Raw genomic sequence first — 57,671 nt, 5'->3', positions numbered from 1 at the left:
CCAACTGGCCACGCGAGTGTTGCGAACAGTCGCCTCGGACCTTCTGTCGAAGTAGCCCAGCAGGTCCATTTCCTGGACGTTGTCGCGCTGACTCAGGGGCGCAATCCTGACCTTGCCATTGAGCTCGTCGGGGCGGATCCAGCCCAGTTCGCCGGGAATCCGATGGAAGTTGGCGTGACCTTCGCGCGGCAGGGCCGGGTCTTTTCTGAACGCTTCACTGCTCTGCTGATCGGAAATGCGGAAATAGGACAGGGGACGGGCAAGCATCGCCAGATTGCCCTGACGCAGCAGTTTGGCGTACATCGCCAGATCGCCCAGCCCCCAGATCAGCACCTGATTCAGGGACATGATGTCCTGGCCGAAGGCCAGCAGGTCTTCGCGGCGACACATCACGGCACTGGGTTCGCCGACGAAATTGACGGGGTACTGGGCCAGAAACGACACCAGTTCCGGACCGTTCAGAACCACGTTCTTGCCGAATGGGTAAGCGGTGTACAGATTGTCGGCCAGCAGGGTGCCGCTGGCGTCGATTCGCTTTCGTGTCGCTGACACGATCTTGATGTCAGGACTGTCGTACATGGCATCGAACATCAGCCGCACGCAATCGGTGAGCAGGATGTCGTCGTCATAGAGAAACTTGATGTAATCGCCGCGCGCCAGCGCCACACCGTTGGCGACGTTGTGGGGTTCGCCCAGCGGTGTTTCGTTTTTATGATAGTGAATGGGCCAGCGGCTACCCGGCCTGAGTTTTTCGACAATGTCCCTGATACCGTTGTCACGGCAGTCGTCAGTGACAACGATCTCGATGTCGTCATGATTCTGGCGCAGCGCACTGGCAAGTGCCGCTTCGAAAAAAGCCGGTTTATAAGCAGGGATGACAATACTGACCAGGCGTGAAGAACTCATCGCAATACCACATGTGAAGAAGTGTTGAGAGCCCACCGGACAAGCCGGTCGGCATTCATGATCGTCTGCTGTTGTCAGACCTTGCGGCCGACGTACAGAACCGACTGGTCGGTAATGCCATGCTGCCGGAATATGCCCTCGCCGAACGCGTTCGAATCCAGGGCATCAACCGTGAAGCCGGACGCCTCCAGACGAGACACGAAGTCATGCCTGGCATACATCCGCACGTGATCATCCTGACCGAAGCGCGCCCAGCGCTCATCGACGCTGGACTCGTCGGGGTCTTCTTCGGTGTCGCTTGCGGTCAGCAGAATCGGCACCATCAGGATCGCAGAGCCACCCCTGGCCAGAACCCGATGCAGCTCGGACATGGCCTTGCGGTCATCGGGCACATGCTCCAGCACATGCGAACAGACGATGAAGTCAAAGGACTCATCGGCGTACATGTGCATGTCCATGATGTCGACGACGTCATCAGCCAGCGGCGAAAACAGATCGGCGGAGCGGTAGCGGGCGTTGGGCAGGCTGCGCAGGAATTTCGACAGTACAACGGCTGGCGCGATATCGAGAATGCGCAGGGGTTGTCCCGGCGGATTGTTCAGCAGGTGCATGGCGAACAACGCATAAAGCCGGTCGCGGTCTGACGCGTGGCATTCGGGGCAACTGTATTGGCCGACGTTCAGGGTTTCGAAATCGTCCACGCTGTAGAACACGTTCAGGCGGTGAAAGATTTCCAGATGACCTCTGTCCATCGGGTAGAAATTCGGAAATCGGCAGGAGCAGACCGGACACGTACGCATTAGCGGTTCTCGTTACTGGCAGTGACAATGACATTGATGATGCTGTCGAAAGCCTCATCGGTCAGGCTGTCGTAGATAGGCAGGCACAGGATCTGATTCGACAGGCCAGTGGCAATCGGCAAGCGCTCCGGCTTGGCCGAATCCAGACCCCGGTACATGGGGAACGTCGAAATCAACGGATAGAAATAGCGGCGGGCCAGAATGTTCTGATCACGCATGCGTTGATAGAGCGCGTCTCGCGACACGGCGAACGTTTCGCGTATCAGTACCGGGAAATACGAGTAGTTATGTTTTTCGGCACTCTGCCAGACGATGTCGATACCGGGGATCGCCGCCAGCGCAGCACGATAAAGCTCGTCGATACGCTGACGCCTGATCAGTGCCTGATCGATGTGCTTGAGCTGAAGCAGGCCGAACGCTGCGTTGATCTCGCTCATCTTGCCGTTGATGCCTGGCGCGACCACGGTGACTTCGTCGGCAAAACCGAAGTTTTTCAGGTAGTCGATACGTTGTTTGGTCTTCAGATCCGGGCTGACGATGGCGCCGCCTTCGAAGGTGTTGAAGACCTTGGTAGCGTGGAAGCTCAGGATCGAGAGATCGCCGTGCCTGAGCAGGCTTTCGCCACGGTGCTGCACGCCGAAGGCATGGGCGGCATCGTAGATGACTTTCAGGCCATAGCGGTCGGCAATCTGCTGGATGCGGTCGACGTCACACGGAATGCCATAGCAATGCACCGGCATGATGGCGGTGGTTGCCGGGGTGATGGCTTCTTCGATGCGGTCCGGGTCCAGATTGTAGGTGCCGGGCTGGATATCGACGAACACCGGCGTCAGGCTGTTCCACAGCAACGAGTGCGCGGTTGCGACGAATGAGTAGGGCGTGGTGATGACTTCGCCCTTGATCCGCAGCGCCTGGATTGCGGTCATCAAGGCCAGGGTGCCGTTGGAAAACAGCGACAGGTGCTGAACGCCCAGATAGCTTGCCAGCTCTTTCTCGAGCTGCTGGTGAAACGGGCCGCCGTTGGTGAGCTGGTGGCTGTCCCAGATCTGCTCGAGGTAGGGAATGAATTCCTCAAGGGGCGGAAGCAGGGGGCGTGTGACGGGAATCGGTGCGCTCATGGAAAGCTCTCAACACGTGTCGCAGAAGATTGCCGTTCGACAGTTCATTTTTATGGCGCATCGTGCAGCACGCACAGGTGATCGACATAAAAATGGCAGCCAAACTGTTTTGTCTTGGTCAAAAGCAAAAAACCAGCCAAGAGTGCGGTTTGTACTGTTTGAAGGTGTGCGGCTTGTGAGCGGTTTGGCGATATGTTTCAGCCCTTGATATCCCGAACGCCCGTTGCGTATTTTGTAAGCACTGCCGCAGGACGGCCTCGACATTCACAAGGATTGAGCAATGAACCGCAATGACGGCCGTTCGGTTGCACCGCAACTGACGGGCATTGATGAAGTGGAATGTGTGACGCCGGATCTCAATGGCGTGCCGCGTGGCAAGGTCATGACCGCCGAAGGGTTTAGTGAAGGGCGGCGGTTGCAGATGGCGCGGGGTGTGCTGTTGCAATGCATCATGGGCGGTTACCCGCCGGCGCGTTTCTATGGCGGTGATGACGGTGACCTGGCGCTGGTCCCCGACCCTGCGCAATTGCACCGTGTGCCGTGGAGCGATCAACCGCGTGCGCTGGCCATTTGCGACGCCGATGAATTGACCGGGGCCAGTTGCACGCTTTCGACTCGTGGGCAGCTCAAGTCGGTACTCACCCGCTACGCCGAATACGGCCTGACTCCGGTGGTGGCCACTGAACTGGAGTTCTTTGTGTTTGCCCCCAACCCGGATCCGCTTCAGGCGTTCGTGCCGCCTGTAGGACTGGACGGTCGACGCGAGCTGGGGCACTCGGCGTTCAGCATCAGTTCAAACAACGGGCTGCGGCCATTCTTCACAGAGGTGTACGCCTGCATGGCGGCGCTGGGTCTGCCACGCGATACGTTCATGCACGAGATGGGCGTCAGTCAGTTCGAAATCAACCTGCTGCACGGCGATCCCTTGCTGCTGGCCGACCAGACTTTTCTGTTCAAACACCTGCTCAAGGAGGTAGCGCTCAAACATGGCGTGATTGTGGTCTGCATGGCCAAACCGTTGGCGAACACGCCCGGCAGTTCGATGCACCTGCATCAGAGCGTGGTGGATGCGGTGTCCGGCCGCAATGTATTCAGCGCCGAGGACGGGCAGTCGACGCCTACGTTCCGGCATTTCATCGGTGGACTGCAAGCCTGCATGGCAGACTTCACGGCCTTGTTCGCGCCGAACGTGAACTCCTATCAGCGCCTGTTCCATCCGTTCGCGTCGCCCAACAACGCCTGCTGGTCCTACGACAACCGCGCCGCCGGTCTGCGAATTCCCGCCAGTGCACCGTCGGCCAGGCGCGTCGAGAATCGTCTGCCGGGTGCCGATGCCAATCCTTATCTGGTGATCGCTGCCAGCCTTGCGGCGGGGCTGTACGGGATCGAACGGGGCATCGAGCCGACCGCTGCCGTGCAGGGCGAGATTCAGGTGCCGGAAGAATTGACGTTGCCGTGTACCTTGCAGGCCGCTCTTGAGCGTCTGAAATGCAGTCATCTGGCCAAGGAACTGTTTGGTCATGAATTCATCGAAGGCTACATTGCGTCGAAGACCATGGAGCTGACCAGCTTTCTCGATGAAATTACCCCCTGGGAACGGCGCGTACTGGCTGCCCAGATTTAAAGAACGTTGTTTCGGATTCGCCTGTTAAGGCGACTCCGTATTTTGGAATGTCGATGCGCCAAATCTGGAAGTCCTTTCGAGCGCTGTATTTTGCCTCGTTGATGATGTTGATCGGCTCGGGTCTGCTGAGCACCTATCTGGCCCTGCGCCTGGCTGCCGATCAGGTGGACAGCCTGTGGGTGGGCGCCTTGATGGCGGCAAACTATTTCGGTCTGGTGCTGGGCGGCAAGATCGGTCACCGGCTGATTGGCCGGGTCGGGCATATTCGTGCCTACGCGACGTGTGCCGGGATCGTCGGTGCGGCAGTGCTGGGGCATGGCCTGATCACCTGGCTGCCTGCCTGGCTGATTCTACGGGTCATCGTCGGCCTCGGGATGATGTGTCAATACATGGTCATCGAAAGCTGGCTGAACGAGCAGGCGGCCGCCAAACAGCGGGGCATGGTATTCAGCGGTTACATGATCGCGTCCTATCTGGGGTTGGTGCTGGGGCAACTGGTGCTGGTGGTTCATCCGCAGCTTGGCCCTGAACTGCTGATGCTGGTGGCCCTGTGTTTTGCATTGTGTCTGGTACCGGTCGCCATGACCCGCGCCATTCACCCGGCGCCATTGCACCCTGCGCCGCTCGAGCCGCTGTTCTTCATGAAGCGGGTGCCCCAGTCGCTGACAGCGGTGCTGGGCGCAGGCCTGATCATCGGCTCCTTCTACGGCCTCGCGCCGGTCTATGCAGCTGAGCAGGGACTGACGACCGAGCAGGTGGGGCTGTTCATGGGCTGCTGCATTCTGGCGGGGTTTCTGGTGCAGTGGCCGCTGGGTCTGCTGTCCGACCGTTATGATCGTTCGGTACTGATGCGGGTCTTTGCGGCAGCGCTGTTCGTCGCGTCACTGCCACTTGCCGTCTTTCCCAGCGTGCCCGTGGAAGTGCTGTTCGGCGTGGGTTTTCTGGCCTCGCTGATGCAGTTCTGTCTGTACCCGCTGGCCGTAGCGTTCGCCAACGACCATGTGGAGGCCGAGCGGCGCGTCTCGCTGACCGCCATGCTGCTGATGACCTACGGTATCGGTGCAAGCATCGGCCCGCTGGCGGCCGGCGTGATTATGAAAATGTTCGGTGGGCACATGCTGTATGTGTTCGTCTGCGCCGCTGGCGCCATACTGATGCTGTTGATTCGTCCCAAGGCCGTTACGCACCTGCACCAGGTCGAAAATGCGCCGCTGCACCACGTGGCAATGCCGGACAGCATGTCCAGTTCGCCGCTCGTTGTGGCACTTGACCCACGTGTGGACGAACAGGTCGTGCAGGAACAGATGCAAACCACTGTCGAGCCTGAACCTGAGCCTGAATCGGAGCCTGCTCACGAAGATACGCCAGCGTCAGAAGGGCAGGTTGCCGAGACCGTGCAGGCCGATGGCGAGCGGGAGCGCGAAGAGGAAACCTGGAAGGCTTGATCGGTGGTCGTTGAGACTGGAGAAGGTTTACAAGCGGAATCGAGAAAAGGGTGTTGCATGATTGCGGTAACGGTTACCGCAATCACCTCAGGCGACGTCTGTCAGAAGTCGTCGTCCTTGTCGAAGCGCCGGGCCTCACGTTGCAGCTGGTACACGAAACGTTCGACCTGGCGTTGTACCAGCCCGCTCATGTTATGGAAGCGCACGCCGGCAAAGGTGGTGTGGACCCTTTCTTCGAAATGCAGGTAACGCAGCTCTACAGGGGCGGTCATTGCACCGAAGGGCAGTCTGGCGACGAATTGCTCGTACACCTGGCCCAGTTGCATGCGCTCGGACACGTCGCCTTCGAAACGCAGCTTGCAGCCGGTCGCCGAAATATCCAGCAGCTTGCCCTTGAGTGGCGATTTGAGTTTGTCGCCGCCGATTTCGATGTCCACCAGTTGCGCGAGCTTGAGCGCGGCTCGGAAAGCGTTGCGACGCTGGTGGTAGATGACTTCCTCTGGCAGCGGTCCGCGGTACAGGCGCTGGCCGTCATGGTCCACGATGTCCATCTGTTCCGAGCTTTCCCAGGCGATACGTACGCCATCGTGAAAGCCTTCTACCCGGAAGGACTCGCCATTGGTAAGGAATCGTTCGCCATCGCGGGGGATCATTTCGTCGAGCGCCAGGACGTTGGTCTCTCGGTCGACTTCGATAACGTAGCTCTGAAAGCGCTGGGCGCGCTCGTGGAAAGTAATGATCAGCGGATCATGACTTTCAAGGAGTAGCCGCAGGTTAGCGGCGATTTCCAAAGGTGTATTCAAAACCTTCGGGGGCTGCGGAGCATCATCCGCGCTTGAGCCATTCACGTTCTTACATCTCCAGGCAAAATACTACGGCAACGCAACATCGGGCATTCTGCCACTACGCACGAAACCTTTATACAGGAAGTTACGCCTGACTGAGCGGGCGTGGTCTTGCTCTTCCAGCAGTCGAACCGCGACTGTCATACAGGGTCGGCGTGTCGCCTCCATTCAAAATGCGAAGCTGGTGGGCCGTGCTCACCTGTTGCAATTGAATAAGGCTGCCATTTCGCTCGTTGAGCGTCTGGCATTCAGCGATCAGCGCGTTCAGCTCGTCCGCGGCTGCAAGCAATTGCTCGCCGATGTCCGAATGGCTGGCCAGTTGCTCAAGCCCCTGCCTGTTAGAGGGTAGCCCGAGTCCTGTCAGCACCTGACTGCGACGGCGGCCATGCTGTTCGAGCAGAATGACCAGCGCCTGTTTCTGCGCCAGTACATGTTCCATCTCGCCCATGTCGCGGCCCTGAAGGATCAGTGACTCCGCCTGCAGCAACTCATGCAGCTGCCTTGTCGGAACCATGTCGTCGGTGATCATCTGAAGCAAAGTAGTGTCTTGCATCGCATGCTCTGGTTTTTAAGCGTCCAGAATATCCAGCGCGAGCCTGGGGCTAGCGTTGGGTTTCGAAATTGAGCAGCTTGCTGGCAACGCGGTTGCTGTCCACTGTGTAAGTACCGTCAGCGATGGCCTGCTTGAGTTCGGCAACGCGTGCGCTGTTGACGGTCGGCAGATCGGCAAGCTTGTCAGTGATTTTCTGCAACTGTTGAGCCTCACTGCTCAGTGAAACGGTTTCCCCGGTACTTTTAACGCCTGCAGTACTGCTGGCAGATGTTGCCGCCTCGGTCTTGATTTCCTTGGCGGGGCTGGTGCGGGTGGCTGGCTGCGCACCGTTGATACGGTTATTAAAATCTATGACCATGATAAAAAACCTCTGGGTGTTTGGACGCTTGCCTTGTTTTCGGCCATCCCCGATAAAACTTTAGGCTCGTCGTGATAAAGCTTCTCAATAGAAGCTTTCACCGTCGGAAAGTTACCGCAGTCTAGAAAAAACGCGTCCTCTATACCAGCGTCAATATGCTCACATGGCCACTTCCACCTGCCCGGGACCGGTCACATTCGCCTTGATGACCCGGCTTGAGTTGAGATTCTTCACCCGTATCTGTTCGTTGAAACTGCCGTCGGACATCGCCTCGCCCGGCATGCGGACCGCCAGCGAGCCGCTGCGAGCGATGATCACCACCTGATCGCCCTTGTGAATCATGCGTGGCTGCTCCAGTGCCACGGGTGTTACCACCTGATCGATGACCATTGGTCGGACAACTTTCTGGCCTACTGCCTGATCCAGCGAAGACAGGAAACCCAGCCCCACACTGCTGACATCGCGCTCGCGCATCGCCACATCATCTTCAGTGACGATGGCGTCCCGTTTGAGCGGTCGCATCACGGTCACAACGTTGCGAAACAGCTGCACCTGGGCAGGCACGAACACCGTCCAGGGCGATGATCCTTCACAGCGAACCCGCACGGTGACCCGGCCGACAGGGCGAGGACTTTCCAGTGCGGCTGTCAAATCCTTGTCGCAAGCATTCATGCGCATACGCGGGTCGAGCTGCTTGACCTGGATGTCATGACGACCCTCAATCTGGTTGGTTGCCAAATAGTCTTCTACTGTGAACTCAAGAAACCCTTGGGTAACGCCGATAAGCTGTTCAGGCAGTGTGAAATTCTCTGCGCGACAGAGGTTTGTCACGCTGAAAAGGCACAGCATGCCGATTGCGCACAGAAGCCTGCGGGTTTCTAATGCCAGGTGTCGAGAAATTGTCGTCTTTGGGTTCATGACGTATAAAAAGCAAAGCCCGTGCCGCTTACCAGTCTGGTGTGTGGATAACGGTTGCTTTGGTAAGAGGGGGTCGGCATGGCAGGTGTAATGGATTCGGTAAACCAGCGCACGCAGCTGGTGGGTCAGAATCGCCTGGAGTTGCTCTTGTTCCGTCTCGACGGCAAGCAGCTCTATGGCATCAACGTGTTCAAGGTTAAAGAAGTACTGCAATGCCCGAAACTTACCATCATGCCCAAATCGAGTCCGATCGTTCGGGGCGTGGCGAACATTCGCGGCGGCACCATTCCGATCATGGACCTGGCGATGGCAACCGGTTCGGCAGGCATGATCTCGCTGGTCAATTCCTTCGTGATCATCACGGAGTACAACACCAAGGTTCAGGGTTTTCTGGTGCACTCGGTCGAGCGCATCGTCAACATGAACTGGGAAGAGATTCATCCGCCACCCAAGGGCACCGGCCGCGACCATTACCTGACTGCGGTCACGCGGGTCGATAATCAGCTGGTCGAAATTATCGACGTCGAGAAGATTCTCGCCGAGGTTGCGCCGATCTCCGAAGAGGTGTCGGTAGGCGTCATCAATGAAGAGGTCCATCACAAAGCCATCTCGATGCGAGTGCTGACCGTCGACGACTCGTCGGTGGCGCGCAAGCAGGTCAGCCGTTGTCTGGAAACGGTCGGCGTGGAAGTGGTTGCGCTGAACGACGGTCGTCAGGCGCTGGACTACCTGCGCAAGATGGTCGAAGAAGGCAAGAAGCCTCACGAAGAGTTCCTGATGATGATCTCCGACATTGAAATGCCGGAGATGGACGGCTATACCCTAACCGCGGCGATCCGCAACGACCCGCGCATGCAGAAAATGCACATCACCCTGCATACTTCGCTTTCCGGGGTATTCAACCAGGCGATGGTCAAGAAAGTCGGTGCCGACGATTTCCTCGCGAAATTCCGGCCGGATGATCTGGCAGCCAGGGTTGTCGCGCGCATCAACGCAGCAGAATAAGTAACGGAATAATAGTCGGGGGCGTCGCCCCCGGTGATTCACCTGATTTGAGAGGCTGCACCTTGTCTACGGGTAATTTGGATTTTGATCAGTTCCGGGTATTTCTGGAAAAAGCCTGTGGCATCCTGCTTGGGGAAAACAAGCAGTACCTGGTGTCCAGCCGTCTCAACAAACTGATGGAACAGCAAAGCATCAAATCGCTTGGCGAACTGGTCCAGCGCATTCAGACCCAGCCGCGCAGTGGTTTGCGCGAGCAGGTGGTCGATGCGATGACGACCAACGAAACCCTGTGGTTTCGCGATACCTACCCCTTCGAAGTCTTGAAAAACAAGGTGCTTCCCGAGCAGATCAAGGCCAGTCCCGGGCAGCGACTGCGCATCTGGTCGGCGGCCTGCTCGTCGGGGCAGGAACCGTATTCGTTGTCGATGTCCATCGATGAGTTCGAGCGCGCCAACCCTGGCCAGCTCAAGTCTGGCGCGCAGATCGTCGCCACCGACCTGTCGGGTGCGATGCTCAACAACTGCAAGACCGGCGAATACGACAGTCTGGCCATCGGCCGCGGCTTGTCGCCGGATCGTCTGCAGCGCTTTTTCGACGTCAAGAGTCCGGGTCGCTGGGTCGTCAAGACGCCGATCAAGAGTCGCGTGGAGTTCCGCTCCTTCAACCTGCTCGACAGCTACGCCGCGCTGGGCAAGTTCGACATCGTGTTCTGCCGCAACGTACTGATCTACTTCTCTGCTGAAGTGAAGAAAGACATCCTGCTGCGCATCCACGGCACGCTCAAGCCCGGTGGCTACCTGTTTCTGGGTGCGTCCGAAGCGCTCAACGGCCTGCCGGACCACTACCAGATGGTTCAGTGCAGTCCCGGGATCATTTACAAGGCCAAGTGATTGGCGGTGTCTGTGCTCAATAGAAAGAGACCTGCGGGTCTCTTTTTTTGTTGTGCCACACAAGCCCTTGCTGACTAGAGTTCTCTCGGATTTGCGTATGAGCAGTCCGCAAATACACGTACGGGAGCTGTTTCAGCCCGGCCAAGCCGCTTTTCGGGCGCAGGCCGATGACGTCGTACCCCTGTTGCCACGTTAGCGTCGACCAGGGACCGACTCAGGTGCAGCCTCGGTCGCCCCTCCATACTGGCAAAAAAACGGCACCCACCTTGCCGCTTTACCTCTTTACAGCGGAAATGCCTTGCCGCTTTTCTGGCATTGCCGCTTTGCCACCGTCTGCAAGCCCCGTAATCATTGCGTTTTGAGAAGTGGCACGCCGATTGCTTTGTCAGTGACAACAGAATCAGGTCAACCGGCAAAGGTTTCCCGACATGAGCATCAGTTTCGATAAAGCGCTAGGCATTCACGAAAAGGCCCTCAACTTCCGGGCTCAGCGTGCAGAGGTGTTGGCCAACAACATTTCCAACGCTGATACCCCGAACTTCAAGGCTCGCGATCTCGACTTTTCGTCGGTGCTGGCTGCCGAGAACGACAAGGTCCAGAACGGCCATTTCGTGCTGAACAAGACCAACAGTCGCCACATCGAAGCCGAAGGTATGGGCAATCAGGATGGCACGCTGATGTACCGCACGCCGTCGCAGCCATCGCTTGACCAGAACACCGTCGATTCCCAGGTCGAGCAGGCCAGCTACACCGAGAACGCCATGGGCTTTCAGGCCAGCTTCACCTTGCTCAACAGCAAATTCAAAGGGCTGGTTGCAGCCCTTCGCGGAGAGTAATTCATGTCACTAGCCAATGTGTTCAACATTGCCGGTAGCGCCATGAGTGCCCAGACCACGCGTCTGAACACCACGGCCAGTAACATCGCCAACGCCGAGACCGTGTCCTCGAGTGCCGACGCCACTTACCGCGCCCGTCATCCGGTGTTCGCCACCGTGATGCAGGGTCAGCAGTCCACTGGTGGTTCGCTGTTCCAGGATCAGGGCGAAGCCGGGCAGGGTGTTCAGGTCAACGGCATCATCGAAGACAGTTCCAACCTCGAAGCGCGCTACGAGCCCAATCATCCTTCGGCCGACAAGAACGGGTATGTCTATTACCCCAACGTCAATGTCGTGGAAGAAATGGCCGACATGATTTCCGCCAGTCGTTCGTTCCAGACCAACGCTGAAATCATGAACACCGCAAAATCCATGATGCAGAAGGTTCTGACCCTCGGTCAGTGATAGAAGGCGAAAGATATGGCCGTTGAAAATAATGTATCGACGAGTTTTGTAAACTCGCTCCAGAACCCGACGCCGACGAAGACTGATTCGACGGGCACGCTGGGCAAGGATTCTTTCCTGCAGCTGCTGGTCACGCAGATGAAGAACCAGAACCCTCTGGATCCTCAGGACAACACAGAGTTCGTGGCTCAGCTGGCTCAGTTCAGCAGCGTGGAAAGCCTCCAGAACCTGACCACCACCGTTGACTCGATTGCCGGCAGCTACCAGTCGTCTCAGGCGCTCCAGGCTTCGTCGTTGGTGGGTCGCTCCGTGATCATCAACGCCGGTTCCACAGCGGTTGACACCACCAAGGGCATGGTCGGCTCCATCGCCGTGCCAGCCACCAGTTCCGTGACGAGCGTCAAGATTTACGACGCCCAGTCGAACCTGGTCAATACCGTTGATCTCGGCACGCTGCCGGCCGGTTCGACCAGCTTTGCCTGGGACGGAAAGGCCAGCGATGGCACCGTCGCGCCTGCTGGCACTTACAGCTTTACCGCTGCAGGTTCGGTTGATGGCAAGAACACCCAGTTCACGACTTACCTGCCTGCGATCGTCAACAGCGTCACGCTGGGCGTCAATGGTGCTGAAACAAAGCTCAACCTGGCCAGCGGCAGTGTTGCCTTGTCCAAAGTTCAAACGATCGGAATATAGAGCCGACTAGACGGCGCAGGAGTGAAATATGTCTTTCAATATCGGTCTTAGTGGGCTCTATGCTGCAAACAAGAGTCTCGACGTTACCGGCAACAACATTGCCAACGTAGCGACCACAGGCTTCAAGGCGTCCCGTGCGGAGTTCGCTGACCAGTACGCGCAATCGATTCGCGGTACGTCCGGCCAGACCAACGTGGGCAGCGGTGTTTCCACCGCCGCGGTTTCCCAGCAGTTCTCTCAGGGCAACCTGACCACGGGCACCGCCAACAGCCTTGACCTTGCCATCAACGGCAACGGCTTCTTCCAGCTCAGCAATAACGGCGAGAAGCTGTATACCCGTGCCGGTGCATTCCACACTGACAAGGAAGGTTTTGTCGTCAACAGCGCTGGCATGAAGCTGCAGGGCTACAACGTCGATGCCAATGGCAGTGTCGTGACCGGTGCGTTGAGCGATCTGCGCGTTGATTCGTCGAACCTGGAGCCCAAGCCTACCAGTTCGATCACCAACGTCGCCAACCTGAACTCGGTGACACCATTGCCGAGTCTGTCGACCTTCGATGCCACAGATACCAAAAGCTACAACATGAAGTACAGCACGCCGACTTACGACTCTCAGGGTAATGCACACACCCTGGACCAGTACTTCGTCAAGACCGGCACTAACACCTGGTCCATGTACTCGCTGATGGATGGCCGCAGCATCGCCAACCCGGCCACCACCACTGCCGACAAGAACGACCTGACCTTCAACTCGGCTGGCAATCTGGTCGTGACCGCGCCTGGCGCAGTGCCTACCAACAGCGCGAACATCACGTTCAACACTGACGGCACCTTCAACGTCAACAACTGGGTGCCAGGCGTGCAGACCGGTTCAGGCACCACCACGACCTGGGCTGCCAACGGTGCCGCAGGTGCGGCCACGATCAAGCTGAACATGTCCGGCATCACCCAGACGGCTTCGGTGTCGGGTCTGCTCACTCAGGATCAGGATGGTTACGCGACCGGTCAGTTGAGCGCGATGAGCGTGGATGCAACCGGCAATCTGTTCGCCACCTACACCAACGGCAAGTCGCAAGTGATCGGTCAGACCTCGCTGACCAACTTCGCCAACGTACAGGGTCTGGCGCAGGCGGGCGGCACCAACTGGCGTGAAACCTTCGCGTCGGGCGTTCCGGTCAGCGGTACTCCGCAGTCGGGCACTCTGGGCTACATCACCGGTCAGGCGCTGGAAGAGTCCAACGTTGACCTGACCATGGAGTTGGTCAACCTGATCAAGGCGCAGAGCAACTATCAGGCGAACGCGAAGACCATCTCGACGCAAAGCACCATCATGCAGACCACCATTCAGATGACGTGATAAGTCGGTACTGCAATGAACGAAAAGCCCCTTGAAAGGGGCTTTTTGTTTTTCCGGTGTCCCGTCCTGAAACGGTCTGTCAGGCGGTTGCTCAGATCGAACAATCGGATCTGACGAAGTGACCTTTCAGTCGTGTCCAGCCCGGCCCCGGACTGGTCTGGGCACAGACGATACGGCTGTCGCCCTGCCATTTGTAATAGTGGGCGGGCGCGGCCTGGGCGAGCAGGGCGAGGGTCGTCAGGCTGGCGGTGACGATGCCGGTAATCCAGGTGCGAGCAGGCATGTCGATTCCCGAGCTGCAGGGTGGTGAGCGCAAGATTATCACTGCCTGTCTACTGCGACATGGGGTCAGTGAAGTTTTTTTGGCGGTGAGTTGCCCATGCTGGCAGGCAGGCGGCAGTCCGCCGCCGCTATCGGATAGCCGTTTGCCAGATGTCATCTGAAGTACGCCCGTTTTTGCTGGTAAATCAAGCATTTGTGTTGCGCGTGCAGAGTTGGTTCGAAAATTGCTTTCTCCCTGTCAGAACAGCTACAGGCGGCAAGCGTCTGTCGGAGGAGGAAGACTGTGGACAAGTTGCTTTACGTCGCAATGAGCGGTGCATCTGAAAACGCGATCGCGCAGAAGGCCCATGCCAACAACCTGGCAAACGTGTCGACCAACGGCTTCATGCGCGACCTGGAACAGGCCCGCTCAATGCCCGTGTATGGCGAGGTCATGCCTTCGCGCGCCTATGCCATGAGCGAGCGTCCAGGCACCGACTTTTCCGGCGGCGCGATGGTCGAGACCGGTCGTGAGCTGGACATCGCCATCAAGGGCAACGGCTGGATCGCGGTGCAGACACCCGATGGCGGCGAAGCCTATACCCGCAGTTCCGGCATGAACATCGATGCGCTGGGCGTGTTGCGCGACGGCAGCGGTTTGCCGGTAATGGGCAACGGCGGTCCGATTGCCGTGCCGCCCCAACAGCAGATCGAAATCGGTGCCGACGGCACTATCAGTATTCGTTCGCTCGGTGAGAGTCCTCAGGTGATGGCGCAGGTTGACCGGATCAAACTGGTCAATCCTGATCTGAACACGATGGAGAAGGGGCCCGATGGCCTGATCCATACCAAGAGCGGCCGGCCTGCCGATGTGGATGCCAACGTTCAGGTCGAGTCCGGTTTCCTGCAGGCGAGCAACGTGAACGCCGTCGAGGAGATGACCTCGGTCCTGGCCCTGGCTCGTCAGTTCGAGCTGCACGTCAAGATGATGAAGACCGCCGAAGAAGACGACCAGTCGATGGCTCGCGTCTTGCAACTTGGCTAACTATTGACAGCTTGCGCCGACAAACCGGCGCTCGAGGAGAACCCACATGCTACCTGCACTATATGTCGCCAAAACCGGCCTTGCCGCTCAGGACACCAACCTGACCACGATCTCCAACAACCTGGCGAACGTGTCGACCACAGGTTTCAAGAGCGATCGTGCCGAGTTTCAGGACCTGCTCTATCAGATCAAACGTCAGCCAGGCGCACAGTCCACTCAGGACAGCGAACTGCCTTCCGGCCTGCAGCTGGGTACCGGTGTACGCATCGTCGGCACGCAGAAGAACTTCACTGCCGGCAGCCTGCAGACCACCAATAACCCGCTGGACCTGGCCGTCAACGGCCGTGGTTTCTTTCAGGTGACTCAGCCGGACGGCACCGTGGCCTACAGCCGCGACGGTACCTTCCACCTGGACGCCAACGGCCAGATCGTGACCGCCAACGGTTATGCCCTCGAGCCTGCAATTGTGGTTCCGCAGAATGCCCAGACCTTCACGGTCGGTCAGGACGGTACTGTTTCGGTGACCCTGGCAGGCGCAACCGCGACGCCGCAGATCATCGGCAACATCCAGACCGCCGACTTCATCAACCCGGCCGGCCTGCAGGCCATCGGTGGCAACCTGTATCTGGAAACCGGTTCCAGCGGCGCGCCGCAGATCGGCACGCCCGGTTTGAACGGCCTGGGTCCGACCCTGCAGAACACCCTGGAAAACTCCAACGTGAGCACCGTTGAGGAACTGGTCAACATGATCACGACCCAGCGCGCCTACGAGATGAACTCCAAAGTGATCTCGACCGCCGACCAGATGCTGCAGAACCTGACTCAGAACCTGTAACACCCTGATGTACCTGTTGCTCAAGCTCAATCCGATGCGGCGCCTGATAAGCGTCTGTTACACCGCGAGGTTTCAAGTGTCATGAAGCACCTAAGTGTTGTTCCGCGTTTTTCAGTGTTGATCGCTTCATTGTGCGGGATCGCTTTGCTGTCGGGCTGCGTGGCGCCGTCCGCCAAGCCCAATGACCCTTATTACGCGCCGGTGTTGCCGCGCACACCGATGTCGGCCGCGGCCAACAACGGTGCGATCTATCAGGCAGGCTTCGAGCAGAACCTTTACGGCGACCGTAAGGCGTTCCGTGTGGGCGACATCATCACCATCACGCTCTCGGAGCGTATGGCGGCGAGCAAGGCGGCCAGTTCGGCATTGAAAAAAGACAGCACCAACAGCATCGGATTGACCTCGTTGTTCGGCTCGGGCCTGACCACCAACAACCCCATTGGCGGCAATGATCTGAGCCTGAGCGCCGGTTACAACGGATCGCGTGCCACTGACGGCAGCGGTCAGGCTGCCCAGAGCAACAGCCTCACCGGTTCCGTGACCGTGACCGTGGCCGACGTGCTGCCCAACGGTATTCTGGCGGTACGTGGCGAGAAGTGGATGACGCTCAACACCGGTGACGAGCTGGTGCGCATTGCCGGTCTGGTTCGCGCCGATGACATCGCGACCGATAACACGGTTTCGTCCACACGCATTGCCGATGCACGCATCACCTATTCGGGGACAGGCGCCTTCGCCGATTCCAGCCAGCCAGGCTGGTTCGACCGGTTCTTCCTCAGCCCGTTGTTCCCTTTCTGATAGCGGGATAGACATGATCAAGCTCAAGCAACTCATAGCCGCGACCCTGTTGTTGACCACAGCGTTCGGTGCGCACGCCGAACGTCTGAAAGACATCGCGAGCATCTCCGGCGTGCGTGCCAACCAGTTGATCGGTTACGGTCTGGTGGTGGGCCTCAACGGTACGGGCGACCAGACCACTCAGACCCCGTTCACGCTGCAGACCTTCAACAATATGCTGTCGCAGTTCGGCATCAAGGTGCCGGCCGGTTCCGGTACGGTGCAGCTGAAAAACGTTGCGGCGGTGGCGGTCTATGCCGACCTGCCGGCGTTCGCCAAGCCGGGCCAGACAGTCGACATTACCGTTTCCTCGATCGGTAACTCCAAGAGCCTGCGTGGTGGTGCCTTGTTGATGACGCCGATGAAAGGTGTCGACGGCAATGTGTACGCCATCGCTCAGGGCAACCTGGTGGTGGGTGGTTTCGACGCGGAAGGCCGTGACGGTTCCAAGATTACTGTGAACGTTCCGTCGTCGGGTCGTATCCCTGGCGGTGCGTCGGTCGAGCGTTCGGTGCCGAGCGGCTTCAATCAGGGCAACACGCTGACCCTGAACCTCAACCGTTCCGACTTCACCACCGCCAAGCGCATCGTCGACAAGATCAACGACCTGCTCGGCCCGGGCGTTGCCCAGGCGCTGGATGGCGGCTCGGTTCGCGTGACCGCACCTCTGGATCCGGGCCAGCGCGTCGACTATCTGTCGATTCTGGAAAACCTCGAAGTCGATCCGGGCCAGACTGCGGCCAAGGTCATCATCAATTCGCGGACCGGTACCATCGTGATCGGTCAGAACGTGAAGGTATCGCCAGCCGCCGTGACTCACGGCAGCCTGACCGTGACCATCACTGAAGACCCTATTGTCAGTCAGCCGGGCGCGTTGTCCGGTGGCCAGACGGCTGTAGTCCCTCGCTCGCGGGTCAATGCCCAGCAGGAACTGCACCCGATGTTCAAGTTCGGTCCGGGCACCACGCTTGACGAAATCGTCCGTGCGGTCAATCAGGTGGGCGCTGCGCCCGGTGACCTGATGGCCATCCTCGAAGCCTTGAAGCAGGCCGGCGCGTTGCAAGCCGACCTGATCGTGATCTGAGGACGCGTACATGGACATCAAGGGTGGGATTTCCACGCCGGTCGACTCGGGTGCCTATACCGACGTCAATCGTCTGGCAGCGCTGAAGCATGGCGACAAGGACAGTGTGGCGAACCAGAAAAAAGTCGCCCAGGAGTTCGAGTCGCTGTTCGTCAGCCAGATGCTCAAGGCCATGCGTTCGGCCAACGAAGTGCTGGCCAAGGACAACCCGATGAACACCGCGGCGACGCGGCAGTATCAGGACATGTATGACCAGCAGTTGGCCGTGACGCTGTCCACCCGTGGTAACGGCATTGGCCTGCAGGACGTGCTGATGCGTCAGTTGTCGAAAGACAAAGGCATTCAACACGCAGCGCCGACTGACCAGGCGGCGACAGCTGCTGACCCGGCAGCGCCTGCCAAGACCGAACTGGCGACCAGCGTCTATCAGCGTCCGCTGTGGGCCACGCGTTCGGTGGCTGCCGATCAGGCGGCTGCGGCCGCTTCGGCGTCCGGTGAAGGTCGTAATGACATGGCGCTGCTCAACGCACGTCGTCTGTCGCTGCCGACCAAACTGACTGACAGATTGCTGGCGGGCATCGTGCCGTCGGCCACCGCCGCAACCAACGTTGCCAACAGCCCGATGCCTTCACGCGCCGTGGCCAATGCCAGCGGCAAGAACGGCGACTGGACTCTGGACCCCAATCTGGCACCGGCGCCGGAGTACGTGCGCACCATGGCCCAGCCACCTTTGGCCCCGGCCAAACGTGCGTTCAGCAATGCTGACCAGTTCGTGGAAACCATGTTGCCGCTCGCCAAGGAAGCCGCTGCGCGCATTGGCGTCGACCCAGTCATGTTGGTGGCGCAGGCTGCACTGGAAACCGGCTGGGGCAAATCCATCATGCGTCAGCAGGACGGCAGCAGCAGTCACAACCTGTTTGGCATCAAGGCGGCCGGCAGCTGGAAAGGGCCGGAAGCGCGTGCGATCACCAGCGAGTTCCGCGACGGCAAGATGGTCAAGGAGACGGCAGATTTCCGTTCCTATACCTCGTACGCCGACAGCTTCCACGACCTGGTCAGTCTGCTGCAGAACAACAATCGATATAAAGAAGTGGTCAATTCGGCCGATAAGCCGGAACAGTTTGTAAAAGAATTGCAGAAGGCCGGTTACGCAACAGATCCGGACTATGCCAGCAAGATTTCGCAGATTGCGAAGCAGATGAAGAGTTACCAGACGTACGCCGCTGCAACGGGCTCTTCCACGACTTTATAAGGTTTTAATCATGTCGCTGATTTCAATTGGGCTCTCAGGTATCAATGCCAGCAGTGCCGCGATCAACACCATCGGTAACAACACGGCCAACGTGGATACCGCCGGTTACTCGCGTCAGCAGGTGATGACCACGGCGTCGGCACAGGTCAACATTGGTCTGGGGGTCGGCTACATCGGCACCGGCACCACGCTGTCCGACGTGCGTCGCATCTACAACAGCTACCTCGACAGCCAATTGCAATCCAGTACAGCGCTCAAGGCCGATGCCACGGCTTACTCCGGGCAGGCGACCAAGACCGATCAGTTGCTGTCCGACAGCACGACCGGCGTGGCTGCGCAACTGACAGATTTCTTCACCAAGTTGCAGAGCGTCGCCAGCAGCGCCACGCAGGCGTCAAGCCGTTCGGCGTTTCTGACCCAGGCGGCTTCGGTCAGCGGGCGTTTCAACTCGGTGGCTGCACAGCTGACGTCGCAGAACGACAACGTCAACGCACAGCTCAATACCTTCACGCTTCAGGCCAACGAGCTGACCAAGCAGATCGCTGGTCTGAACAAGCAGATTACCCAGGCCTCGGCGGGCAATACCACGCCCAACTCGCTGCTGGATTCGCGCAACGAAGCCGTTCGCAAGCTCAACGAGCTGGTCGGCGTCAAAGTGGTCGAAAACAACGGCAACTACGATGTCTACACTGGTACGGGACAGTCGCTGGTCAGTGGTGCGAACGCCTACACCATGAGTGCGACGCCAAGCGCCGCCGATCCGTTGCAGTACAGCCTGCAGATCACTTACGGTCAGACCAAGACAGACATTACCTCGGTCGTGAGCGGTGGTTCGATTGGCGGTCTTCTGCGTTATCGCGCCGACATACTGGTCCCGGCTGCCAATGAGCTGGGGCGTGTGGCCATGGTGCTGGCCGATCAGATGAACAGCCAGATGAGCCAGGGCATCGACAGCAAGGGCAACTTCGGTTCAGGTCTGTACACCAGCATCAACAGCGCTGATGCCATCCTTCAGCGCAGCACCGGCAACGTCAATAACAGCACAGGCTCCGGCAATCTGGGCGTCACCATCAAAGACACCAGCAAGCTGACCGCCGATGATTACGAAGTCACGTTCAGCGACACCAACAACTACACGATACGTCGCCTGCCCAACGGCGAAAGCGTGGGTACAGGTGCGCTGAGCGACAATCCGCCCAAGCAGTTCGATGGCTTCAGCATGAGCCTGAGTGGCAATGCGGTGGCTGCTGGTGACATCTTCAAAGTGACGCCGACCCGCAACGGTGCCTCGGGTATCGCTGTGGCGTTGACCGATCCCAAGGACATTGCGGCAGCAGCACCCCTGACCGCAGCGGCGGGTACCAGCAACTCGGGTACCGGTGGCTTTACCCAACCGGTCGTTGCAACCAAGTCCGATATCTACGACACCGCGCAAACCGCCGATCTGCGCAACGCGCTGAAAACCACCACGCCCATGAAGCTGGTGATGGGGGCTGCCAGCACCACAGGCGTTCAGAGCTATTCGCTGGTGGATGCAACCGGTGCTGCAGTGCTCGACCAGAATGGCAACGCCGTCAGCGGCTCGATCATTCAGGGCCAGAACAACCAGCTCAAGCTCAGCATCGGTTATACCAATACGACCACGACGCCCAATACCCGGACGGCGTTCGAGGTCGAGATGACCCTTTCCGGCTCGCCGATTGTCAATGACACGTTCAGCATCTCCCTTACGGGTGCAGGCTCTTCCGACAACCGTAACGCGCTGGCGATGATCGACCTGCAGACCTCCAAGTCGGTGGGTGTCACGGGTGGCAGTGTCGGCACCAGTCTTTCCGGTGCCTACGCTGACATCGTGTCGGTGGTCGGCACGCGGACCGCGCAGGCCAAGAGTGATGTGACGGCCAACGAGTCGGTCCTGGCAACGGCCAAGGCCGCACGGGACTCGGTGTCCGGCGTATCGCTGGACGAGGAAGCGGCCAACCTGATCAAGTATCAGCAGTACTACACCGCCTCCTCGCAAATCATCAAGGCGGCCCAAACCATTTTCAGCACGCTGATCAACAGTCTTTAAGGAATCGTGAGCCATGCGTATTTCAACCACCCAGATCTACGAATCCACGACCGCGAACTATCAGCGTAACTACTCGAACGTCATCAAGACGGGCGAAGAAGTCTCCAGCGGTATCAAGCTCAATACGGCGAGCGATGATCCGGTAGGGGCTGCGCGTGTTCTGCAGCTCACTCAGCAGAATGCGATGCTGACCCAGTACGAATCGAACATTGCCACGATCAGCACCAACGTGGACAACTCCGAAACGGCGATGAGCAACATCACCGACACCATGCAGGCAGCCCGGGAGGCGATTGTAAGGGCAGGCAACGGTACGTACACCGATGCGAGCCGTATCGCCATCGCCAATGAACTGAAGCAGTATCAAAGCCAGCTGCTGGGCCTGATGAACAGCCAGGACAGCAACGGCCAGTACATTTTCTCCGGTTCCAAGTCGTCGACGCCGGCCTATACCGAGTCTGCCGACGGCACTTACGTGTACAACGGTGACCAGACCAGCATTAACCTCTCCGTGGGTGATGGCCTGGTATTGGCCAGCAATACCACCGGCTATGAGGCGTTCGAGCAGGCGATCAACTCGACGCGCACGTCCGCCACGCGGCTGTCTCCGGCAACGGAAGATGGCAAGGTCGTGCTGTCCGGCGGTCCGGTCACATCCACCAGCGTCTACAACTCTGCCTATCAGGGTGGCGAGCCTTACACGCTGACGTTCTCCAGCAGTACGCAATTCAGGATTACCGACGGCACCGGCAAGGACGTCACCACAGACGCCTCTTCAGCCGGTAACTACACCAGCGGCGGCATTGGTGCTCAGACCTTCACGTTCCGTGGCGTGGAAATGAACCTGAACGTCAACCTGTCTGCTGCGGAAAAGGCGACAACGGCCACCGCCGACGCCGCCATGACCAATCGAAGCTACAGCCTTGCGTCGACGCCGGACAACGTCAATGCAACCCGCAGCCCTGGCAACACGTCCAGCGCGACTGTGAGCAGTTCGGCTGTGGGCACAAGCGCTGCCGACCTGACGGCTTACAACAATACCTTTCCTACCGGCGGCGCCATTCTCAGGTTCACCAGCGCCACCGCGTACGAACTGTATGCATCGCCCATTACCGCCGACAGCACGCCGGTTTCTTCGGGGACGATGGCAGGGGGCAACGCCAAGGCTTCGGGAGTCAATTTCGCGATCAACGGCACCCCGGCCGCAGGTGACCAGTTCGTCGTTCAGTCCGGCACTCGTCAGACTGAAAACGTGCTGAACACGTTGACGGCCGCCATCAAGGCATTGAGTACCCCGGCTGATGGCGATCTGGTTGCAACCCAGAAGCTCAATGCATCGATGACGTCGGCGCTGGGTAACCTGAGCAGCAGCATCGAGCAGGTCTCCACCGCGAAGGCGGCGGGCGGTGCGCGTCAGCTTGCTGCGATGGCGCAAGGTACGACGAACGATTTGCTCAAGGGCAACAATACGGTCGAGCAGGGCACTTATGTCAACGCTGACATTATTGAAGCCACAACCCGGCTGACGCTGCAGAAGACTATGCTGGATGCCTCTCAGCAGGTGTTTGTCCAGTTGTCCAAGTTGAACCTGTTCAGCCAGCTGTAATCCTGGGGTTGAGCATCCGCCGTCTTTATTTCAGCGGTGAGGGGAGCTGCCTGACCAGTCGCTTCCCGCCGTTCGCGAGTCTGCAATAGTGAATCCAGTTCCCCTCGTCAGCGTCGTCATTCCCGCCTTCAATCCACGCTTCTTTCGCCAGGCGCTGCAAAGTGCGCTGGATCAGGTCTACGACAATCTGGAAATCATCGTCTGCGACGACTGTCGGACCGACGAAATCAAAGCCATTTTCGACGAGTTGGCGTCTGCGCCCGACAGCCGGGCGCGCTACGTGCGCAACGATCAGCGCCTTGGCTTTCAGCGCAACATGCTTCGCTGCCTGGAAGAAGCCAGCGGCGAATACATCAAGTTTCTGTGTGACGACGACAGGCTCTATGCCTACTGCGTGCTGAATCAGGCTCGGGTGCTCGAGGCGCATGCCGACGTACGACTGGTGGTCGGCAGGCGTCATCTGGTGGACGCCGATAATTACGTGTTGCCGGCACGAATGGAAAACGTCGGGCTCGTGCCTTACGACGCCTTGTACAAAGGCGCTGATATGCTGGCCATCTTCGAGCGCACACCGCGCAATTATCTGGGAGGGTTCAGCGGTGCATTGATGCGCAGGGCCGATGTTCTGGAGTTGCTGCCATCGATTGCGCAGCCCGGCGAGGGTTTTATCGCAACGCTGGATTTCACGCTGTTCATCTGCCTGTTGCGCCGCGGCAATCTTGTCACGCTGCACAGCATCGAAAATATAGAGCGTCTGCATCCGGGGCGTTTGAGTCGTCAGCCTGAAATGAATCAGTTGGCAGTGACTGAATGGGGCTGGATTTCCGAAATGCTCAAGGCCCGCAGTGGCGAGCAGGCACCAGCCCAGGGGTGGGTAAGGTTTCTGCCGCTGCGCAAGGCTTCGCAGGAGCCACGCGAAGAGTGGGACGAGGTTGGTATTTACGGCATCATGGCCAATCGGCAGGGCGTCATGCGAAGCCGGGTGGGCGCTGAAAGTCAGAGTTATGCCGAGCTTTACGAGGATTGGCTATCCTGCCGTCAGTTCAGCAAACCGCAGAAAAAGCTTCTTGAACAGCGCATTGCGAGCTGGCCGTGGCTGCCGCGTATCGTTCCAGTGATCATTGATGACGAGGGCAGTGCCGAGCACCTGGACACTACGCTGCGCAGCATTGCCGAACAGGACTACGCGGCTGAAGCCGTTGTGGTGCTGACCACGGCAACGAGCATCAACGATCCGCAAGTGCTGCGCTTTGCCTTGCACCCTGATCAGGCGCAGCAGTTGAACGACGTGCTGCCGTTGCTGGAGCAGGCCGACTGGGTGTACCTGCTGCGTGCCGGTGACAGGCTGACATCCACTTCGCTGTTGGTGCTGGCCGAACGCATTGCGCACATCCCCGGCATGCTGTGCGCCTACAGTGACGAAGGTGCGATCATCGAGGACGAATCCGGCGAGCCTATTTTCAAGCCCGGATTCAACCTGGACCTGATGCGCGCCTATCCGTATGTCGGGCGCGCGCTCGCCTTCGAGCGACGCAACCTGCTGGCAATGGGCGGATTCGACTCTGCGCACGCAGAGCTGGCACCCCACGACGTGATCTGGCGTCTGGTGGAAGGCCCGGGGTTGCAGACCATCGAGCACATCGCGGAAGTTCAGGTCGAATCAGTGCTTGCGTTCGCTGACTGGCTGTCGCTGCCTGAAGTGATCATGAAGAGTGAGCCGCTGGTGTCGGCTCACCTGACACGCATTGGCCGAGAGCATCTGATCCATCATGACCAGTCGTCGCTGATCAATCGCATCGAATACCTGCACCCGGAGCGGCCGCTGGTATCGATCATTATCACGACGCACGACCAATTGGCGGCGCTGGAGCGTTGTGTCGACAGCCTGCTGAGCAACACGTCCTACCTGAATTACGAAGTGTTGATCGTTGATAAGGCCAGTGAAACCCCTGAAGCGCAAGCCTGGTTTGCCGCGATGGGGCAACTGGGTACCGAGAAGCTGCGGATTTTCACATTGCCTGAAACCTGCAGTGAGGCCACCGCACAGAACATTGCGGCGCGAGAGGCGCGTGGCGACTATCTGGTCATGCTCAGCCCTCACTCGATCATCCATCAGGCCGACTGGCTGGAAACCCTGCTCAATCATGCTCAGCGTCCCGAGGTTGGTATCGTCGGCCCTCGAATCATCAACCCGCAAGGCAATGTGCTGTACGCAGGGATGGTGCTGGGGATGGAAGGCGTGGCTGGCAGACCATTCTTCAATTTCCACGCGGGCTCGAACAGCTATATGCAGCGGCTGCAAGTGACGCAGAACTGGAGTGCAGTCAGCGGTAATTGCCTGATGGTGCGCAAGGACGTATTCCAGAGCCTTGATGGGTTGGAGGCGCCAACCTTCACCCAAGGCTTGCACGATCTTGACCTATGCATGCGCGTCGGACGCAGCGGCTACCTGATAGTCGGCACCCCCGATTCGACGGTCGTATTGGCCGAACCTGCTGCCGCTGTGCGTTCCGATGCGTCGAAAAAAGCGCTTGAAGACGAGCAGAACGCTTTCTACCAGAAGTGGCTGCCGGCGATCGCCCGTGACCCGGCCTACAACCCCAATCTGAGTCTCCATGAAGCGCTATCCTTCGATCTGGAACCTGGTCTGCTGGATGGCTGGAACCCGTTCTGCGCTCGGCATCTGCCGACCATTCTGGGCATGATCGTCAATTCGTCAGCAGTGGGGCACTACCGGGTCAGCCAGCCTCTGATCGAATTGAAGGCCGCTGGACGCGTGCTGGGCAGTCTGGCGTACCACTCGCCGTCGATTGTCGAGGTCGAGCGCATATCCCCGGATGTGGTGATCCTTCAAGGGCGTTACAGCGAGGCCAAGATTCCCGACATCGTTCAGGTGAAGAGTTTCTCGAATGCAATGCGCATTTTCGAGCTGGATGACTACATCGCCGACGTTCCGCTGCTCAATGAGCATCGGCGCAACATGCCTGACAACATAGGCCAGATGCTGCGCAAGGGCATTGGGCTGTGTGATCGCGTGGTGGTGTCGACTCATCCGCTGGCTCAGGCGCTGTCCAGCATGCACAGCGATATTCGCGTGGTGCCAAACATGCTGGCACCGCATCTGTGGAACGGGCTGAAAAGCAAGCGTCGCACGTCCGGCAAACCTCGTATCGGCTGGGGCGGCGGAACCAGTCACCGCGGTGATCTGGAGCTGATTGTCGATGTGGTGCGTGAATTGGCCGATGAAGTCGAATGGGTGCTCTTCGGCATGTGCCCCGACTTGCTCAGGCCCTATATCCATGAGTATCACCCAGGCGTCAGTCTGAGTACGTACCCGGCCAAGCTGGCCAGTCTTAATCTGGACCTGGCCCTGGCTCCGCTGGAATTTCACATCTTCAATGACTGCAAGAGCAATCTGCGGCTGTTGGAGTATGGTGCGTGCGGCTATCCGGTGATCTGCTCGGACACCGAAGCCTACCGGGGACATTTACCCGCCACCCGCGTGCTCACCAACCGTCCCGAGGAATGGTTGCAGGCGATTCGCATGCACCTGTCCGACCCCAATGCCAGTTACCGTATGGGGGATGAGTTGCGTGAAACTGTGTTGCGTGACTTCATGTTGCGCGGGGACAACCTGCAATACTGGGCCAACGGCTGGCTGCCGGACTGACGTTGTACCTGTTGAGCTTGCGCGTGGCTTTTTGGCCATAAACCGGGCCTGAGTCGGTCCGGGACGCTGAAGCTGTTATGTTCTGTTCTTGCTTCAATGCCGGCTCGGACCGGGTTGAGGGTGTTATCGGTTCGCTATAGGAAAGAGTATGCAAAGCCACTTCGGGAATGAAGCCACACCCTTGAATCAGCGTCTGACCCTGCTGTTGCTGAATCAGGATCAGCCGGATTTCCTGCGTCGAGCATTGAAGTACTACAGCAATTTTCCATGCAGTATTGTCCTTGTGGATACCTCGTCGGAACCGGCTGCCGGTATCGCCGCGATTCCCGGCCTGTACTACGTGCACGCTGCAACGCTTGCCGAAAAAGGCTTGAGCGTCTTACTGGCTGAAGGCCTTCGACACGTGACCACGCCGTTCGTGGCGTACGCCAGTGTCGACAGTTTTCTGTTGCCCGACGCTTTGACCGAAGCGCTGAGCTTTCTGGAAGACAACGACTCGTACGGGGCCTGCCAGGGCTACAGCCTGAGCTATCAGGCACTGGTCGGTCAGGTGGACTACATGCGCCGGGATCGCCGGATCGCTGAGGATTATGCCAGCGAATCATCCGCAGACCGGTTGCTGAGCTTCCTGGGGCAGGGCATCTCGCTGCTCAACGCCGTGACACGTACCGAACTGGCTCGTCGCTGGTTTTCCACGGTGAAAGAGCAGACCGAGTTGCACTGGCAGGAACTCGGCTACATGACTTATTTGGCGGCCGCCGCAAAACTGCGCATATTGCCGATCCCCTATGCGCTGCATCATGCGTTGGACAAGGACGCGCAGACACGTCTGGGCGGGGCCGTCTCTGGCGCGGTCAAGCATATCGACCCCAAGGCCCGCGCCGCGCGTGAAGCATTCGCCCACACCCTGATATCGGCAATGGACGAGGCGTCCGGTCTTGTAGGGGAGCCAGGCGTTCAAACCGTTCTCGAGGGGCTTCAAGCCGCAGCGGACGGTCTTGAAACCCAGCCGTGGCAAGCGGATGAGAAACTGTTCAGCGCGCTATGGAACGTCGGTCTTGCGTGCTCAGAAGCGCACTTCGAGCCTCGGCAGTTTGTCGATCTGCCGTTCTATAACCAGCCATTCTTTGACGAGTTGGCTCGAATCGAGTTTCTGATTCACGTCTTCCCGGCAGGTCGCCTGCAAATGGAAGGACTTGAAGCTGCGCTGCTCAAACAATTCGAGCTGTTGCGCCCGCAGAGCAACCCCGATACGGAGACGCGGATCAGTCGGTTGTGGCAGGCCTATGCCACGTACGCGTTCAGCATTGATGTCGTTCAGGCATTGGCGAAAGAACTTGCCGGCTCTGCAGACGATGAAGGGGAAGCCGAGGACATCTCTGCCTGGGCGCAGCGTCTGCTCGCAGTTTCCAGTCACAGTAACAGCCGGCTGCTCGACCGCATGGAATCGGGGCGCCTGCTGAGCTGGCTGGACTCGCGCGATCCGAAGCCTGCGCAATTGAAAACGCTTACGGCCCGCCTGTCGAAACAGCCTGCCGGATCGCAGATCGGCATCCTGTTGCTGGATCTGGAGGCTGACGTCTTCAAGTTGCAGGCGACATTCGACAGCCTGATGAACGGCCATTACCGGTCGTTCAAGGTGATTGTGTTCACCACCGGCGAGCTGCCTGCAGCGACGACGCTGCAAAACACCCTGCATTTTGTGAAAGTCACCGAGAGCAACTACGTTGACAGAATCAATCAGGTCATCAAGCAGTCGCCCAGTGACTGGTTGATGCTGGCGCAGGCCGGTGACGAGTTCACCCGCAGCGGTCTGTTGCTGGCCAGCGCCCAATTGCTCGATGCATCGCACTGTCGGGCTGTTGCCGTGGACGAGATTCAACGTCAGCCCAATGGCACGCTGGCGCCGCTGTTTCGTCCAGGCTTCAATCTTGATTTGCTGCAAAGTGTGCCAGCCCTCATGGCGCGTCACTGGCTGATTCGGCGCGACCTGCTGGTCGAGGTGGGCGGTTATGCCCGGGAGTTTCCGAAAGCGCTGGAATTCGACCTGCTGCTGCGTCTGATCGAGCAGGGCGGCATGAGCGGTCTGGCTCATCTCAGCGAGCCGCTGTTGATCTGCGAGGCGCCGGAGCTTGAAGACAACCCGGATGAGCAGAAGGCCTTGACTCGTCATCTGAGCCATCGCGGTTATCAGGCCGAAGTCGGTTCAGCGCTGCCTGGCACCTACAAGATCGACTATCGCCACAGTCACCGACCAATGGTCTCGATCCTGTTGCACAGTCAGGACAATCTGCCCGAGCTGCAGCAATGCCTGCAAAGCATTCTGCAGCGCACCCGCTATCAGCGTTATGAAGTCCTGATCGCCGATAACCAGAGTACGGCACCGGAGCTGACCGCCTGGCTTGATCAGCAGGAGAAGCTCTCCAGCCGTGTCCGCGTATTCAAGGCCGAACAGCGCATGAGTGTCTCGGCACTGCGTAATCTCGTCAGCCAGGAAGCCAAGGGCGAATACCTGATTCTGCTGGATGCCGAGAGTCAGATCGTCAATGTTGGCTGGATTGAATCACTGCTCAACCAGGCTCAGCGCCCGGAGGTCGGTATTGTCGGTGTCCGGCTTATTGAAAAGGACGGCACCATCACGCAGGCTGGCCTGGTTCTGGGTCTCAATGGTGTCGTGGGATCAGGCTTTGTGGGTGAGTCGAAAAAATCCCGAGGCTACATGCAGCGTCTGGTCGTCGAACAGAACTACTCGGCGGTTTCGTCGGCCTGCCTGATGATTGGCAAGGCGCTGTTCGATGACGTCGGCGGTCTGGACGAAGGGCCGTTCGCCGAAGCGCTGGGTGACGTCGACCTGTGTCTGAAAGCAGGCCAGGCGGCGTATCTGACGGTCTGGACACCGCATGTTCAGGTTATCCATTCCGGAAGGATCGATGCCCCTGAGTCTGCGAGCGATGCGCTGATCGGCAAATGGTCGGCGCAGTTCTCGCAGGATGAAGCCTACAACGCCAATCTGTCCTTGAAGGGCACGGCGTTTACCCTCGCTTCTCTCTAATCCCGTCTGTTTTTGAGGAAAATCCGGCTGCCAGTCAGCCGGATCACTCCTTACACCAAATCGCAAGGGCCTCCCGGCCCTGTTTTTTCCTCACCCAGAATCGCAAAGCAGTCACATTCAAGTGACCTGTGGGTCATAAAGTGCATCTCCACTGTAATGTTTTACAGCGAGTGACAAGCGTCTGACTTGCCTTAATGTGTCATGCGCCCTGAAAATGTCCGCAATTCGCCTCTATTCGGTAGCGCCCTGATTTCTTTGGGACGAACATTTACCTGTTTACTAATCGGGAAGCCATGATGATTGGCATAAAAAGCATAGCGAGTTACGTGCCCGCTGAAGGCGTCGATAACTACGCTCAAGGTGCCAGCTTCGGCAAGGATGAAGACTTCATCCTCGGGAAGATTGGCTCCACGTTCCTGCCGCGCAAGGCAGACGGTCAGGAAACCTCGGATCTGTGTGTCGAAGCGGCCAACAAGCTGTTTGCCAGCAATCCTCAGCTCAAGCGCGAAGAAGTCGATGTACTGATCGTCGTCACCCAGAACGGTGATGAAGAAGGGCTGCCGCACACTGCTGCCATCGTGCAGGACAAGCTGGGGCTTTCGACCAACGTCGCTGCGTTCGATATTTCGCTGGGCTGCTCCGGCTATGTCTACGGTATCTACGCGATCAAGGGCTTCATGGAAGCAGCCGGCCTGAAAAACGGTCTGCTGATCACGGCCGACCCTTACTCGAAGATTGTCGACCCTGAAGACCGCAACACCACCATGCTGTTCGGTGACGCGGCCACCGCCACCTGGATGAGCGAGGGCGCTGCATGGCAATTGGGCAAGGCGAAGTTCGGTACGGACGGCTCCGGTGCGCCGCACCTGAAGGTGAGTAACGGCGTGTTCTTCATGAACGGTCGTCAGGTGTTCAACTTTGCATTGCTCAAAGTGCCTGCTCACCTGCATGAGCTGCTGGGCGAGTCCGGTCTGCAGCCTGATGACATCGATGCCTTCTGTATTCATCAGGGCAGCGCTGCCATCGTGGACGCCGTGGCGCGTCGTTTCGAAGACAAGCCCGAGAAGTTTCTCAAGGACATGGTCGAGACCGGCAATACCGTGTCGTCCAGTATTCCTCTGCTTATAGAAAAGCACGTGCTCGATTCTTCCTGGAGCCGTGTTGCGTTGAGTGGCTTTGGTGTGGGTTTGTCCTGGGGCTCGGCCATTATTTACAGGGCGTGATCGCCTGCGGTCTGAACCAAAACGCCTGCGACCTTAGTTGCGGGCGTTTTAGTCTGGATAAATCGCTTGCAAAAACCTGCTGTCACTGATTTTGGTCAATCCAACAGCGCTGTTCCGGCCTGTTGAAGATCCTCTTTTCTGTGTTGCGCGCGCTTCAAGCCCTTGTTTTATAAGGGGTGGCAGACTGCTAGCAAAATTTTTGAAAAAAACACTCAAGCAACCTGCCATCGCGACGATAACTATTACGAAGGTTCTCTAGGCATACCCGGCGCTTGCAGGGGCCGGAAGCCACGTAGTACACAACCCACGAGGAATTCATCATGTCTTTAACAGTAAATACTAACGTTACATCGTTGGCCGTTCAAAAGAACCTGAACCGTGCCTCTGACGCACTGTCCACTTCCATGTCCCGCCTGTCGTCCGGTCTGAAAGTGACCAACGCCCGTGACAACGTCGGTGTTCTGAGCACTATCGCTTCGATCAACTCGCAGGTTCGTGGTCAGACTGTAGCGATCCAGAACGCCAACGACGGTATGTCCCTGGCTCAGACCGCTGAAGGCGCTCTGCAAGAATCCGTATCGATCCTGCAGCGTATGCGTGAACTGGCAGTTCAGTCGCGTAACGACAGTAACAGCGCAGTCGACCGTACTGCCTTGAACAAAGAATTCACCGCGATGAGCGCTGAATTGACTCGTATCTCGGCCAGTACCAACCTGAACGGCAAGAACCTGCTTGATGGTTCTGCCAGCACCATGACTTTCCAGGTCGGCGCGAACACCGGTACCTCCAACCAGATCACTCTGACCCTGAGCGCAAGCTTTGACGCAGAAACCCTGGGCGTTGGTTCGGCCATCAGCATCGTCGGTTCGGACAGTGCTGCTTCAGAAGCCGCCTTCTCTGCTGCAATCACTGCAATCGACTCCGCTCTGCAGACCATCTCGTCTAGCCGTGCTGATCTCGGTGCTGCACAAAACCGTCTGACCACCACCATCTCCAACCTGCAGAACATCAACGAAAACGCCAGTGCTGCACTGGGTCGTCTGCAAGACACCGACTTCGCTGCTGAAACTGCACAGCTGACCAAGCAGCAGACTCTGCAACAGGCTTCGACTTCGATCCTGTCTCAGGCCAACCAGCTGCCATCCGCTGTACTGAAACTGCTTCAGTAATATCGGCATGAGTTTTGGCGGGGGAGTGCGTAATCGTGCTCTCTCGCTTTTTTGCTTTCGGAGGTGATGGTCATGGAGATGAGTGTAAAGCTGAACGTGTCCTATCCGGCCGCTCAACCGACGAGTCCGGCTCCGGCCACGGACAAGTCTGTTGATAAGCCTGCCGACGTCAAGTCGGTGGAGCGGGTTGCCGCTTCGGATGAAAGCAAAGGCCTGGATCTCAAGAAGGATGATGCTCAGGAACAGACTAAAGTCAAAGCCGCGGCGGAAGACATCCAGAAATTTTTTCATTCGGTCAAACGCAATCTTGAGTTTTCGATCGATGAAGGTTCTGGCAAAGTCATCGTCAAAGTCATTGCAAGTGACTCTGGTGAAGTGATCCGGCAGATTCCGAGTGCAGAATTCCTGAAACTGGCCGATAGCCTGAGTGATGCGAACAGTTTGTTGTTCCGCGCCAAGGCCTGACCGCCGGTAAGGTCCTTGTTGCAGGGTTTGGAGGAGCAATTGCCTCGAAGCCCGGTGGCACACTAGAAGGAGAAGCGAAATGGCAAGTCCAGTTACGTCGACAGTAGGCCTGGGTTCGGGTCTTAATATCGGTGATATCGTCAAGGGGCTGGCGGCTGCCGAGAAGGCGCCCAAGCAGACCCAGATAGACAAGCAGACTTCCGCTACCTCGGCCTCGCTGTCGGGTGTCGGTCAGTTGTCGTCCGCGCTGGCTGCGTTCCAGAAAACCATGGACACGCTCAACAGCACCACAACGCTTGCGTTCAATGGCTTCGCGGCGACCTCGGCCGATGAAAAGGTCGTGAAGGCAACGGCGGGCAACAACGCAGTCAACGGCTCTTACGCTATCGGTGTCACCAAGCTGGCGACTCCTTCCAAGGTCGCGACTGCAGCATTGACGGCTGCCCAGACCAGTGCCATTCCGAGTGGTACCCTGAAAATCACTCAGAATGGCGTTGCTCAGGAGGTCTCGATCGACCAGGGCTCGACGCTGGAGCAGGCACGCGACAAGATCAACTCCACGCTTCAAGGCAAGGGCATTACCGCGAACATCATCAACGACACCAGCGGTGCACGTCTGGTGTTCAGTTCGACCACAACCGGTAAAGACAGTGACATTTCGGTAGCGGGCAGTTCCGGTCTGGAAATGTTCAATATCGATGGCACAAAGAAAATGTCGGAGACCGCTACCACCGATGCCAACGGCAAAGTGATCGGAGGCGCGGGCGCGATTTCCGAACTGGCGGGAGACGCAGAGTTCACCGTTGACGGTCTCAGTCTGACCAGTAAGACGAACAAGGTAAGTGGCGCGATTTCCGGCATCACCTTTGACCTGGTTGCGCCGAGTGCGCCAGGCGCCACCACCACCGTCACCGTGGCAACCAACACGGATGGTCTGAAGGCTTCTCTGCAGAGCTTCGTCGATTCCTACAACACGTTGGTCAAGCTTGTCGCGACGCTTACCAAGGGTTCGACGGGCAAGGATGCTGACGGCAAGGATGTGTTCGTACCTGCTCCGCTGACCGGCGACGCGACGCCTCGCTCGCTGCTGGCAGTAATCCGTACCCAGATCGCCACCTCGACCTCTACTTCAGGCCTTGGCTCTCTCGCTCAGTTGGGTATCCAGACGCAGCAGACCGACGGCACATTGTCTCTGGACTCGGCCAAGTTCACGGCGGCGTTGAGTGACAAGAAGATGGGTAGCCAGATCCAGGCGCTATTCACCGGTGAAGGTGGTCTGCTGAGTCGTCTGGGCAAAGCGGTCCTCCCCTACAATGAACCTGGCAAGGGGATTCTGCCGAGCAAAACGACCAGCCTGACGGCGATGCAGAAGCAACTGACCAAAGACCAGGCTGACCTGGACCGTCGTATCGACACCCTCACCGCGAGCCTGACCAAGAAGTACAACGCGATGGACCTGGTGGTAGGGCAGCTCAAGGCAACAGCGAGCAGCATCACGTCGATATTCGCCGCCATGAATGCACAAAAGAACAATTCGTAGTTCCATTTGCCGATTATTGCGCTTGCCAACAACCCGACCCTGTGTCGGGTTGTTGTTTTTGGGCTAAAGTTTTTTCGCGCTGCGTCGATAGCTTGAATATGAGTAATCTGGATTTATCACGAGGCCCCCTATGAATCCGATGTTAGCGTTGCGGCAGTATCAGAAGATTGGTTCCCAGGCACAGACCTCGGAAGCCAGCCCACACCGTCTGGTTCAGATGTTGATGGAGGGCGGTCTGGATCGCATTGCCCAGGCCAAGGGCGCGATGTCACGCAAGGAAATCGCTAACAAGGGCATCTTCATCAGCAAGGCCATCGGTATTGTAGGCGGCCTGCGTGATGGTCTGGATCTGGAAAAAGAGCCGACAGAGGCGCTGATCAGGCAGGACAAGCTGTATCACTACATGATGACGCGTCTCGCTGAAGCCAATGCACGCAACGACCAGAAAATGCTTGATGAAGTGGCGGGTCTGTTGATCACGGTCAAGGAAGGCTGGGACGCAATCGGCGCTACGCAATCGCAATAAGGCTCGCTGCCTTCAGGAGACAGAAATCATGAGCGTTGCACTCAAGCGAATCGAAGAGACCCGTGAGGCTTTGGTCGGGGCACTGGCTGAGCGCGATTGGGAGGCTATCGGCAAGCTTGATTTGGCGTGCCGTGAATGTGTCGATGAGGTGGTCAGCCATTCGCCTGATGACGATCCTGCCCTGCGCAGCAATCTGGAAGAGCTTTTAGGGGTCTATCGGCAGTTGATTGACATTGCAACCGACGAGCGTCAAGCAATCGTCGATGAAATGACAAAAATGCAGAATGCCAAAAACGCAACGAAGGTCTATCATCTCTTCGGCTAGCTTTTATTTGTCGGTTTAATTATCCGACAGGAAGTTCGCCATAAATTTGACTGTTTACGTTTTTTTGACTTAACTAGTGATGTTTACTATTTTCTGGCGTCTCATCGTTTATATCGGCTGAGCGGCCAAGCTGCCCCCAATCATGGGCATTGAGTTGACTAGGGAAGTTGCTATTGCATGTGGCGTGAAATCAAGATTCTGCTAATCGATGACGATAGCCAGCGCCGCCGGGATCTGGCGGTTATCCTGAACTTCCTTGGCGAAGAAAATCTTTCCTGTTCCAGTCAAGACTGGCAACAGGTCGTAGGCGCTCTCGGGTCTACGCGGGAAGTGCTTTGCGTGCTGATCGGCAACGTAAACGCCCCGGGCAGCCTTCAAGGACTGCTTAAGACCATCGCTGCATGGGATGAGTTCCTTCCTGTTTTGCTTTTGGGCGAAAGTTCTTCCGTCGAGCTTCCGGAAGACATGCGCAGGCGCGTGCTGTCTGCGCTGGAAATGCCGCCCAGCTACAGCAAATTGCTGGATTCCCTGCACCGTGCCCAGGTCTATCGTGAAATGTACGATCAGGCCCGTGAGCGTGGTCGTCATCGCGAACCTAACCTGTTCCGCAGCCTCGTCGGTACCAGTCGTGCAATCCAGCACGTGCGGCAGATGATGCAGCAGGTGGCCGATACCGACGCCAGTGTTCTGATCCTGGGCGAGTCCGGCACCGGCAAGGAAGTTGTTGCCCGTAACCTGCATTACCACTCCAAACGCCGCGACGCGCCGTTCGTGCCCGTCAACTGCGGCGCGATTCCGGCTGAGCTGCTGGAAAGCGAATTGTTCGGTCACGAGAAGGGCGCTTTTACCGGGGCGATCACCAGTCGTGCCGGACGCTTTGAACTGGCCAATGGCGGCACACTGTTTCTTGATGAGATAGGCGACATGCCATTGCCGATGCAGGTCAAGTTGCTGCGCGTGTTGCAGGAACGCACCTTCGAGCGCGTTGGCAGTAACAAGACCCAGAGCATTGATGTGCGCATCATTGCCGCTACGCACAAGAATCTCGAAAACATGATCGAGATCGGCAGCTTCCGTGAAGACCTTTACTACCGTCTGAATGTATTCCCGATCGAGATGGCACCGCTGCGTGAGCGCGTTGAAGACATTCCGCTGCTGATGAATGAACTGATCTCGCGCATGGAGCATGAAAAGCGCGGCTCGATCCGGTTCAACTCGGCGGCCATCATGTCGCTCTGCCGTCACGCCTGGCCGGGCAACGTTCGCGAGCTGGCCAATCTGGTGGAACGCATGGCGATCATGCATCCCTACGGCGTGATCGGTGTGGCCGAGTTGCCGAAGAAGTTTCGCTATGTCGACGATGAAGACGAGCAAATGGTCGACAGCCTGCGCAGCGAGATCGAAGAGCGTGTCGCTATCAACGGCCACACGCCGAACTTTGCCTCCGGCGCACTGTTGCCGCCTGAAGGACTGGATCTGAAAGACTACCTGGGCGGTCTCGAGCAGGGGTTGATTCAGCAGGCGCTGGATGATGCCAACGGCATTGTTGCCCGTGCCGCCGAACGTCTGCGCATCCGTCGCACGACGCTGGTCGAGAAGATGCGCAAGTACGGCATGAGCCGTCGAGAAGGAGACGAACAGGCGGAGGATTGACGCCTGCTCAAACGACCAAAAATCAAACCTCTGAATTTTCAGGGGTTTTTTTTCGGCACGAGGATTGCTAAGTCTCTATCAACACACCGTTTACTGACGGTCCGCCACGCGAGAGATGATTTATGTCCAACGCCGCCCACATGACTTCCGAACTGTCTGTTCAGCCATTTCCCGCTCTTGAGCTGGAAAGTCGCCATGGCCTGGAACAGGCGTTTTCGCTGTTCAATCAGATGTCGGCGCAATTGACCGACTCCTACGGACTTTTGGAAGCGCGTGTGACCGAACTCAAGGGTGAGCTGGCGCAAGCAGGTGTTCAGCGTCTTCAGGAACTGGCGGAAAAGGAACGCCTGGCCAACCGCCTGCAGAACCTGCTCGATCTGTTGCCGGGCGGCGTGATTGTCATTGATGGCATGGGTGTGGTCCGCGAAGCCAACCCTGCTGCCATCGATCTGTTGGGTCAGCCATTGCTGGGCATGCTGTGGCGGCATGTGATCAGTCGTTGCTTCGCACCACGCGTCGACGATGGGCATGAGATATCGCTGAAGGACGGCCGTCGCCTGTCCATTTCCACCCGCTCTCTGGATGCCGAGCCCGGCCAGTTGGTGCTGCTCAACGACCTGACTGAAACCCGTCGCCTGCAGGAACAGCTGGCTCGACACGAGCGCTTGTCTTCCCTGGGGCGAATGGTTGCCTCGCTGGCGCATCAGATTCGCACACCGCTGTCTGCAGCGATGATCTATGCCAGCCACCTGACCGAGCAGGAACTGCCGGTGGAAACCCAGCAGCGTTTTGCCGGCCGACTCAAGGAGCGTTTGCACGAACTCGAGCATCAGGTGCGTGACATGCTGGTGTTTGCCCGCGGTGAGCTGCCACTGACCGATCGCGTCGCGCCGGGCGCGCTGTTTCAGGCATTGCAGAACGCAGCCGCGACCCACCTGCAGGGCGTGGCGGTTCGCTGGCAGTGCGACAGCGTCGACGGCGAGCTGCTGTGTAACCGCGACACGCTGGTCGGTGCGCTGCTCAATCTGGTTGAAAACGCCGTGCAGGCCAGTGCAGGCCGCACACGCCTCAAAGTACACGTCTACAGTCGCGGTAATACGCTGCGGCTGTGTTTCAGTGACAACGGCAGCGGCATGGATCAGGCGGCGCTGGCCCGTATCGGTGAGCCGTTCTTCACCACCAAGACCACCGGCACCGGCCTTGGCCTTGCGGTGGTCACGGCAGTGACTCGCGCGCATCAGGGTGGCGTGCAATATCGCTCCCGTGTCGGGCGTGGTACTTGCGCCATCGTCAGCCTGCCGTTGATTCCTGCAGCCAGTTCAGTGAGTGCAAGCTGATGTCGATCAAGGTGTTGCTGGTCGAAGATGACCGTTCATTGCGCGAGGCGCTGGGGGAAACCCTGGAGCTGGCCGGATACGGGTACCGTGCAGTCGGTTCGGCGGAAGAAGCGCTGCTCGCGGTTGAGTCCGAGCCATTCAGTCTGGTGATCAGTGACGTGAACATGCCGGGCATGGATGGTCATCAGTTGCTGGCCTTGCTGCGCAACCGTCATCCGCAATTGCCCGTGCTGCTGATGACGGCGCACGGCGCTGTCGAGCGTGCTGTCGATGCCATGCGCCAGGGCGCTGCGGATTATCTGGTCAAGCCTTTCGAGCCCAAGGCATTGCTGGCGCTGGTCGCGCGCCATGCACTGGGGCGTCTCGGTCCGGCCGAAGGCGAGGGCCCGATTGCCGTGGAGCCTGCAAGTATTCAATTGCTCAATCTGGCCAGCCGAGTGGCGAAAAGCGACTCCACCGTGCTCATTTCCGGCGAGTCCGGGACCGGCAAGGAAGTTCTGGCTCGATACATTCATCAAAATTCGCCACGTGCCGATAAGCCTTTCATTGCAATCAACTGCGCAGCGATTCCCGACAACATGCTCGAGGCCACGCTGTTCGGTCACGAGAAAGGCTCATTTACAGGGGCCATTGCGGCGCAGGCGGGCAAGTTCGAACAGGCCGATGGCGGCACGATCCTGCTCGACGAGATTTCCGAAATGCCCATGGGCCTGCAGGCCAAGTTGTTGCGTGTGCTGCAAGAACGCGAGGTTGAGCGAGTCGGCGCGCGCAAGCCCATCATTCTCGACATCCGCGTGCTGGCCACCACCAACCGTGATTTGGCCGGTGAAGTGGCGGCGGGGCGTTTCCGTGAAGATCTGTTTTATCGGCTGTCGGTATTTCCGCTGGCCTGGCAGGCATTGCGTCAAAGGACTGCCGATATTTTGCCGCTGGCCGAGCGTCTGCTGGCCAAGCACGTCAATAAAATGAAGCATGCGCCGGTCCGCCTTTCTGCTGAAGCGCAGGCCTGTCTGGTGAGCTATCCATGGCCTGGCAATGTGCGTGAGCTGGACAACGCCGTGCAGCGCGCGCTGATCCTGCAGCAGGGTGGCGTGATTCAGGCGCAGGATTTCTGCCTCGCCGGTCCGGCGGGAAGTATGCCTTCGCCAGTTGTGCAGGCACCCGCGCCACCCATGCCTGTCACGTCAGTGGCGGAAAATGCGGTGGCCGCAGGAGGGGCAGAGTCAGCAGGTGCGCTGGGTGATGATCTCAGGCGTCGAGAGTTTCAAATGATCATCGATACGCTGCGCGCCGAGCGCGGTCGTCGCAAGGAAGCAGCCGAGCGTCTGGGGATCAGCCCGCGGACGTTGCGTTACAAGCTGGCACAGATGCGTGACGCCGGCATGGATGTGGAAGGCTATCTGTTTGCAACCTGACGGCCATAGCCCGATCCGGTGCAGACCAGTGGTCATGATCTGTTGTGTCTGATTCTTCGTATCACGGATGTTATTCGCAAGGCCTGCAAGCCTTGTCCGACGGGCATTGCGGCGGTGATGTCATCTCGATAGACGTCATATTCGAAGGTGGTGTGGCATATTGCCGCCATCTAGCTGGCACCGTTGTTGCTAAGTCATCTGTATCCGCTGAATCAGTGTCAAAAATTTGCGGGCCTTACGAGAGAAAATGTCCATGAGCCAAGGTATTGAATTTAATCGCTTGATGTTGGATATGCGGGCCATGCAGATGGATGCTATGGCCGCACCCAAGCCTGTGTCCGGTCCTCAGGAAGCAGGTGCCAGCAGTTTTGCCGATATGCTTGGCCAGGCCGTCAACAAGGTTGCGTCGACTCAGCAGGCATCCAGCCAGTTGGCCAACGCGTTCGAAATCGGCAAGAGCGGTGTGGATCTGACTGACGTCATGATCTCCTCGCAGAAAGCCAGCGTGTCGTTTCAGGCCTTGACCCAGGTTCGCAACAAACTGGTTCAGGCTTATCAAGACATCATGCAGATGCCGGTTTAAGGGACGTACTGAGTCATGGCCGAAGCAACAGCCGATCCTGTTCCAGCAAGAGCGGGCGCCTCCGACAAGAAACCGTTGTTCGGGCTCTCGTTTCTGGAAAACCTTTCCGAAATGACCATGCTGCGTCAGATCGGCCTTATGGTCGGTCTGGCCGCGAGCGTGGCCATTGGCTTCGCCGTGGTGCTGTGGTCGCAGCAGCCTGACTATCGTCCGCTGTACGGCAGCCTCGCCGGTATGGACAGCAAGCAGATCATGGACACCCTGACTGCGGCGAACATCAATTACACCGTCGAGCCAAACTCCGGCGCTCTGCTGGTCAAGGCTGATGATGTGCAGCGTGCACGCATCCAGCTGGCTCAGGCAGGTGTGGTGCAGAACGATGCCAACATCGGTTTCGAGATTCTGGACAAGGATCAGGGGCTGGGCACCAGCCAGTTCATGGAAGCCACGCGCTATCGCCGTGGTCTGGAAGGCGAACTGGCGCGCACCATTTCTGCATTGAACAACGTCAAGGGTGCCCGCGTGCACCTGGCTATTCCGAAGAGTTCGGTTTTTGTCCGTGACGACCGCAAGCCAAGCGCCTCTGTACTGGTTGAACTGTATGCCGGTCGCTCGCTTGAGCCGAGTCAGGTCATGGCGATCATCAATCTGGTGGCCACCAGCGTTCCTGAGCTGACCAAATCACAGATTACGGTTGTCGACCAGAAAGGCGCCCTGCTGTCCGATCAGGCCGAAAACTCAGAATTGACCATGGCAGGCAAGCAGTTTGATTACAGCCGCCGTATGGAAGGGATGCTGACTCAGCGCGTTCAGAACATTCTGCAACCGATTCTGGGTTCTGACCGCTACAAGGCCGAAGTGTCGGCGGTGGTTGATTTCAGCGCCGTCGAATCGACTGCCGAAAGCTTCAACCCCGATCAGCCTGCCTTGCGCAGCGAGCAGTCGGTCAACGAACAGCGTTCCAGCAGTTCAGGTTCGCAAGGTGTTCCGGGCGCGCTGAGCAACCAGCCTCCAGGCCCTGCGACCGCGCCACAGACTGCCGGCGGTGCGGGTGCCGCTGCAGCCGCTATCGCTCCGGGTCAGCCGCTGCTGGATGCCAACGGTCAGCAGATCATGGACCCGGCCACCGGTCAGCCTGCGCTGGCGCCATACCCGGCCGACAAGCGCGTGCAGTCCACCAAGAACTTCGAGCTGGACCGTTCCATCAGCCACACCAAGCAACAGCAGGGTCGTCTGACGCGCCTGTCGGTTGCCGTGGTGGTCGATGACATGGTCAAGACCAATGCCGCCAATGGTGAAGTGACCCGTGCGCCCTGGAGCGCCGCAGACCTGGCTCGCTTCACGCGTCTGGTCCAGGATGCCGTCGGTTTCGATGCCAGCCGTGGCGACAGCGTCAGCGTGATCAACGTACCGTTCTCCAGCGAGCGCGCCGAAGTGCTGCCCGAGGCTTCGTTCTACTCGCAGCCCTGGTTCTGGGACATCGTCAAGCAGGCGGTGGGCGTTATCTTCATCCTGATTCTGGTCTTCGGTGTGCTGCGTCCGGTGTTGAACAACATCACCACCGGCAAGAGTCGCGAGCTGGCCGGTTTCGGTGGCGATGCCGAGCTGGGTGGCATGGGCGGACTGGATGGCGAGCTGTCCAACGACCGCGTCAGCCTGGGCGGTCCGCAGAGCATCCTGCTGCCTAGCCCGACCGAGGGTTATGACGCACAGCTCAACGCAATCAAGAGTTTGGTGGCTGAAGATCCGGGTCGTGTGGCCCAGGTCGTGAAAGAGTGGATTAACACTGATGAATGATCGAGCCCTCGTAGCCAAACTGAGTAAAGTCGAGAAGGCCGCCGTGCTGCTGCTTTCTCTGGGGGAAACCGATGCGGCGCAGGTATTGCGTCACATGGGGCCCAAGGAAGTGCAGAAAGTGGGCGTGGCCATGGCTCAGATGCGCAACGTGCATCGTGAGCAGGTCGAAGAAGTGATGAGCGAGTTCGTCGACATCGTCGGTGACCAGACCAGTCTGGGCGTCGGTTCCGATGGCTACATTCGCAAGATGCTCACCCAGGCGCTGGGCGAAGACAAGGCCAATGGCCTGATCGACCGCATCCTGCTCGGTGGCAACACCAGCGGTCTGGACAGCCTCAAGTGGATGGAGCCGCGCGCCGTTGCCGACGTGATCCGTTTCGAACACCCGCAGATCCAGGCCATTGTGGTGGCGTATCTGGATGCCGACCAGGCTGGTGAAGTGCTCGGGCATTTCGACCACAAGGTGCGTCTGGACATCATCCTGCGCGTCTCGTCCCTGAACACCGTGCAACCGGCGGCACTGAAAGAGCTCAACCAGATTCTCGAGAAGCAGTTCTCCGGCAACGCCAACACGTCGCGTACTACCTTGGGTGGTATCAAGCGTGCGGCCGACATCATGAACTTCCTCGACAGCTCCATCGAAGGCGCGCTCATGGATTCGATCCGCGAGGTCGACGAAGACCTTTCCGTGCAGATCGAAGACCTCATGTTTGTCTTCAACAACCTCTCCGACGTGGACGATCGTGGTATCCAGGCGCTGTTGCGCGAAGTGTCTTCGGACGTGCTGGTGCTGGCGCTCAAGGGGTCGGACGAGGCGATCAAGGAAAAAATCTTCAAGAACATGTCCAAGCGAGCCGCAGAACTGTTGCGCGACGACCTGGAGGCCAAGGGGCCGGTGCGCGTCAGCGATGTGGAAACTGCCCAGAAAGAAATCCTCACCATTGCGCGTCGTATGGCCGAAGCCGGCGAGATCGTGCTCGGTGGCAAGGGTGGCGAGGAAATGATCTAAGGATTCAGCCGACTCATGTCCAGTTCCAATAAAGAATCGGCCAGCGACCTCATTCGTGCCAAGGACGTCAGCGGTCTCGATCTCTGGGCATTGCCCAGTTTCGACCCGCATGTAGAACCCGAGCCGGAACCCGAGCCTGAAGTGCTCGATGAACCGGCCGAGATGGAAGAAGTGCCGCTGGAAGAAGTCCAGCCGCTGACCCTGGAAGAGCTGGAAAGCATTCGCCAGGAAGCCTGGAACGAGGGTTTCGCCACCGGCGAAAAAGAGGGCTTTCACAGCACTCAGCTCAAGGTTCGGCAGGAAGCGGAAGTGGCGCTGGCTGGCAAGATCGCCAGCCTTGAAACGCTGATGGCCAGTCTGCTCAATCCGATTGCCGAGCAGGATACGCAGATCGAAAAAGCCGTCATTCATCTGGTCGAGCACATTGCCCGGCAGGTGATTCAGCGTGAGCTGGCAACCGATTCCGCGCAGATCGCCAGCGTGCTGCGTGATGCGTTGAAGCTGTTGCCGATGGGTGCCAATAATCTGCGTATCTTCATCAATCCTCAGGACTTCGCACTGGTCAAGGCCATGCGTGAGCGTCATGAGGAGGCGTGGAAAATTCTCGAAGACGACACGTTGCTGCCGGGCGGTTGCCGGATTGAAACCGAGCACAGCCGCATCGATGCCAGCATCGAAACGCGGATCGCTCTGGCCATCTCGAAAATGCATGATCAATTGCACGAACAAGTCACGCACCCTGCGCCGGCCGACGTCAGCGTCGAGCTGGACGCGGCGTCCGTGCAGCCATCGAAAACCGTCGCGCCAGACATGGATACGCTCGATGCGCCTTGATCGCACCAGCTTTGGCAAACGCCTGGGAGCCTATGCAGGCGCCATCAGCCTGCCTGCGCAGCCGGTGGTTGAAGGCCGTCTGCTGCGCATGGTCGGGCTGACGCTGGAAGCCGAAGGTTTGCGTGCGGCCATGGGCAGTCGCTGCGTGGTGATCAACGACGACAGTCATCACCCGGTCGAGGTCGAGGCTGAGGTGATGGGGTTTTCCGGTGGCAAGGTGTTTCTGATGCCGGTCGGCAGCGTCGCGGGTATTGCGCCCGGTGCCCGCGTGGTGCCGTTGGCCGATGCCGGTCGCCTGCCGATGGGCATGACCATGCTGGGTCGAGTGCTGGATGGTGCAGGCCGGCCATTGGACGGACGTCCGCCGATCAAGGCCGAAGACTGGGTGCCAATGGACGGCCCGGCCATCAACCCGCTCAAGCGTGACCCCATCAGCCAGCCGCTGGATGTTGGCATCCGCTGCATCAACGGTTTGTTGACGGTCGGGCGCGGCCAGCGTCTCGGGCTGTTTGCCGGTACAGGCGTGGGCAAGAGTGTGCTGCTCGGCATGATGACGCGCTTCACCGAAGCCGACATCATCGTCGTAGGGCTGATCGGTGAGCGGGGCCGTGAGGTGAAGGAGTTCATCGAGCATATTCTTGGCGAAGAAGGCCTGAAACGCTCGGTGGTGGTAGCTTCGCCTGCCGATGATGCACCTTTGATGCGTCTGCGCGCTGCCATGTATTGCACGCGTATCGCCGAGTACTTTCGTGACCAGGGCAAGAATGTCCTGTTGCTGATGGATTCCCTGACCCGTTTCGCTCAGGCTCAGCGGGAAATCGCTCTGGCCATTGGTGAACCGCCTGCGACCAAGGGTTATCCGCCGTCGGTGTTTGCCCGTTTGCCCAAGCTGGTCGAGCGTGCCGGTAACGCCGAAGCCGGGGGTGGTTCGATCACTGCGTTCTACACAGTGCTGTCCGAAGGCGATGACCAGCAGGATCCGATTGCCGACTCTGCGCGAGGTGTTCTCGACGGACACATCGTGCTCTCGCGCCGACTGGCCGAAGAAGGGCATTACCCGGCCATCGACATCGAAGCCTCGATCAGTCGGGTCATGCCCTCGGTGGTGACGCCTGAGCACATGGCCCGGGCCCAGCATTTCAAGCAGCTGTGGTCACGCTATCAGCAGACCCGCGACCTGATCAGTGTGGGTGCTTATGTCGCCGGTGGTGACCGGGAAACCGACATGGCCATCGCGCTGCATCCGGTGCTGGTGCGCTATCAGCGTCAGGGGTTGCGCGACAATGAAAGCATGCAGGCCAGTGGCGAAGCGTTGGCTTCGGTGTTCGGTCCGGCACCGGGCGGCTGATAAGCCATGGCCCAGAGTCGAGCGGCGCGTCTGGCGCCTGTGGTCGAGATGGCGGAGGCGGCCGAGCGTTCGGCGGCGCAGCGTCTCGGGCACTTCCAGGGGCAGGTCAATCTGGCCAACAGCAAGCTTCAGGAACTGGACCAGTTTCGCCATGACTATCAGCAGCAGTGGCTGCAGCGCGGTAGCTCCGGTGTGTCCGGCCAATGGTTGCTGGGTTATCAGCGCTTTCTGAGTCAGCTTGATGTCGCCGTGGCACAGCAGTACAAAAGCCTTGAGTGGCACAAGGTCAATCTCGATAAGGCGCGCGGTTCCTGGCAGGAAGCTTATGCGCGTGTCGAGGGGTTGCGCAAACTGGTCCAGCGCTACATGGACGAGGCCCGCAAGCTTGAAGACAAGCGTGAACAGAAGCTGCTGGACGAGCTGTCCCAGCGTCTGCCCCGTCACGAACAGTACTGATACCTGATTTTTTGACGAGGCGATCACAAAGTCTGGTCTACGCTCACAGTGTCCAGGTGTTGAAACATTTCAGGAATTCCTATGACAGTCACTTCCGAGCTTTCCCCGGACCGGCGCCAGTTGACGCTTTATATCGCGGGGCGTTTCGACTTCGCCACGCATCAGGCCTTTCGGGGTGCCTACGAAGGGCAGTCGGGGGATTTGAGTTATGTCGTGGACCTGCGCGACACCCATTATCTGGACAGCTCCGCGCTGGGCATGCTGTTGCTGCTGCGCGACCACGCCGGTGGTGACAGGGCGCAGGTGCGACTGATCAACTGCTCGGCCGATGTGTCCAAGATCCTCGCGATCTCCAATTTCTCGAAGCTGTTCCAGTTGAGCTGATCGGTGCAGGCGCTCTCGAAAGGCCTGTGCATTCTGATCGCCGACGACAGCGCCAGTGACCGGCTGTTGCTCGCAACTATCATCGCTCGCCTCGGGCATCGGGTAGTGAGCGCGGCCAACGGCCTTGAGGCTGTGGCGATCTTCAGTACCGAGCGTCCGCATCTGGTGTTGATGGACGCAATGATGCCGCTGATGGACGGCTTCGAAGCGGCGCGGCGGATCAAGCTCATGGCTGGCGAATCGTTGGTGCCGATCATCTTTCTGACGTCACTCACCGAAGGCGAGGCGCTGGCACGGTGTCTGGATGCGGGCGGTGACGACTTCGTCTCCAAGCCCTACAACACTCAGGTGCTGGCGGCCAAGATCAATGCCATGAATCGCCTGCGGCTTTTGCAGGAGACCGTTCTGCAGCAGCGGGACTTGATCAGCACTCACCATGAATACCTGCTCAACGAGCAGCGCGTCGCCAAGGCCGTTTTCGATCAGGTCGCGCATTCCGGCTGTCTGGGCGCGGCGAATATTCGTTACCTGCAATCGCCTTATGCGCTGTTCAACGGAGACCTGATGCTGGCGGCCTACACCCCGGCCGGGCATATGCACGTACTGCTGGGGGATTTTACCGGGCACGGTTTGCCGGCTGCCGTAGGAGCAATGCCGCTGGCTGACGTGTTTTACGGTATGACAGCGAAAGGCTTTGGACTGGTCGAGATCCTGCGCGAAATGAACGCCAAGCTGAAGCGCATCCTGCCGGTGGACATGTTTTGCTGTGCCACGCTGCTGTGCGTCAATCTCTCGCAACGGCAGGTCGAGGTCTGGAACGGCGGACTGCCGGACGGCTATCTGTTGCGCGCCGACGGGGCTGAACCGGTCATACTGGTTTCCCGGCATCTGCCGCTGGGTGTACTGAGCGTGGATGCGTTTGAGGTCAGGACCGATGTCTATCCGCTGGCGCTGGGTGACCGGATCTTCCTGCTGTCTGACGGGGTGCTCGATACCAGCGACAGCCATGATCAGCTTTTCGGCGTGCAGCGATTGCGAGACGTATTGGCCGCCAACGAGCAGCCCGCGTTTCTGATCCAGGAAATCCTTCAGGCACTGAACGACTTCGGCGGCAAGGCACGTGATGACGTCAGCCTGCTGGAAATCACAGTGATCGACGAGCCGCTGGATCCCTTGCCGTTGCCCACGTACTCCGACAGCGGCGCCTCAAGCCCTCTCGACTGGTCGGCCAGTTTCGAGTTTCGCGGTTCCACTCTCAAGCGGTTCAATCCCGTGCCGTACGTTCTGCAACTGCTTCTGGAGGTTCACGGCCTGCGCAGCCAGGGCGGTGCGTTGCATGCGGTGATGGGTGAGTTGTACAGCAACGCCCTTGAGCACGGTGTACTGGGGCTCGATTCGGCGCTCAAGCATGATGCCGCCGGTTTTGCCCGCTACTATGAGCTGCGTGCCGAGCGTCTCGAGAATCTTCGTGACGGATTTATCCGCATGACCCTGAGAATTGAACCTGTGGGGCAGGGTGGCCGTCTGACCTTGAGTGTCGAAGACAGCGGCAACGGTTTCGATGCGCAGCAGGTGATCGACCATACGCCTGCCATTGACGGTTTGTATGGGCGCGGCATCAGGTTGGTGTGTGAACTGAGTCGGCAGGCCCGATGGTCCACGGATGGCAGGATCGCCTGCGTGGAATTTTCCTGGACGTGAGTGGCATAATCGCGCCCTGGAGTCTTGATCAAGGAGTGAGCAAGTGTCTGTTCATCTGGATTACAACGTTTTGAGTACCCTGCAGGAAGTCATGGAAGATGAGTATCCCACGTTGCTGGATGTTTTCTTCAAGGACTCTGAGCAGCGCCTTTCCCAGATGCGTCTGGCGCTTGAGCTCCATGGACCTGACCTGGAAACGCTGAGCCTGAACGCCCACAGTTTCAAAGGCAGCAGCAGTAACATGGGAGCGCTACGGCTCTCCGAGCTGTGTCGCGAGCTTGAAGAGCGCGCCCGTCAACAACGCCGTGAGGGTCTGGAAGAGCTGATCGGCAGTATCGACAGCGAGTACGCGACCATTCGCCGGCTGTTCGACGCAGAGCGCCAGTTCTTCGTCAGTTAAGCTTCTGGACCCTGTCCGGCGGATCACATCCGGACTGCTCTTTCTGGGTTGGCCTGCATCTTGCTAATCATTCGGTAACCAGCTGTTTATGCGGAGACCGAAATGCCCCTCGCCACCAATGCGCTTCTTCAGGCCAATGCCGCTGTGACCTCCCGGTCCGGCGCGGCCAACAATGCGGTCAAGCCTGCCGACGCCAGCAAGGATGAGGCCTCCAGCTTCTCCAATGTCTATGCCAAACAGGCAAAGGATGCGGCTTCTGCGCGCGATGATGTGCCTGTTAAATCGGCCAGGGACAAGACTGCTTCCGGCTCGGACAAGGTCGCTGGCGGCAAGGACAAGCCCTCCGCCGATCAAGGCGTTGCCACAAATACCTCATCCGTTGCCGATAGCGGCAACGGTTTGCCTGCCAGCGCAACCACCGCTACCGCCGATGAAGACCAGACTGCAGCCGACCAGGCCGCAGAAGATCAGGTACTGACCGATACGTTGGCCGAAGGCGAGACGTTGCCGGTTGCTGATCCGGCGCTGGACCCTGCGCTGAATCCCGCATTGCAGGCCATGACCGCGCAGGCACCTGTTGCACCCGCAATTGCCAAGCCTGCAGTTGCCGATCCCAAGGCTTCGCCTGTGGTTGAGCTGGCTGCTGGAGCGAAAACGGCGCCGCCAGCGGTGGTTGACGCTGCCTTCGATCCTGAGGCAGATCCGCTCGATGGTCTTGAGGCGGTACAGCTCGCGTTGGAAAACGCCAGCGCCAGAACGCAAATGGCGGCTCAGAATGCTCACGCCGCCAGCAAGGCGACGCCATCCAACGCCGAAGCGGACCCTTCACAGAATATCGCCAATAACCTGTCGCTGGTCAGCGAGCAGTTGCCCTCCGATGACAGCAGTACCGAAAGCAGTGACAAGTCGTTCAGCGGATTGATCGGTGAAGGCCTGAAGGATGTGAAAAGCGCCGCAGGTGACACGCGGGTTGATAACTTTGCCGATCGTCTGGCGGCGCTGAGTCAGGCTGCACAGCCTGCCAGGGCTGCAGCGACGCCGACGGCAACGCCGTTGATGAATCAGCCGCTGGCCATGCACCAGAGTGGCTGGACCGAAGGTGTGGTGGACCGGGTCATGTACCTGTCGAGCCAGAACCTGAAGTCGGCCGAAATCAAGCTGGAACCGGCGGAACTCGGGCGCCTCGATATTCGCGTCAATATGGCGCCGGATCAACAGACTCAGGTGACGTTCATGAGTGCCCACCTCGGCGTGCGTGAAGCGCTCGAAAGTCAGATGTCCCGCCTGCGCGACTCGTTCAGCCAGCAAGGGCTGGGTCAGGTAGACGTGAATGTTTCGGACCAGTCGCAACAGCAGGCCCAGCAACAGGCTCAGGAGCAGGCCAGCCGGGCCCAGCGTGGCGGACGTAGTGGTGGAACGGGCCTGGGTGACAGTGCTGACGACGTTTCCATTGCAGACGCCGCCGTTCCTGTAAGCCAGCCGGCGGCGCGAGTGATCGGTACCAGCGAGATCGATTACTACGCTTGATTCGGTGGGAGCTGCGGCTTGACCCCTCAGCTTCTGAAGGTGCGCTGAAGTCTGCTTCTGCCCGGAGGGCGTGGGAGCTTTCGCAGTTCATGACGGCAGATCGCCGACAAACCACTCTCACAGTGCGGTGTTCACACCGCCGTGTTGAGGGCGCAGTCGGCCTTTCGCAAAACGGGATGTCTTCAGCCGTTCGGGCGCTCTTGAGCGCGCGTTCTGTCATGGCTGAGCCCCGTTTGAGTCCGATCCACCTCCCTTCCGGCAACTCTGGCATAACACTTGCTCTGCCCCTGTCACGTATTGAAGACCCCTTGAATAGTGACGGATTATTGGCATGGCGAAGAGCGAAGAAGTTAAAGACCCCGCTTCCAAAGACAAACTCAAGCTCATCATCGTAGCGGTTGTGGCCTTGCTGCTCGCTGTCGGTCTGTCAGCGGGTGCGACCTGGTTCATCATGCACAAGAGCGAAAGCGCGCCTGATCCGGCAGTTGCTGCGGCCGCGGCCAACGCCAAGCCAGTGGCGGTTTTCGAACCGCTGACACCCGCTTTCGTCGTTAACTTCAACGCCAATGGCCGTCAGCGCTACATGCAGGTCAGCATCACCATGCTGGGCCGCAATGCTGCGGACATGGAGGCCTTGAAAGTGCACATGCCGGTGATTCGCAACAACCTGGTCATGCTGTTCGCGGCCATCCCTTTCGAGTCGCTGGCCTCGCCGATCGGCCAGGAAATGCTGCGTCAGAAGGCAACCGCCAGCATTCAGGAAGTGGCGCAGAAAGAACTTGGCAAGACTGTGATCGAACAGCTGCTGTTCACTAATTTCGTATTGCAGTAGGACCTCGACATGGCTGTGCAAGACCTGCTGTCCCAAGATGAAATCGACGCGCTGCTGCATGGCGTTGACGATGGTATGGTCCAGACCGAAAGCCCCGGCGAGCCCGGAAGCGTCAAAAGTTATGACCTGACCAGTCAGGACCGGATCGTCCGGGGTCGTATGCCGACCCTGGAAATGATCAACGAGCGATTTGCCCGTTACACCCGCATCAGCATGTTCAACCTGTTGCGCCGCTCGGCGGACGTGGCGGTGGGCGGTGTCCAGGTGATGAAGTTCGGCGAGTACGTGCATTCGTTGTACGTGCCGACCAGTCTGAACCTGGCCAAGATCAAGCCGCTGCGCGGCACGGCACTGTTCATTCTCGATGCCAAGCTGGTCTTCAAGCTGGTGGACAACTTTTTCGGTGGCGACGGCCGTCACGCCAAGATCGAAGGGCGTGAGTTCACGCCGACCGAGCTGCGTGTGGTGCGGATGGTGCTGGATCAGGCGTTCATCGACCTGAAAGAAGCCTGGCAGGCGATCATGGAAGTGAACTTCGAGTACATCAACTCGGAAGTGAACCCGGCCATGGCCAACATCGTCGGGCCGAGCGAGGCGGTGGTCATTTCCACCTTCCACATCGAACTCGATGGCGGTGGCGGCGATCTGCACGTAACCATGCCGTACTCCATGATCGAGCCGATCCGGGAAATGCTCGACGCCGGTTTCCAGTCGGACCTGGACGATCAGGACGAGCGCTGGGTCAACGCGCTCAAGGAAGACGTGCTGGACGTCAATGTGCCGCTCAGTACCACCATTGCGCAGCGTCAATTGCCGCTGCGCGACATCCTGCACATGCGCCCCGGTGACGTGATCCCGATCGAACTGGCCGAGTCGATGGTCCTGCGGGCCAACGGTGTGCCTTCGTTCAAGGTCAAGCTCGGCTCGCACAAGGGCAAGATGGCCCTGCAGGTAATTGAACCCATAGCGCGACGTTGACCTGTCAGGTCGACGTCGGAACATTGTTGCGTAATTGAATCACTGCTTGCAGAGGACTACCGATGGCTGATGAAAACGATATGACGTCTGCTGAAGATCAGGCGCTGGCCGATGAATGGGCTGCTGCACTGGGCGAGGCGGGCGAAGGTGGTCAGGACGATATCGACGCGCTGCTGGCTGCGGATGCGGGCAATGCGACCAATCGCATGACCATGGAAGAGTTCGGCAGCGTGCCGAAAAGCACCGGACCGGTTTCTCTGGACGGTCCGAACCTGGATGTGATTCTGGATATTCCGGTGTCGATTTCCATGGAAGTGGGCAGCACCGACATCAACATTCGCAACCTGCTGCAGCTCAACCAGGGATCAGTCATCGAACTGGACCGTCTGGCAGGCGAACCGCTGGACGTGCTGGTCAACGGTACGCTGATTGCCCACGGGGAAGTGGTGGTGGTCAACGAAAAGTTCGGCATACGCCTGACTGACGTGATCAGCCCGAGTGAACGCATCAAGAAGCTGCGTTAGGTGAAGCGCTTGTTGAGTGTTCTGCTGATGCTGCCGTCGCTGGCGTTGGCCGCCGAGCCCGCTGCGCAGGCAGCGCCCGCCGTGGCCAATACCGTGTCCAGCGGCATGGGTGGACAGGTGATGCAGCTGTTGCTGGGGCTTTTGCTGGTGGTCGGCCTGATTTTCGCGCTGGCCTGGGTCATGCGACGAGTCCAGCGGGTTGGGCCCAATAACAGCCAGATTATCGAACTGGTGAGCACGCGAGCCATCGGGCCGCGTGATCGTCTGGTGCTGGTTCAGGTGGGTAATGAACAGGTTCTGTTGGGCATCACGCCAGGCAATATCACCACCCTGCATGTGCTCAAGGAGCCTGTGCAGGTCCCGGTCAGGGAGCAGGCGACGCCCGAGTTCGCTCAGCGTCTGCTGGACTTGATGGGCAAGGATAAGGACAAGAAGTAATGGGCGCCTTGCGTTTCCTGATACTGCTGTTGCTGGTAATGCTTGCACCGGTCGCACTGGCGGCCGATCCGCTGTCGATTCCGGCAATCACCCTGTCCAACGGGGCGGACGGCCAGCAGGAGTATTCGGTCAGTCTGCAGATCCTGCTGATCATGACCGCGCTGAGCTTTATCCCGGCGTTCGTGATGCTGATGACCAGCTTCACGCGGATCATCATCGTCTTCTCGATTCTGCGACAGGCCCTGGGGCTGCAGCAGACGCCGTCGAACCAGATCCTGACCGGCATGGCGCTGTTTCTGACCATGTTCATCATGGCGCCAGTGTTCGACCGGGTGAATCAGGACGCTTTGCAGCCGTATCTGGCCGAGCAGCTCACGGCGCAGGATGCAGTCGCCAAGGCACAGGTGCCGATCAAGGATTTCATGCTGGCGCAGACGCGTACCAGTGATCTTGAACTGTTCATGCGTCTGTCCAAGCGTACCGACATTCCGACGCCGGACGCCGCACCGCTGAACATTCTGGTGCCGGCTTTCGTTATTTCCGAGCTAAAGACCGCGTTTCAGATTGGCTTCATGATCTTCATTCCGTTTCTGATCATCGATCTGGTCGTGGCCAGTGTGCTGATGGCGATGGGTATGATGATGCTTTCGCCGCTGATCATTTCCCTGCCGTTCAAGATCATGCTGTTCGTGTTGGTGGACGGCTGGGCGCTTATCGTCGGTACGCTGGCTGGCAGTTTTGGTGGTGTATGAGTCGTTTCGCTGAGGAGTCTGCCCGATGACGCCGGAAGTAGCCGTCGATCTGTTTCGTGAAGCGTTGTGGCTGACCACCATGCTGGTTGCGATCCTGGTGGTGCCGAGTCTGATCTGTGGTCTGCTGGTGGCGATGTTTCAGGCTGCCACCCAGATCAACGAACAGACGCTCAGCTTTCTGCCGCGTCTGATCGTCATGCTGATCACGCTGATCGTGATCGGTCCCTGGCTGTTGAAAGTCTTCATGGAATACATGCTGTCGTTGTATACCAGCATTCCGACCGTGATCGGCTGACGCTGCATGCAGCCGATGCTCGCGCTGACCGACGCCCAGATCAGCACCTGGGTCGCCAGCTTCATGCTGCCGCTGTTTCGTATCGTCGCGGTGTTGATGACCATGCCGGTCATTGGCACGACGCTGGTTCCACGACGCGTGCGCCTGTATTTTGCCGTGGCCATGACGGTGGTTGTCGCGCCCGTATTGCCCGCGATGCCTACGGTGCAGTCTCTGGATCTGAGTGCGCTGTTGTTGATTGGCGAGCAAATCATCATCGGCGCAGGGATGGGGCTCTCTTTGCAGCTGTTTTTCCATATCTTCGTGGTGGCAGGGCAAATCATCTCGACTCAGATGGGGATGGGCTTCGCCTCGATGGTCGACCCTACCAACGGCGTCTCATCGGCCACCATCGGGCAGTTTTTCACCATGCTGGTGACGCTGCTGTTTCTGGCCATGAACGGGCATCTGGTGGTGCTGGAAATTCTTGTTGAAAGCTTCACCACCATGCCGGTTGGCAGTGGTCTGCTGGTCAATAACTTCTGGGAGCTTGCGACCGGGCTTGGCTGGGTCATGAGCTCGGGGCTCAGGCTGGTGCTGCCGGCGATCACCGCGCTGCTGGTCATCAACATCGCATTTGGCGTGATGACGCGTGCGGCGCCGCAGCTCAATATCTTTTCCATCGGTTTTCCGCTGACGCTGGTGCTGGGCATGGTCATTCTGTGGATGACCATGGGCGATATTCTCAATCAATATCAGCCCCTTGCCAGTCAGGCTCTGCAGGCACTGCGCGACATGGTGAGGGCTCGTTGAAATGGCTGAAAACGAGAATGGCCAGGACAAGACAGAAGAACCCACCGAGAAAAAGGTCCGTGACTCGCGGGCTGAGGGTCAGATTGCACGCTCCAAGGAGCTGACCACGCTGGTGGTGATGCTGATGGGGTCGGGCGGGGCGTTGATGTTTGGTGGCGGCATCGCGCAGATGATGTTCGAGTTGATGCGCGACAACTTCACCATCACCCGTGAAACCCTGATGGATCAGGATTACATGGGCAAGGCACTGCTCGCCTCCGGCATGCATGCGATGGTGGTGGTGCTGCCGTTTCTGATTGCCATGCTCCTGGCCGCGCTGGTCGGTCCGATCATGCTCGGCGGCTGGCTGTTTGCAACCAAGTCGCTGGCCCCCAAGTTCAGTCGCATGAATCCGGCGGCGGGTCTCAAGCGCATGTTCTCTCCCCATGCGCTGGTGGAACTGCTCAAGTCGCTCGCCAAATTCCTGATCATTCTTGCAGTGGCGCTGGTGGTGCTCGGCAAGGAGCGCAACGATCTGGTGGCTATCGCGCACGAGCCTCTGGAGCAAGCCATCATCCACAGTCTCCAGGTGGTGGGCTGGAGCAGTTTCTGGATGGCCTGCGGCCTGATGTTCATCGCTGCTGCCGACGTTCCGTTTGTATTGTGGGAGGCGCACAAGAAGCTGCTGATGACCAAGCAGGAGGTGCGCGACGAGCACAAGAACAGCGAAGGCAGTCCGGAGGTCAAGCAGCGTATCCGTCAACTGCAGCGCGAGATGTCGCAGCGCCGGATGATGGCCTCGATCCCCGAAGCCGACGTGATCATCACCAACCCGACTCACTTTGCCGTGGCGCTCAAGTACGATCCGGAGAAGGGCGGGGCGCCGATGTTGCTGGCCAAAGGCACTGATCTGATCGCGCTGAAAATTCGCGAGATCGCCGCGCATAATCAGATCCTGATTCTGGAGTCTCCCGGGCTGGCGCGATCCATCTACTACAGCACCGAGCTGGAACAGGAAATTCCTGCGGGACTGTACCTGGCCGTGGCTCAGGTGCTGGCCTACGTCTATCAGATCCGTCAGTACCATGCAGGCCAGGGCAAGCGTCCGGATCCACTGGGCGACGTGCCGATCCCGCCGGACCTGCAGCGCGATTCCTGATGGTCTGGTTTGTCTGATACGCCTGGTCGATCCTTTCGCCAGCAACCCGCCCCCCGTTCCTTTCCTGTTAATGCTTCTTTCTGCCGTTTAACACCCGTATTCACTGGCTTTTGAAAAGTTGGACAGCTTTTTGCAATAGGTCTGTTCAAGGACGCTGTCGGCGTCAAAGTTTTGATCCAGTGCGCAGGTAAAGAATCGGTGGAACGCTCTCAGATACTCAGTAGCGCACGCAGCAACATCGCAGGCCTCGGCCGTGGTCAGTTGGGCGTGCCGCTGTTGCTGCTGATCATGTTGGCAATGATGATGTTGCCCATTCCGCCGTTTCTGCTGGACGTGCTCTTCACGTTCAACATCGCACTGTCCATCGTCGTGCTGCTGGTCTGCGTGTACGCGTTGCGGCCGCTGGATTTCTCGGTTTTCCCGACCATTCTCCTTGTCGCCACGCTGCTGCGTCTGGCACTGAACGTTGCCTCGACACGGGTGGTCATGCTGCACGGCCAGGATGGACACGCTGCCGCAGGCAAGGTGATCCAGGCCTTCGGTGAGGTCGTGATCGGCGGTAACTACGTGGTCGGTATCGTGGTGTTCGCGATTCTGATGATCATCAACTTCGTGGTGATCACCAAGGGCGCAGGGCGTATCTCCGAAGTAAGCGCTCGTTTTACCCTTGATGCGATGCCAGGCAAGCAGATGGCAATCGACGCCGACCTCAACGCCGGCCTCATCGATCAGCCCGAAGCAAAACGCCGTCGTGCCGAAGTCGCCGGGGAGGCCGAGTTCTACGGTTCCATGGACGGTGCCAGCAAGTTCGTGCGCGGCGATGCGATTGCCGGCCTGCTGATTCTGTTCATCAACCTCATCGGCGGCATGCTGGTGGGTATCCTGCAGCACAACATGACGTTCGGCGATGCAGGTCGCGTTTACACCTTGCTGACCATCGGTGACGGTTTGGTGGCGCAATTGCCATCACTGCTGCTGTCCACCGCTGCCGCGATCATGGTGACCCGTGCTTCCGGTTCGGAAGAGATGGGCAAGCTGATCAATCGCCAGATGTTCTCGTCCTACAAGGCGCTGGGTGTGTCGGCCGGCATCATGATCGTCATGGGGCTGGTGCCGGGCATGCCGCACTTTGCCTTTATCGGCCTTGGTCTGGTGGCGGCCGGTGGTGCCTACCTGCTGTGGAAGAAAGAGAATCAGGTGAAGTTCGAAGCGCTGGCCGAAGTTCAGCGTCAGCAGGATCTGCTGCCGTCACCGACCCGCGTTCAGGATTCCAAGGAACTGGGCTGGGATGACGTGACGCCGATCGACATCATCGGTCTGGAAGTGGGCTATCGCCTGATTCCGCTGGTGGATCGCAATCAGGGTGGTCAGTTGCTGGCGCGTATCAAGGGCGTGCGCAAGAAGCTCTCTCAGGAGCTGGGCTTTCTGATGCCGACCGTCCACATCCGCGACAACCTCGATCTGGCGCCCAGCGCCTATCGTCTGACGCTGATGGGCGTGATTCTGGCCGAGGCCGAGATCTACCCTGATCGCGAACTGGCGATCAATCCTGGTCAGGTATTCGGCACGCTGAACGGCATCACCGCCAGAGATCCGGCATTCGGCCTGGAGGCAGTGTGGATCGAAATCAGCCAGCGCAGTCAGGCTCAGTCTCTCGGTTACACGGTGGTGGACGCCAGCACGGTAGTGGCGACCCACCTCAACCAGATCCTGTACAAGCACTCGCATGAACTGATTGGTCATGAAGAGGTCCAGCAACTAATGCAATTGCTGGCCAAAAGCTCGCCGAAACTGGCTGAAGAGCTGGTTCCAGGTGTGCTGTCGCTGTCGTCGTTGCTCAATGTGCTGCAGGCGCTGCTGGCCGAACACGTACCGGTACGCGACATCCGCAGCATTGCAGAGGCCATCGCCAACAACGCCGGGAAGAGTCAAGATACTGCCGCTTTGGTGGCGGCGGTCCGCGTCGGTCTGAGTCGCGCAATCGTGCAAAGCATTGTAGGCGTTGAGCCGGAGCTGCCTGTTATCACTCTGGAACCAAGGTTGGAACAGATATTGCTCAATAGTTTGCAGAAGGCTGGTCAAGGTCAGGAAGAAGGCGTTCTGCTTGAGCCGAGCATGGCTGAAAAGCTCCAGCGTTCGTTGATTGAAGCGGCCCAGCGTCAGGAGATGCAAGGGTTGCCGGTAATCCTTCTGGTAGCGGGTCCGATTCGGGCGATGCTGTCACGATTTGGACGATTGGCTGTACCGAGCATGCATGTTCTGGCGTATCAGGAAATTCCTGACAACAAGCAAGTAACCATCGTAGCGACTGTCGGGCCCAACGGCTGAGGTAGTGAGTCATGCAAGTTAAGCGATTTTTCGCCGCCGATATGCGTCAAGCCATGAAGCTGGTTCGCGATGAGCTGGGCGCTGAGGCGGCCATCATTGGCAACCGCCGCATCGCCGGTGGCGTTGAACTGACCGCCGCGCTGGATTACAAACTCTCTGCGCTGGCACCCCGCGTTCCGAACATGGAACTCGAAGACGAGCTGCGCAAGACCCAGTCGCGCATCGTCTCTGCGCAGGCTGAACTGAACAACCGCAGCGACAGCGATGCCTCGGTCAATCTTCAGTTGTTTTCCGGCAAGCCGATCAGTGCGACCGACACCCACATCGAGCCGACTCTCGAAGAGCCGCCACGCCCGTTTGCCTACGCACCGGCCCCGGCCGCCGAGCCTGCGGGCGG

The 57,671-nt window shown here is 58.7% G+C and carries 54 protein-coding genes (2 of these 54 cut by a window edge); 46 read left to right on the top strand and 8 right to left on the bottom strand.

Features of this window, described 5'->3' with window-relative positions; translation table 11 throughout:
• From JTJ32_RS19025 to vioA, 3 genes are all read right to left on the bottom strand, one after another.
• Positions 1–906: the 5' portion of a glycosyltransferase gene (locus JTJ32_RS19025; protein ID WP_210042944.1), read on the bottom strand. It extends 2,616 nt beyond the left edge of the window; 906 of the gene's 3,522 nt are visible here — the first part of the coding sequence; its start codon is at positions 904–906; its stop codon lies beyond the left edge, outside the window.
• A 74-nt stretch (positions 907–980) separates the two neighbouring features.
• Complete coding sequence (locus tag JTJ32_RS19020) at positions 981–1,706, bottom strand: methyltransferase domain-containing protein (protein ID WP_210042943.1); 726 nt, start codon at positions 1,704–1,706, stop codon at positions 981–983.
• On the bottom strand, positions 1,706–2,824 hold the full coding sequence (gene vioA, locus JTJ32_RS19015; protein ID WP_099229073.1) for a dTDP-4-amino-4,6-dideoxy-D-glucose aminotransferase VioA: 1,119 nt from the start codon (positions 2,822–2,824) through the stop codon (positions 1,706–1,708). The genes JTJ32_RS19020 and vioA overlap by 1 nt, the downstream gene beginning before the upstream one ends.
• Before the next feature lie 382 nt (positions 2,825–3,206).
• Here vioA and JTJ32_RS19010 point away from each other — a divergent pair, with 382 nt between their 5' ends.
• Together JTJ32_RS19010 and JTJ32_RS19005 are read left to right on the top strand one after the other, a co-directional pair.
• Positions 3,207–4,448, top strand: a complete 1,242-nt coding sequence (locus JTJ32_RS19010) for a glutamine synthetase family protein (RefSeq protein WP_210043001.1) — start codon at positions 3,207–3,209, stop codon at positions 4,446–4,448.
• Between the two features lie 53 nt (positions 4,449–4,501).
• Positions 4,502–5,893 carry an MFS transporter gene (locus tag JTJ32_RS19005; RefSeq protein WP_210042942.1) on the top strand — a complete coding sequence of 464 codons (1,392 nt, stop codon included), beginning with the start codon at positions 4,502–4,504 and terminating at the stop codon, positions 5,891–5,893.
• Positions 5,894–5,994: 101 nt separating this feature from the next.
• On the opposite strand, the gene JTJ32_RS19000 is transcribed toward JTJ32_RS19005, so the two are convergent.
• The 4 genes from JTJ32_RS19000 to flgA form a co-directional block, all read right to left on the bottom strand.
• Complete coding sequence (locus JTJ32_RS19000) at positions 5,995–6,741, bottom strand: flagellar brake protein (RefSeq protein ID WP_210042941.1); 747 nt, start codon at positions 6,739–6,741, stop codon at positions 5,995–5,997.
• 82 nt (positions 6,742–6,823) lie between these two features.
• Positions 6,824–7,291 (bottom strand): flagella synthesis protein FlgN, encoded by a 468-nt coding sequence (locus tag JTJ32_RS18995; protein ID WP_099229069.1) that lies wholly within the window; start codon positions 7,289–7,291, stop codon positions 6,824–6,826.
• Positions 7,292–7,340: 49 nt separating this feature from the next.
• Entirely contained in the window at positions 7,341–7,649 is a 309-nt protein-coding gene (gene flgM / locus JTJ32_RS18990) for a flagellar biosynthesis anti-sigma factor FlgM (RefSeq protein ID WP_210042940.1), read from the bottom strand.
• A gap of 159 nt (positions 7,650–7,808) precedes the next feature.
• On the bottom strand, positions 7,809–8,567 hold the full coding sequence (gene flgA, locus JTJ32_RS18985; RefSeq protein WP_122418633.1) for a flagellar basal body P-ring formation chaperone FlgA: 759 nt from the start codon (positions 8,565–8,567) through the stop codon (positions 7,809–7,811).
• Between the two features lie 78 nt (positions 8,568–8,645).
• Here flgA and JTJ32_RS18980 point away from each other — a divergent pair, with 78 nt between their 5' ends.
• The 6 genes from JTJ32_RS18980 (at position 8,646) to flgE (ending at position 13,792) form a co-directional block, all read left to right on the top strand.
• Positions 8,646–9,572 (top strand): chemotaxis protein CheV, encoded by a 927-nt coding sequence (locus tag JTJ32_RS18980; RefSeq protein ID WP_099229066.1) that lies wholly within the window; start codon positions 8,646–8,648, stop codon positions 9,570–9,572.
• Positions 9,573–9,634: 62 nt separating this feature from the next.
• Positions 9,635–10,462: a protein-glutamate O-methyltransferase CheR gene (cheR, locus tag JTJ32_RS18975; protein WP_004880708.1), complete on the top strand. Its 828-nt coding sequence runs from the start codon at positions 9,635–9,637 to the stop codon at positions 10,460–10,462.
• 428 nt (positions 10,463–10,890) lie between these two features.
• On the top strand, positions 10,891–11,298 hold the full coding sequence (gene flgB / locus JTJ32_RS18970; RefSeq protein WP_025995189.1) for a flagellar basal body rod protein FlgB: 408 nt from the start codon (positions 10,891–10,893) through the stop codon (positions 11,296–11,298).
• Between the two features lie 3 nt (positions 11,299–11,301).
• Positions 11,302–11,742: a flagellar basal body rod protein FlgC gene (gene flgC, locus JTJ32_RS18965; protein ID WP_004880711.1), complete on the top strand. Its 441-nt coding sequence runs from the start codon at positions 11,302–11,304 to the stop codon at positions 11,740–11,742.
• 15 nt (positions 11,743–11,757) lie between these two features.
• Complete coding sequence (locus JTJ32_RS18960; protein WP_057409410.1) at positions 11,758–12,435, top strand: flagellar hook assembly protein FlgD; 678 nt, start codon at positions 11,758–11,760, stop codon at positions 12,433–12,435.
• Between the two features lie 28 nt (positions 12,436–12,463).
• Positions 12,464–13,792, top strand: coding sequence for a flagellar hook protein FlgE (gene flgE, locus JTJ32_RS18955; RefSeq protein WP_210042939.1), 1,329 nt, complete (start codon positions 12,464–12,466; stop codon positions 13,790–13,792).
• A gap of 91 nt (positions 13,793–13,883) precedes the next feature.
• Here flgE and JTJ32_RS18950 read toward each other — a convergent pair whose 3' ends face one another.
• Positions 13,884–14,075 carry a hypothetical protein gene (locus JTJ32_RS18950; RefSeq protein WP_099229063.1) on the bottom strand — a complete coding sequence of 64 codons (192 nt, stop codon included), beginning with the start codon at positions 14,073–14,075 and terminating at the stop codon, positions 13,884–13,886.
• 282 nt (positions 14,076–14,357) lie between these two features.
• On the opposite strand from JTJ32_RS18950, the gene JTJ32_RS18945 reads away from it, so the two are divergent.
• The 38 genes from JTJ32_RS18945 to flhF all read left to right on the top strand — a co-directional run.
• Positions 14,358–15,098, top strand: coding sequence for a flagellar basal body rod protein FlgF (locus tag JTJ32_RS18945; protein WP_099229062.1), 741 nt, complete (start codon positions 14,358–14,360; stop codon positions 15,096–15,098).
• A gap of 46 nt (positions 15,099–15,144) precedes the next feature.
• Positions 15,145–15,933 (top strand): flagellar basal-body rod protein FlgG, encoded by a 789-nt coding sequence (gene flgG, locus JTJ32_RS18940; RefSeq protein ID WP_002554310.1) that lies wholly within the window; start codon positions 15,145–15,147, stop codon positions 15,931–15,933.
• A gap of 81 nt (positions 15,934–16,014) precedes the next feature.
• Entirely contained in the window at positions 16,015–16,731 is a 717-nt protein-coding gene (flgH, locus tag JTJ32_RS18935; RefSeq protein WP_024689534.1) for a flagellar basal body L-ring protein FlgH, read from the top strand.
• Between the two features lie 13 nt (positions 16,732–16,744).
• Positions 16,745–17,854 (top strand): flagellar basal body P-ring protein FlgI, encoded by a 1,110-nt coding sequence (locus tag JTJ32_RS18930; protein ID WP_004880722.1) that lies wholly within the window; start codon positions 16,745–16,747, stop codon positions 17,852–17,854.
• Positions 17,855–17,864: 10 nt separating this feature from the next.
• A complete protein-coding gene (flgJ, locus tag JTJ32_RS18925; protein WP_210042937.1) occupies positions 17,865–19,106 on the top strand; it encodes a flagellar assembly peptidoglycan hydrolase FlgJ in 1,242 nt (413 codons plus the stop codon).
• 10 nt (positions 19,107–19,116) lie between these two features.
• Complete coding sequence (gene flgK / locus JTJ32_RS18920) at positions 19,117–21,177, top strand: flagellar hook-associated protein FlgK (RefSeq protein ID WP_099229060.1); 2,061 nt, start codon at positions 19,117–19,119, stop codon at positions 21,175–21,177.
• A gap of 13 nt (positions 21,178–21,190) precedes the next feature.
• Positions 21,191–22,783 carry a flagellar hook-associated protein 3 gene (locus tag JTJ32_RS18915; RefSeq protein WP_099229059.1) on the top strand — a complete coding sequence of 531 codons (1,593 nt, stop codon included), beginning with the start codon at positions 21,191–21,193 and terminating at the stop codon, positions 22,781–22,783.
• A gap of 88 nt (positions 22,784–22,871) precedes the next feature.
• Positions 22,872–26,453 carry a glycosyltransferase gene (locus tag JTJ32_RS18910; RefSeq protein ID WP_210042936.1) on the top strand — a complete coding sequence of 1,194 codons (3,582 nt, stop codon included), beginning with the start codon at positions 22,872–22,874 and terminating at the stop codon, positions 26,451–26,453.
• Positions 26,454–26,601: 148 nt separating this feature from the next.
• The gene (locus tag JTJ32_RS18905; RefSeq protein ID WP_210042935.1) at positions 26,602–29,505 is read left to right on the top strand and encodes a TIGR00180 family glycosyltransferase; all 2,904 of its coding nucleotides are present in this window, start codon (positions 26,602–26,604) and stop codon (positions 29,503–29,505) included.
• 296 nt (positions 29,506–29,801) lie between these two features.
• On the top strand, positions 29,802–30,728 hold the full coding sequence (locus tag JTJ32_RS18900; protein WP_210042934.1) for a ketoacyl-ACP synthase III: 927 nt from the start codon (positions 29,802–29,804) through the stop codon (positions 30,726–30,728).
• A 320-nt stretch (positions 30,729–31,048) separates the two neighbouring features.
• A complete protein-coding gene (locus JTJ32_RS18895; RefSeq protein WP_099229055.1) occupies positions 31,049–31,897 on the top strand; it encodes a flagellin domain-containing protein in 849 nt (282 codons plus the stop codon).
• A 72-nt stretch (positions 31,898–31,969) separates the two neighbouring features.
• Positions 31,970–32,362, top strand: coding sequence for a flagellar protein FlaG (locus JTJ32_RS18890; protein WP_210042933.1), 393 nt, complete (start codon positions 31,970–31,972; stop codon positions 32,360–32,362).
• 79 nt (positions 32,363–32,441) lie between these two features.
• Positions 32,442–33,902 (top strand): flagellar filament capping protein FliD, encoded by a 1,461-nt coding sequence (gene fliD, locus JTJ32_RS18885; RefSeq protein ID WP_099229053.1) that lies wholly within the window; start codon positions 32,442–32,444, stop codon positions 33,900–33,902.
• A gap of 130 nt (positions 33,903–34,032) precedes the next feature.
• Positions 34,033–34,428 (top strand): flagellar export chaperone FliS, encoded by a 396-nt coding sequence (fliS, locus tag JTJ32_RS18880; protein WP_099229052.1) that lies wholly within the window; start codon positions 34,033–34,035, stop codon positions 34,426–34,428.
• Positions 34,429–34,456: 28 nt separating this feature from the next.
• A complete protein-coding gene (gene fliT, locus JTJ32_RS18875) occupies positions 34,457–34,753 on the top strand; it encodes a flagellar protein FliT (protein WP_210042932.1) in 297 nt (98 codons plus the stop codon).
• A gap of 177 nt (positions 34,754–34,930) precedes the next feature.
• Positions 34,931–36,406 carry a transcriptional regulator FleQ gene (fleQ, locus tag JTJ32_RS18870; protein ID WP_099229050.1) on the top strand — a complete coding sequence of 492 codons (1,476 nt, stop codon included), beginning with the start codon at positions 34,931–34,933 and terminating at the stop codon, positions 36,404–36,406.
• Positions 36,407–36,528: 122 nt separating this feature from the next.
• Positions 36,529–37,743 carry a sensor histidine kinase gene (locus tag JTJ32_RS18865; protein ID WP_408004607.1) on the top strand — a complete coding sequence of 405 codons (1,215 nt, stop codon included), beginning with the start codon at positions 36,529–36,531 and terminating at the stop codon, positions 37,741–37,743.
• Positions 37,743–39,158, top strand: a complete 1,416-nt coding sequence (locus tag JTJ32_RS18860) for a sigma-54-dependent transcriptional regulator (protein ID WP_184323183.1) — start codon at positions 37,743–37,745, stop codon at positions 39,156–39,158. The genes JTJ32_RS18865 and JTJ32_RS18860 overlap by 1 nt, the downstream gene beginning before the upstream one ends.
• Before the next feature lie 253 nt (positions 39,159–39,411).
• Positions 39,412–39,741: a flagellar hook-basal body complex protein FliE gene (gene fliE / locus JTJ32_RS18855; protein WP_004880750.1), complete on the top strand. Its 330-nt coding sequence runs from the start codon at positions 39,412–39,414 to the stop codon at positions 39,739–39,741.
• Positions 39,742–39,756: 15 nt separating this feature from the next.
• The gene (gene fliF / locus JTJ32_RS18850) at positions 39,757–41,538 is read left to right on the top strand and encodes a flagellar basal-body MS-ring/collar protein FliF (RefSeq protein ID WP_099229047.1); all 1,782 of its coding nucleotides are present in this window, start codon (positions 39,757–39,759) and stop codon (positions 41,536–41,538) included.
• Positions 41,531–42,547: a flagellar motor switch protein FliG gene (gene fliG / locus JTJ32_RS18845; protein ID WP_004880752.1), complete on the top strand. Its 1,017-nt coding sequence runs from the start codon at positions 41,531–41,533 to the stop codon at positions 42,545–42,547. The genes fliF and fliG overlap by 8 nt, the downstream gene beginning before the upstream one ends.
• A 15-nt stretch (positions 42,548–42,562) precedes the next feature.
• Positions 42,563–43,381 (top strand): flagellar assembly protein FliH, encoded by an 819-nt coding sequence (fliH, locus tag JTJ32_RS18840; RefSeq protein ID WP_099229046.1) that lies wholly within the window; start codon positions 42,563–42,565, stop codon positions 43,379–43,381.
• Complete coding sequence (gene fliI / locus JTJ32_RS18835) at positions 43,371–44,729, top strand: flagellar protein export ATPase FliI (protein WP_099229045.1); 1,359 nt, start codon at positions 43,371–43,373, stop codon at positions 44,727–44,729. Before fliH ends, fliI begins: the two co-directional genes overlap by 11 nt.
• A gap of 6 nt (positions 44,730–44,735) precedes the next feature.
• A complete protein-coding gene (gene fliJ, locus JTJ32_RS18830; protein ID WP_099229044.1) occupies positions 44,736–45,185 on the top strand; it encodes a flagellar export protein FliJ in 450 nt (149 codons plus the stop codon).
• Between the two features lie 81 nt (positions 45,186–45,266).
• Positions 45,267–45,569, top strand: a complete 303-nt coding sequence (locus tag JTJ32_RS18825; protein WP_099229043.1) for an STAS domain-containing protein — start codon at positions 45,267–45,269, stop codon at positions 45,567–45,569.
• Positions 45,570–45,572: 3 nt separating this feature from the next.
• Positions 45,573–47,270, top strand: a complete 1,698-nt coding sequence (locus JTJ32_RS18820; RefSeq protein WP_210042931.1) for a SpoIIE family protein phosphatase — start codon at positions 45,573–45,575, stop codon at positions 47,268–47,270.
• A gap of 43 nt (positions 47,271–47,313) precedes the next feature.
• A complete protein-coding gene (locus JTJ32_RS18815; protein ID WP_099229041.1) occupies positions 47,314–47,670 on the top strand; it encodes an Hpt domain-containing protein in 357 nt (118 codons plus the stop codon).
• Positions 47,671–47,772: 102 nt separating this feature from the next.
• Positions 47,773–49,197 carry a flagellar hook-length control protein FliK gene (locus JTJ32_RS18810; RefSeq protein ID WP_210042930.1) on the top strand — a complete coding sequence of 475 codons (1,425 nt, stop codon included), beginning with the start codon at positions 47,773–47,775 and terminating at the stop codon, positions 49,195–49,197.
• 331 nt (positions 49,198–49,528) lie between these two features.
• Positions 49,529–50,029, top strand: a complete 501-nt coding sequence (gene fliL, locus JTJ32_RS18805) for a flagellar basal body-associated protein FliL (RefSeq protein ID WP_210042928.1) — start codon at positions 49,529–49,531, stop codon at positions 50,027–50,029.
• A 9-nt stretch (positions 50,030–50,038) separates the two neighbouring features.
• Positions 50,039–51,007 carry a flagellar motor switch protein FliM gene (gene fliM / locus JTJ32_RS18800; RefSeq protein WP_099229038.1) on the top strand — a complete coding sequence of 323 codons (969 nt, stop codon included), beginning with the start codon at positions 50,039–50,041 and terminating at the stop codon, positions 51,005–51,007.
• A 62-nt stretch (positions 51,008–51,069) separates the two neighbouring features.
• Positions 51,070–51,531, top strand: coding sequence for a flagellar motor switch protein FliN (gene fliN / locus JTJ32_RS18795; protein WP_099229037.1), 462 nt, complete (start codon positions 51,070–51,072; stop codon positions 51,529–51,531).
• Entirely contained in the window at positions 51,532–51,969 is a 438-nt protein-coding gene (gene fliO / locus JTJ32_RS18790) for a flagellar biosynthetic protein FliO (RefSeq protein ID WP_099229036.1), read from the top strand.
• A complete protein-coding gene (fliP, locus tag JTJ32_RS18785) occupies positions 51,969–52,721 on the top strand; it encodes a flagellar type III secretion system pore protein FliP (protein WP_210042927.1) in 753 nt (250 codons plus the stop codon). Before fliO ends, fliP begins: the two co-directional genes overlap by 1 nt.
• Positions 52,722–52,746: 25 nt before the next feature.
• Positions 52,747–53,016, top strand: a complete 270-nt coding sequence (gene fliQ, locus JTJ32_RS18780) for a flagellar biosynthesis protein FliQ (protein WP_043306603.1) — start codon at positions 52,747–52,749, stop codon at positions 53,014–53,016.
• A 6-nt stretch (positions 53,017–53,022) separates the two neighbouring features.
• Positions 53,023–53,808, top strand: a complete 786-nt coding sequence (fliR, locus tag JTJ32_RS18775; protein WP_210042926.1) for a flagellar biosynthetic protein FliR — start codon at positions 53,023–53,025, stop codon at positions 53,806–53,808.
• A gap of 1 nt (position 53,809) precedes the next feature.
• On the top strand, positions 53,810–54,946 hold the full coding sequence (gene flhB, locus JTJ32_RS18770; protein ID WP_099229033.1) for a flagellar biosynthesis protein FlhB: 1,137 nt from the start codon (positions 53,810–53,812) through the stop codon (positions 54,944–54,946).
• A gap of 198 nt (positions 54,947–55,144) precedes the next feature.
• Complete coding sequence (flhA, locus tag JTJ32_RS18765) at positions 55,145–57,274, top strand: flagellar biosynthesis protein FlhA (RefSeq protein ID WP_099229032.1); 2,130 nt, start codon at positions 55,145–55,147, stop codon at positions 57,272–57,274.
• An 11-nt stretch (positions 57,275–57,285) separates the two neighbouring features.
• Positions 57,286–57,671 carry the beginning of a flagellar biosynthesis GTPase FlhF gene (gene flhF / locus JTJ32_RS18760; RefSeq protein ID WP_099229031.1) on the top strand. Its footprint extends 943 nt past the window's final position, so 386 of the gene's 1,329 nt are visible here — the first part of the coding sequence; the start codon lies at positions 57,286–57,288; its stop codon lies off the right edge, out of view.

Source organism: Pseudomonas alliivorans, from assembly GCF_017826695.1.
Classification (GTDB): domain Bacteria; phylum Pseudomonadota; class Gammaproteobacteria; order Pseudomonadales; family Pseudomonadaceae; genus Aquipseudomonas; species Aquipseudomonas alliivorans.
The sequence above is the reverse complement of the archived record's forward strand: the minus strand, read 5'-3'. Positions and strand labels throughout refer to the sequence as shown.

What these genes read in the sequence shown, in the direction of transcription:
- JTJ32_RS18915 (WP_099229059.1), top strand. Translation starts at nt 21,191, where the DNA reads ATGCGTATTTCAACCACCCAGATCTACGAATCCACGACCGCGAACTAT.
- fliL (WP_210042928.1), top strand. Translation starts at nt 49,529, where the DNA reads ATGGCGAAGAGCGAAGAAGTTAAAGACCCCGCTTCCAAAGACAAACTC.
- fliD (WP_099229053.1), top strand. Translation starts at nt 32,442, where the DNA reads ATGGCAAGTCCAGTTACGTCGACAGTAGGCCTGGGTTCGGGTCTTAAT.
- fliR (WP_210042926.1), top strand. Translation starts at nt 53,023, where the DNA reads ATGCAGCCGATGCTCGCGCTGACCGACGCCCAGATCAGCACCTGGGTC.
- fliN (WP_099229037.1), top strand. Translation starts at nt 51,070, where the DNA reads ATGGCTGATGAAAACGATATGACGTCTGCTGAAGATCAGGCGCTGGCC.
- vioA (WP_099229073.1), bottom strand. Translation starts at nt 2,824, where the DNA reads ATGAGCGCACCGATTCCCGTCACACGCCCCCTGCTTCCGCCCCTTGAG.
- flgJ (WP_210042937.1), top strand. Translation starts at nt 17,865, where the DNA reads ATGGACATCAAGGGTGGGATTTCCACGCCGGTCGACTCGGGTGCCTAT.
- JTJ32_RS18995 (WP_099229069.1), bottom strand. Translation starts at nt 7,291, where the DNA reads ATGCAAGACACTACTTTGCTTCAGATGATCACCGACGACATGGTTCCG.
- flgG (WP_002554310.1), top strand. Translation starts at nt 15,145, where the DNA reads ATGCTACCTGCACTATATGTCGCCAAAACCGGCCTTGCCGCTCAGGAC.
- fliH (WP_099229046.1), top strand. Translation starts at nt 42,563, where the DNA reads ATGTCCAGTTCCAATAAAGAATCGGCCAGCGACCTCATTCGTGCCAAG.
- fliE (WP_004880750.1), top strand. Translation starts at nt 39,412, where the DNA reads ATGAGCCAAGGTATTGAATTTAATCGCTTGATGTTGGATATGCGGGCC.
- JTJ32_RS18890 (WP_210042933.1), top strand. Translation starts at nt 31,970, where the DNA reads ATGGAGATGAGTGTAAAGCTGAACGTGTCCTATCCGGCCGCTCAACCG.
- JTJ32_RS18980 (WP_099229066.1), top strand. Translation starts at nt 8,646, where the DNA reads ATGGCAGGTGTAATGGATTCGGTAAACCAGCGCACGCAGCTGGTGGGT.
- flhB (WP_099229033.1), top strand. Translation starts at nt 53,810, where the DNA reads ATGGCTGAAAACGAGAATGGCCAGGACAAGACAGAAGAACCCACCGAG.
- JTJ32_RS18960 (WP_057409410.1), top strand. Translation starts at nt 11,758, where the DNA reads ATGGCCGTTGAAAATAATGTATCGACGAGTTTTGTAAACTCGCTCCAG.
- JTJ32_RS18810 (WP_210042930.1), top strand. Translation starts at nt 47,773, where the DNA reads ATGCCCCTCGCCACCAATGCGCTTCTTCAGGCCAATGCCGCTGTGACC.
- JTJ32_RS19005 (WP_210042942.1), top strand. Translation starts at nt 4,502, where the DNA reads ATGCGCCAAATCTGGAAGTCCTTTCGAGCGCTGTATTTTGCCTCGTTG.
- fliP (WP_210042927.1), top strand. Translation starts at nt 51,969, where the DNA reads ATGGGCGCCTTGCGTTTCCTGATACTGCTGTTGCTGGTAATGCTTGCA.
- JTJ32_RS18825 (WP_099229043.1), top strand. Translation starts at nt 45,267, where the DNA reads ATGACAGTCACTTCCGAGCTTTCCCCGGACCGGCGCCAGTTGACGCTT.
- flgK (WP_099229060.1), top strand. Translation starts at nt 19,117, where the DNA reads ATGTCGCTGATTTCAATTGGGCTCTCAGGTATCAATGCCAGCAGTGCC.
- flgE (WP_210042939.1), top strand. Translation starts at nt 12,464, where the DNA reads ATGTCTTTCAATATCGGTCTTAGTGGGCTCTATGCTGCAAACAAGAGT.
- fliT (WP_210042932.1), top strand. Translation starts at nt 34,457, where the DNA reads ATGAGCGTTGCACTCAAGCGAATCGAAGAGACCCGTGAGGCTTTGGTC.
- flgM (WP_210042940.1), bottom strand. Translation starts at nt 7,649, where the DNA reads ATGGTCATAGATTTTAATAACCGTATCAACGGTGCGCAGCCAGCCACC.
- flgC (WP_004880711.1), top strand. Translation starts at nt 11,302, where the DNA reads ATGTCACTAGCCAATGTGTTCAACATTGCCGGTAGCGCCATGAGTGCC.
- JTJ32_RS18950 (WP_099229063.1), bottom strand. Translation starts at nt 14,075, where the DNA reads ATGCCTGCTCGCACCTGGATTACCGGCATCGTCACCGCCAGCCTGACG.
- flgA (WP_122418633.1), bottom strand. Translation starts at nt 8,567, where the DNA reads ATGAACCCAAAGACGACAATTTCTCGACACCTGGCATTAGAAACCCGC.
- fliM (WP_099229038.1), top strand. Translation starts at nt 50,039, where the DNA reads ATGGCTGTGCAAGACCTGCTGTCCCAAGATGAAATCGACGCGCTGCTG.
- fliF (WP_099229047.1), top strand. Translation starts at nt 39,757, where the DNA reads ATGGCCGAAGCAACAGCCGATCCTGTTCCAGCAAGAGCGGGCGCCTCC.
- fliS (WP_099229052.1), top strand. Translation starts at nt 34,033, where the DNA reads ATGAATCCGATGTTAGCGTTGCGGCAGTATCAGAAGATTGGTTCCCAG.
- flgH (WP_024689534.1), top strand. Translation starts at nt 16,015, where the DNA reads ATGAAGCACCTAAGTGTTGTTCCGCGTTTTTCAGTGTTGATCGCTTCA.
- fliG (WP_004880752.1), top strand. Translation starts at nt 41,531, where the DNA reads ATGAATGATCGAGCCCTCGTAGCCAAACTGAGTAAAGTCGAGAAGGCC.
- JTJ32_RS18930 (WP_004880722.1), top strand. Translation starts at nt 16,745, where the DNA reads ATGATCAAGCTCAAGCAACTCATAGCCGCGACCCTGTTGTTGACCACA.
- fliI (WP_099229045.1), top strand. Translation starts at nt 43,371, where the DNA reads ATGCGCCTTGATCGCACCAGCTTTGGCAAACGCCTGGGAGCCTATGCA.
- fliJ (WP_099229044.1), top strand. Translation starts at nt 44,736, where the DNA reads ATGGCCCAGAGTCGAGCGGCGCGTCTGGCGCCTGTGGTCGAGATGGCG.
- JTJ32_RS18865 (WP_408004607.1), top strand. Translation starts at nt 36,529, where the DNA reads ATGTCCAACGCCGCCCACATGACTTCCGAACTGTCTGTTCAGCCATTT.
- fliQ (WP_043306603.1), top strand. Translation starts at nt 52,747, where the DNA reads ATGACGCCGGAAGTAGCCGTCGATCTGTTTCGTGAAGCGTTGTGGCTG.
- JTJ32_RS19010 (WP_210043001.1), top strand. Translation starts at nt 3,207, where the DNA reads ATGACCGCCGAAGGGTTTAGTGAAGGGCGGCGGTTGCAGATGGCGCGG.
- JTJ32_RS18860 (WP_184323183.1), top strand. Translation starts at nt 37,743, where the DNA reads ATGTCGATCAAGGTGTTGCTGGTCGAAGATGACCGTTCATTGCGCGAG.
- JTJ32_RS18895 (WP_099229055.1), top strand. Translation starts at nt 31,049, where the DNA reads ATGTCTTTAACAGTAAATACTAACGTTACATCGTTGGCCGTTCAAAAG.
- JTJ32_RS19020 (WP_210042943.1), bottom strand. Translation starts at nt 1,706, where the DNA reads ATGCGTACGTGTCCGGTCTGCTCCTGCCGATTTCCGAATTTCTACCCG.
- flgB (WP_025995189.1), top strand. Translation starts at nt 10,891, where the DNA reads ATGAGCATCAGTTTCGATAAAGCGCTAGGCATTCACGAAAAGGCCCTC.
- fleQ (WP_099229050.1), top strand. Translation starts at nt 34,931, where the DNA reads ATGTGGCGTGAAATCAAGATTCTGCTAATCGATGACGATAGCCAGCGC.
- JTJ32_RS18900 (WP_210042934.1), top strand. Translation starts at nt 29,802, where the DNA reads ATGATTGGCATAAAAAGCATAGCGAGTTACGTGCCCGCTGAAGGCGTC.
- JTJ32_RS18905 (WP_210042935.1), top strand. Translation starts at nt 26,602, where the DNA reads ATGCAAAGCCACTTCGGGAATGAAGCCACACCCTTGAATCAGCGTCTG.